The sequence below is a fragment of the Chryseobacterium antibioticum genome, from assembly GCF_012927325.1.
GTDB classification, from domain to species: domain Bacteria; phylum Bacteroidota; class Bacteroidia; order Flavobacteriales; family Weeksellaceae; genus Chryseobacterium; species Chryseobacterium antibioticum.
Genome location: NZ_JABBGI010000036.1, coordinates 1 through 41564, shown reverse-complemented (window position 1 = coordinate 41564; position 41564 = coordinate 1). Strand labels below are relative to the sequence as shown.

Genomic DNA, 41564 nt, shown 5'->3' with positions numbered 1-41564 from the left:
GAAGGCTCAGGAGGAAGTCTAAGCACACAGCATAACCTCCTGCCCTAAGCCCATCAATTGAAATATGAATGAAATTTGTGTCCCCGTGAAAGCTGTAAAGCCGCAATGGATTTTTCGCCCCATTGTAACAATATTCAATCAGAATTCATCAACTATAAATCAAACAGCTTTAGCCTTCTAATTGGGCAGACCGTTCACAATATGTTTTTGTACTAAATTCCCTTCGTACTGAAAAATAATTTGGAAAATTAAAAGAAAGCGAGTACTTTTAAGGTGTGAGTTTAAAACGTAGTCTGCCTTTCCTTTTACTATTAAAGGAATCTCGGAGTGTGACGGTTATTAGTGAGCTATACCCTGCCTTTTACTTTATTGCAGACAGTGTTGCTAAAAAGCTGTAAGTTTTTTTAATCTGTAATACTGCCGGACTACGCCGGAGGTAAATAAGTAGAATGTTTGAAAATGTCGTCCTCATAAATATAGTTTTATATATGGAACGATGCTTTTAAGATATGAGAAGAATTCCTGCAAAAAAGCAAGGAGCGGTCCCACACTTTAGAGTCAAGGGCGACCAAACCCACTACTAAACCGAAGTTTAAAGTTTCCATCTAAAGTATACGTGAGAACCGCTCTCATGCCGTATGCAAAAGTAAGAAACTTTTTGACATGGAGCGATTTCACGAGTTTCTCGATGGAAAATTGGTCGTTTTGACTCGAGAAGACATCGTTTTATTAAACCCTTATAGGTTAATAATCAATTCGCTAAAGCAAATATAAGAATAAAATTCAAATATCCAACAGGTTGGATAAAAAAATATACTTAATGGAGAAAATTTTTAATTTTGAAATCACACAATTTGACTTTGATCTTATTAATCACGTAAGAATTCTAAGAAAATCAGTAGGGTTGAATAAAGAAGAACTAAGCTTAAAGATGGGGTTGGCTAAATCATTTGTAGGTAATGTAGAGTCCTATACTCAAAGGCATAAATATTCTACTCGTCATATAACTTTACTTTGTAAAGCTTTTAGTTTTAAAAACATTTCTGATCTTATGAAATTCCCTACTCCCAAGAATGATAAAATTAGAGTTACTGTGAGGCAGACCATGAATGACGCATGTACAAAAGTGATGAGTAGTGAGGTTATAAAAATCGAAGCTATTTAATTACACTTAAAATCACAAACAAATTAACTTTCATATATTTTAATTTTTGATATCAAATACTGAACTACTTTTTACATACAAAGTATTTTTACAAATTTGAGAAAATAAAATAAGCTGACACTCTATTTGAAAGACTTTTTACGCTTTAAAACAGCGTTTTAAGCTATTTTTTCAAGCTCCCGTTTTTCAAACTAGATTTAGTGAGGAAATGTGAAAATATTTTTAATAAAAGAATAATATACTGTAAAATATCCCCAACATCTTTTGCTGCAAACCAATAGATAGTTCAAAGAGGCTATATTATTAAAAAAGACCCTCCCAATGAATGCAGGAGAGTCAATAAATATTAAAAGTATAAAAAATTAAGCTTGTTAAATATAAAATATTTTGATATAAAAACACTTATTTTAAAAATCTAAAGCTATTCTCCAATAATCCGGTCTGTTTTACAGCGTTATTCTCTCTTCTCGCAGATATCAGGGCCTTTTTCTCGATATCACCAAATTTTTTAAAGCTTAATTTTTCCAAATAAATCACTAAATCGGCTTTTGAAACTGTAGATTGCTACCAACACAGATCTCCAAAAATATAAATGGAGCAAAACTTAATTATTAGAAATTTGATTAAACTCCTTTAATTCAAAATAGCAGTTCTCACAAACTAATTTAATTTGTGCAAAGCTTTCTGATTCTTCATTCCACTCACCATGCTCAACTCTTACTTTTTCACACTCATCACACCACGCTTGGAAGTCGTCATCTTCTGCCAATTCCATTCCTTTGTAAGTATCAAAGGCTTCCTGAAAACCTCTTACAGTTTTACAGTCTAAATGCTGGCAGACAAATCCTGGTCGCGAATAGCCGTGCTGGTTGCAGTCGACCGTTTTTTGTCTAAATTGTTGAACATCTTTAGAATTTCTTTCTTCAACAGCAGTAAGAACCATGTAAAAATCCAAATGGTCAGAGTTGACTTTATAAGCTCCTATTCCGTTTAGAAAATCCAAGCACACTGATGTCAGTTCCCATCCATCGAATTCATCGCTTGGAAAAGTTCCTTCCTGCAATTTTTCGTACTGATTTTTTACTCCAAACTCTTTGACTATCAGAAATTTATATTTACTCTTCTCAATAGAACTGTCATTGAACCAACTCCACATCCACGTTTGCTTTTCTTGCGAATAAGTTCCTACCGGGACATTATCAACCATCATATGCACTACGTAGTTCAATCCTCTTTATTTCTTTGAAATTAGTTTTACTTTACCTTTTAGTGTTCCTTCATAAATTTTATATCCTTTATTTACTAAACTATCTGCATATTTTTTACAACCATAATAATATGGTGATTGTTTAGTATGTTCCGTTTCAAAATCAACCATATAATTAGCATCATCTGTGATTTTATACCATCCCCTCAAAATGGAAATGTGCAGTACTGCTCTAATACTTTTTCTTGCAGGAACTAATAAAATATTGTCTTTACAATCTTTTTCATCCCAATCTGCAGGTTTAGATATAGGGTAGAATAAATAAGGAAGTAATATTTCTCCATTTCTATAAACTATACCTGAGTTCTGAATAAATCCGCGTGTATTTATAATGTAATTTTTATTTGTATTATTCTTAATTATAAAAGAATTCGCATTATAATAATTAGGAGCATTATTTATCATATTTTCCTTATCCAAATAAATTTGAAAGCAGGAGTCATTATTTAACAATATTTGAGATGTTACTTTTATATTGAAAAGTAAAGTGATGATAAGCAAAGTTTTTAAAATTAAATTTTTCATCGTATAAAATTAAAAAGTGAAAGGTGCACTTGCATAGAACGAATAATATGATTTTGTCCTATACTATTAATATAGCCCCCTGTCCATTTAGCTTCTTCCATATAAGCTCTGGATTCTATATAGTCATGACCAAATTGGAAATTATTCATAAAACTCTGTAAGCCAGATACAAAATCAATAGAATGTACCATTTCATGAATAAAAGTGCTGGCGAGACTATAATTGTTCCTTCCTGTCGATAATAAAACTTTTCCATTAATGGGATTTGTTATACCATAATCTTTATTTCCACCAATCGTTTGAATCATTCCATTGTTTAAACTTAAATACCCTTTATATTCGTTACCTTCCCATTGTGCAATAGTTTTTGCATCTGCAAATTCTGCCCATTGGGCACTCTTATCCCAATATTCTTTAAATATTTCCTTATATTTTGTCAAAATTTGCTGTGTTGATAATCCTCTTGGATCAATGTTATTTTTTTCTAAAATTTGTTGTATTTTATCTTTTACTATTATGGCTTCTATAGCGGCAAACCCCATATGTACCACGTGATTCAATCCACTAGTTATCAACCCTTGCTTAAAGCCATCCCAGAAATTCCCTCCGGCAATAGTTGAACTGATACCACCACTTAATCCTCCGGTAGTTATCATAATAGCTTTCAATAAATCTGGATTTTTATTTCCAAAATTACCAATACCCCCTAATCCCTGCATTCCACTTGCAACAATAGAAGAAACTGCACCACTTAAAAATGCTGAACCTCCAAACTCACCACCCATTGCTGCCATATTTCCACTGCTCAGGGCATGTGCTCCAGCTTCAAAGAGAGCTTTACCAAAGCTTAGTCCCTGCCCAAACATGGAAGTAGCTGCCGTACCTATTCCAAAGCTGATAGCTCCGGAAACAGCTCCCATTACAGCAGATTTCCCCATTCCGTACCAAAACGGTATTCCGCTGATCATATTCATGATTGCTTTCGTCGTTATAGCCACAGCTACTCCAATAACCACTGCAACTCCCAAGGAAATAAATTCATTACCATCCTTGTCTACATACAACAAAGGATTATTGTATACATATCCAAAGCGATCATAATTTTGAGTGTTGAATGGATCTTGTACAAAATTATCCGGACTCAAGAATTTTCTGAGAATAGGATCATATAAACGTGCGTTCATATTGATAAGTCCAGTTCTCCAAAGATGTTCATGACCGGTATACCCCCTATCCAGGAACATGGTATAATTATTAATTGTCGAAGGGTCAGTAATCAGCTGTCCCGAAGCATTAATCAGTCCTTTCAAATTTCCCCAGGCATCAAAGAAGCGTTTTTCTACTACAGAACCATCTGTTTTAGAAATAGCAAGAATACTACCAATATTATCACGGTGCAGATAGTAATTGCCATTTTCTGTAAGAGTTCCGCCGTTCAGGATTTCCTTTTTAATATAATTTGCAGAATACGGATCTCCTGTAATATAAGTAACAAGCTGTGTTTTTCCATTACTTTCTTTGGTAATCTCAACAGCAAAATCTGAAGAATACCATTTATTCTGCCCGGTAACAGAAGACTTCATGGAATATCTTGTTTTGAGAATATTATATTCAAAACTCAAATCTTCTTTTCCTGCAAGGGTAATCTGAAGTGGACTTTTGAATGCATTGTAAGTAACTGAAGCAAAGCCTCTTTGTGCATTTACATTTTGCCCGTTAGTATTGAAATCTATACCCTTGAGTTTATAATCACTTTCATTGTAATTGTACTTTCCAAGTTCTGTGTTGGAAGTAATTCTTCCTCTCTTATCATAGGTATACTGATTAGTGATTACACCATTTACAGCTTCCGTAAGTAACCGATTCAATAAATCATAGGTAAAATCTTCTTTTTTTCCAAAAATATTATTTCTTCTGAAGTTCAGAATACCCTGTGTGGTATTATGATTATAATCCATATCCAACGCAACATTCCCATTATTGGTATTTTGATGCTTGATATTGAAAAGCGAATAATCCAGATCATAATATTGATTAACCAAAGTATATCCGTTACCATACTCCAGCTGCTTAGTCTGCCCTCTGGCACTTACATCAGAAAGATGCCACACCATGGTCCCGTTTTCATTATCATTTTGCTGCACCAGAATTCCATTAGCATCATATACGTTCTTAACCGAGGAATTAGAGGTGTAATTAGGGTTGGCAATAGTGGTGGACATACTTACTACATCTGCTCTTCCAAAAGAATCAAAGGTAGTAGATGATGTATAGGTGAAATCCGGGGTTTGTTCTTTTTTACCTTTTATACGGAAGTATTGATCGTAGTATGTAGTATAAGTAAATGTCTTTCCATTACTTACTCCTGTAATGGTTTCCGGAAGCTTGGTCTGTCCATTATAGGTATATGTTTTTTCAATATTGGTATTTTCAGCAGGGGTATTGCCATAAACTTTTTCTGTAAGAGGTCTTCCCAGATTATCATAAGTATACAATGTATAACCTTTAGGCGTGGTTTCCTTAGTTATCCTACCTAGATTATCATATTCATAAGTAAAGATTCCCGCAGAAGGGTCTGTGATCTTTGTTTTACTACCCCATCCATCAATTTCAAAGGTTGTTTTTATTCCTTCATAATTGGTTTCTTTTAATGCCCCGTTAGGATAATAGAAATAATTAATTACACCTCCATGGTCTTGAAATCTGATAGTATTCCCCATCGCATCCAAGGTTTTTGAGTTTTTTTTGCTTACAAGATCATCTACCGTTACTTTCAGTCCTTCATAGCATGTTATGATATAATGGCCATTAAAATCAGTATTTTTTATCGGACGATTCAACTCATCATATTCTATGGAGTTCCATCTTACGGGTTCACCCTCGTAAAAAGGTTCTGAAAATCTGATTTTTCTTCCTAAAATGTCATATTCAGTTTTTACTACAGTCCATTTCCCATTAATAGACTGGGTTCTAGACTGAACTTCCCGATCGAACTTGTCAAAAGTCACAATAGTTTCCGTTCCACCATCTCTCTTTTTATGAAGATTATATATACCTCCTGTAGAAGCATCGGCAACAGATTTTGAGATCGTTGTCTTTTTTCCTAGGAAATCAGTAATTTCCGTGATATTTCCCCAAGAATCATAGGTATAGGAAGTTGTAACTCCCAATGGAGAAACTTCTGAGTCGGTTCGTCCTAATGTACTAATAATAGCAGTAGAGAATAATCCATCCGCAGTGGTGGTTTTGTTTACATACCTATTGGTAACATCATAATCATATGTGGTCGTTTGTGGAGTAATTCCTGTAGCAGATAATGTTTCAGTCTTTAGGTTTCCAACATTATCATATGTATATGATGTTATTACAGGAGTAGCATTAGGTTGGTTTCCATATTTCCTTACTTCAGAAACATTTCCATTCGTAAAATATTCAGATTCATTCTTAGTGGTAAAAGATAATCCATCTTTATAAGTTATGCCTTCTACAGATGCAATTTTTCCATAGAAATTATGGTCCCCGTTAGAAAATGCCTGTTTATAAATATATTTGGATATTGATGATCCTACACCACTGAAATCAGTCTCTGCAGACTTGAGTTTTAAATCATCAGTTTCATCATAGATATATTTTTTACTGATTGTAATCTTTTTGAGATAATCTTTGGACACTTCGTCAGTAGCTAAGATAAGATATTGGTGATTTCCCTTATCAAACTTTTTGTTTGTCGTTATATTTTCTGTAAAGAATTTGTTGATTCCTCCATAAGTGGATTTTACCACTGCATTATCCATTTCGGGAGCTCTGGTATCTATCTTCCAAAATACTGCTTTTGCAGGATTTTTATTAATATATTTTCCTCCCTTTATTTCCGTTTCATATGCATCACTAGAATATGTTTTCTGGAAACCCAGAAATCCCTTCCCTTCTAAATGCTGTATTCCGTTTTCATAACGATACTCTTTTGTTAATATTTTGCTATCAAAACTAGTATGAATCTTATTGACCAGGTAAAGAGCAGCATTGGTTTTATGAACATAGTAAGGGTATTTAAGGTAATCCTGTGACTTATATAGATAAGTAAGCTCACCCTTATCTGTTGAAAAATTATCTTTCGGAACCATATTCCTGTAGTCAACTTTCTGTAAAACATCAGTCCCGTTATTTACCTCCTGTATCTGCTTTTCTAAAAAGTTGCTGTTATCTATCGTAATACTGGTAGATTGACCGACAAGAGGATCATAAATATATGCTCCGGATTTTGACATATTTAAATAGTCAAAATTGGTAGCAGAAACAATAAGTGATAATGGAGAGATCTTATTGCTTTCTATAGGAAACGATGATAGTTGTTGAAAAGTTCCCCCTTGTAAATTCTTATTTTCATAAAAATTTACCATATTAACTAGTGAAGAAATAAATTGTGTTGTGGTAAGTGGACCCGTTTTTCTAGATAGTATATTGGGTAAATTATCTATATTGACCATTGCTAAAGATCCATTAGCACTATATTTTGCTTTACCTATTTTATCCAGGGTAATAATATCTGATCGCCCGTCATTGTTAAAGTCGGTTACAATAATATTATGAGTGGAATATCTGGTATACTCATATTCATCCGGTTGTCCGTTCCAGAATTTTTGCCAAAAAGTAGATCTTTTTATGTAATTGCTTTGAGATGGCTTTAAATAAGCTATTTTTTGTTGAGTATAATCTTCCTGATTCTTTATAAAAGATACTCCATTCCCTGTATATTTCCACCAAAGCAGTGTTTCTGTCTGCATCCTATAATATGTATCACCAAGCTTCAGTCCGGAATTATCGTCCACAGGGATTTCATATACAGTTTGGGGTGTTAAGAAGTCCGTAAGGCCATCACCATTAAAATCTCCTAAAAAAAGAGGCGTTTTCGTCCCAAAATTTGAAAGGGATTGATCAGAAATAAGGGTGCCAATAGTATTATTCTCTAAATTGATTTTATAGACGGAGTACTTAGCACCATACTTATCTATAGCTAACAATTCAGGAAGTCCATCACCATCAAACTCAATGGGATAAATATCTCTACTTGAAATATTTAAAGCTTCACTTAAAATGACTGGGTTTAGCTGTACAGACGCTCCAGCATTTTGTTTTCCTATTTCTGCCCAATAGATTCTGTTGCCTCTCGTGAAATTTTGTGGCTCTATGATTAAGAAATCGATAAGGCCATCATTGTTAAAATCGCCTTGTACATATTCTCTTCTTGTCTCATCTCTTGTATAGGTAGTTTGATATATTCCGGAATTGTAATTGTCATAAGGGTCAGGTGAAACATAGTTTTGCACTTCAACCAACCCTCCTTTTACCGGAACTGTTACTTTTCTTTGATCTCCGGTAATAAGATTCTTAATTTCAAAAATAATCTCATCTTTCAATTGCTGATTGGAAGAATTATTTGGATTGTCAAGATCAGCAGTCCCTACTGATGTTTCGTTAACAATAATTAACTGATCTTTTTCAGTGATCCTATTATTCAGGTCCAATACTTTGCCTGAAAACAATAAGGTTCCTGAATTATTGGTAGTAATATTAGTTACATTGGTATAAGAATAAGGTGTACCAATTTTTAAGTTATACCCATTATTAAGTCTTTCCTGGAAAACAGGTTGTATTTTTTCAATATCATTCTGCAAAAAGTCCCCCATAGTCACACTTCCTAATCCTGTAGTAGAATAACTAAGCTTAGACTGTGTATTTCCGGTAACTTTAACGGTTCCTGCATTAGATGTATTATAATTAAAATTAAGAGGTTTTAAACTTTCCCCATTTTCATTATTGACAAGAATAGTTCTTAACCTTTCTACACTATTATCTTCAACAAAATCGTAAGATAGTGTATACTTTCTGTACAAAGGATTATAAGAAGATCCTGTATTGATTTCAGAAAGAACTTTTGATGTGATATAAGAAATCCCTTTTCTGAATATTTCTATGTTTTTTTGTCTGGCTTTATAAATAAAATTAACATAAAACTTATCATTGACAGGACTATTTCCACCATAAGAAACCTTGGTAACTAAAGGAACATTATTTTCTACCTGGTAAGAATAATGCACTTCATTATTAAAAGAATCAATTAATGAAGAGATGTAAAATTGCCCAGTTACCAACTCTTTATATTTGGCAATTTTGCCATCGGTATATTGAATGATAAACTGAAACTCTCCAGATGCAGGCTTGCTAATTTTAACCTTAGAAAACTTTTCTGTAGTAAATTCAGTAGCGTTTATCTTAATTAATCTTTGCCCATCCAGGTAATAAGGGTCTGTATCATTAAACTGGCTGCCAATTGTAATCCCGTCAATTTCTTTACTTTTTCCTCCACGTGTAATAGTGGAAAGCCCAACAATGTTCCATCCCCAACCTGATTGCCCATTACCATTTTGGCTATTGTATACTAACGCTACATTAGGTTGTAATCCATTTAACCCTTTTATTACTTCTATTGGAAGAGCATAGGTAAATGCCCCCGATTCACTCACACTCATTTCTGCATTAACTGAAGGTACCAATACAGAAGGGAATGTTTTTTGATTTGAAGTAGAATTCTCAGAATATCCGGAAGTACTGTATTGCAATGAAATTTCCTGAATCTGTTGGGATGGGAACAATGAAAACAGTATAAAAAATGTAAATAAAGAAAATATTTTTAGTCTCATTTGTGAAATTACCATTTTAGAATGTTTTTAGAAACTACCTGTCCGGTATTTAAGATAAAATTTGCTACGAATGATCCTGGAAGCTGATTTTGCAAACTGCAGGAAGTTGTATTGATTCCTGGAGTATAATTGTATACTAATAACCCTGTAGCATTAAAAACCTGTAAACTTTGAATTTTTCCCAAGGCCGGACCACTCCATGTGATCGTAACATTATATTGATCGGATGCCTTTGTAGGATTAGGATATATAGTAATATTGTTTTTAATCTCTTCTAATTCATCTGTAGTAAGCCCTGAGGATCCGACAGGAGGAGTACTGCTGCTTCCGCAATTTGAACCAGCAATCAGATTTCCTGCACTATCATACGAAAAGCAGGCTCCCCCATTTCCGGTAAACGAACCAGAAGGAGACTGTGAAATTTTTTCAATAGTAATAGGACAAAGTTTATTGACTAGAAAGTTAACATTATCACTCCAATCCAAAAAGGAATAATTCTGTTGAAAATCTTCCTTCACTATTTCATCGTAACTTTCCATATCAGGAATATATTCTGCTTCTAAAGGATTAGGGGTAGCTGTGTAATTATAAGTATCAATTGTTTGGGGAGCATTAGGATCCATCGTAGTTTGTGGATCAGGATGGTATTGTATTGATTTAATCGTATAAAAATCAGCAGGTGTTGACCATATGTTTTGAATGTAATTAGAGTTGGGTTCATTCCAAAACTCCCATACAAATTCACTTTTTTCAAGGAGTGTATATCCATTAAATGAATAACCTAATGATATCTTGTCTTTTTTGTTTCTGAGCAAGATTTTATCCTGGTAAATAATTTGACTTTGTTTACCTGCTGTAGTAGTAAATAGTTCTGTAAAAGGTGTAGTATTGTAAGGCAATACACTATATGCTATAACTAGGAACTTTCTACTCTTAATTGTTATTTCTGGAAACCAAAAAATGCCTTGCAAGTCTTTTAAATACCAGTTTTTAAGGTTAACTTCTTTATCACTGAAATTATATATTTCAATAAACTCCCCTCTATGATGTTTTTTCTTATCAATAATTTCCCCGGTAGGTACACCGTTGACTTTTCTATTATAACGGAGCATTTCATTGTCTGGAGTATTAGTGTACACCTCAGTAATCATAACTTGAGAGTATAGCCAATTTGTGGATATGAAAAGAAGTAAACAAATAATAAATTTCATTTTCATAACTTATGGATTAACTTTTGCAAATTTTCGATGTGGATATTTTTTGTAAAATTCCTATTCTGATTCATTAATGCCATAGCCTGTATAAGCATATCAGAATTGTCAATATAAGACTGAGGATTAACTGCTATGCTAAGTACTTTATTTTTCCCTTCATTATTTCCGCTTTTTACACAATAATCTGCAATCAAAATATTCATACGATCAATGGAGTGTGTATTTGATATTCCATACATGTCTTTACATTGATTTAATATCTTATCTTTGGCAGTGTTAAGCTGATTTGCCAATATATCAAGTTTTATTTTTCGTGTATTAAACTCGAATCTCATATTAGGAGCAGTTATTTCCGCTTCTAAAAATGATATTAATTGAGAAACATTGGAAGGGATAGAAGAATTTTGATGCTCAGCTTTTCTAATGTAGGCATCTATTAAAGCCAAAGCCGACCAGAAATTATTTTTTAAGGTATGATTCTGCGTTTCAATGGAAATTAAAATATCATGTTTTTTTTGGTATTTTGACAAATCCCGGATATATTTTAAAAATAAAGGATCATTTTTATCTATAGTATTATAATAAGTTAGCGCTTTATCAAGAGCTTGTGAATTCTCTTTATTTTTTCGAAGCTTTTTAAAAGAATGTTTATAGAGCTCCCGGATATGTTGCTTTCTATCTTTTGAATAAGGTTTTGCTAATAATTTGTTTAATTTTGCTTCGAGTTGTGTTGCTGTTAGTGAATCAAATCTATTTTTAAAGTTTTTATATTGCTGTTTTTTGTAGGTTCTGAGAGCTAAATTTTGATTAGGATTTTGAGTATCTGCATTCCATTCTAAAAGCTTATTAATCCTAATATATTGTTTTTGTAAATTTTTATTATTTGGTTGGGTTTGGACAAAGTTTTCATACTTCTGCTTTACTTCAGATAATAATCGTCCACCGAAATTAATAAGATTTTTGATCTTTTTATTTCCTAGGGCAGCACGGAGATATTCCTTATAAAGACGTTGTTTGAATTCAACATTATTTGGGTTTAAAAGTAATGCCGATTTAAACATCAGTATAACCTGCCATTCTTTGTTTTTTTGGGAAAGTAAAATTTTTCTCATCCCATCATATGCTCTAATATCATTGGGATATTGGACTATAATTTGCTGATAGATTTGATTTGCCTGATTATATTTTTTTTGCTTTCTAAGATTAGATGCTGATTTTAATAATGTATTTAAATCAGACAAAATATATTCAGATTTCCTTCTTGTAAATAAAAGGTTGGGAAATAGCAATGAGAAAATCCCTAAAGAACTTAAGGATAAGAACTTTTTTCTGGTTATCATTTTATTGTTTTTTTGAAAAAAAGGAGAAGAAAGGATTTCTAGCCTCTATAATGGTACCCCGAAGGTTATATATACATTGTTTAACTTCTCCTTATGATTACAAATATAAAATTATAATTCAAATAAAAAAGAATAATTTTATTATGTTAACTCCTTACACAAAGATATATAGGTCAACAGTATATTTCTTTGGGAGAAATTGTAAGAATATGACAGTACACTTTAGGAATCTTTACAGAAGAATTTGAATATGAAGAGACTAATGGCCTGATATGAAAAATATTTTTACAATTAAGAAAAAGATATAAGTGAACCGAATAGCAAATTAGTGTAAATTGCAGCAGACGATCACCGACAAAATTAAGGTTAATTCTACTTTCAATACAAAAATTAGTCGGTAATATAAGCAGAGAACAATATAATTGAATGTACCAACTCTAAAAAACGGAAATATTATTTGACTTACAATTCAATTTACCCTTTATAGTAAAGAAATTTGGCAGTCTACTAAAAAATAAAATTTGATACATTTAATTATATTAGAACCTAAATTTATCATCAAAAAAATAGATAGGAAACCTACCTCTGCGGCTCATAATATTTCAATTCTATCAATTAAAATTGCTCAATAACTAGTAAGTTTATATATTTACAGTATTCAATTTGAAAAAAATTGTCCAATTTCCAAAGGTGGAATATTAGGTTACCTAATAAAATTAATTTTCTTAAAACCTTTATTAAAAGGCGACAAGAAAGAAAACATATATTCCTGGAGAAACCACTGGAAATTAAACAATTTCTAACAAAACCCCTCAAATTGTACAATTTGAGGGGTTATTTTTTTGATCATATATCAAAATAAGACAAATTCTCTCAAAGTAATGGTGACCTTTTCGGTTACCTGGTAAACTTCCCTGTTTTTGAAGACTTTCCCTTTTTCAAACAGTTAATAAATATAAAATACACTCTAATACACTAAAACTTCTTTAGCATACAGCCAACAGGGAAGTTTACCACGAGACCTCACTTTTCTTTAAAATTATTGAATCTTTTATACTTTTAAAAACTATAATTATATCCTACCGTACAGGTCATTTCATTTAAATTGGGATTTTCAATGACCTGATCTGTATTTCTGAACATCTGAATAAAAGCAAGATCAAAGCTATGTTTTTTCCACGGCATATAATTAGCTCCCAGCCTGAAATTCATCACATTGATATTTGCCGTTGAACTTCCTGAATGGTTATAAGATGCTCCAAAACTCGTTTTCAATTTATCTTCTTTAAGAAAAGCCTTTGTAACTGTTAATGCCGGCCCCCAAATCGTTGATACTTGAGAAGCCGCATACATATGGGTAAAATTAACAGAGGCAGCAATATTCATTTTCTTTTCCGGAAAACCCAAACTATAATTAGCATTAGCATTATGAAATCTTGATATCCCTCCTCTTCTTACGATACCATTTTCTCTGTTAACCATCTCGTTTAAGGAATAGTTGATATTGATATTCTGTACTTTTTCCTTGCTGCTGGAAATGATATAATTAACATTAATATTGGTATTCTGTGAAATCTGCTTATAATCTATCGAATCTTTTGGCTGCTGAATAAGCAGGGGATTATTATTAATAGTATTAAATTGGTTAAGCTGCTTATTGGTAAACATGGTAAAGTTAGAATAACTCGCTGTAATCATCAATTTATCTGATGCTTTCAGGTTTGCATTAACAGCCCCAACCCAACGGCTGGTTTGCTTAATCTTCTGGTTATCCAGATTGTCTCTTTGCCTTCCTACATTAGCAGAAAGTGCTAGCCTATCTTTCAATAATGTGAAAGAAGAATTAAGGGTAATATTTTCAAGATCATTGTTAAAAAAATAGGCCCCCAATGTTTTATATCCCGGATCTATTCTTTCATATTTTACTCCCACCATTCCTTTTTTAAGCTTAAGGTTTACCCCTCCGTTATATGCTGAGTAGTTTTCCATAGATGAATTAGGGGAAAGAAACCCGGCTGCCAATCCCTTTTTTTCTGCACCATCAGCAGTTGCTCTCAGATCATTAACCAAAGCGGTATTGGCATATTCCCCGAATACTTCCAGGTTTTTATCAATCATAAAACTTCCTGTCATAGATAATACCAGATTCTCCTGCGGCAATACTCCTTTTGTATCCGGAGCTACTGACAAAGAATTTACATCGTCTTTTGCATAAAAGCCAATCAATCCTAATTTATATCTTTCTTTCTCCCATCTCAAATGCGTACCATATCCCATTCTTTTGTAAGCCGGAATCGTATTCGGATTTCCATCATCTTCAATAGCTTTATTAAGCCTTCCTGTCATCAAAGCTACTTTAAGAGGCATATTAGGGTTCAGCTCTAAACCGGCACCTGTAAATAACAATCCGTTAAATGTATAAGGGGAAAATGTCATATTAGCGTCCCCGATATATGCCTTTATCCATTTATATTTGGGTGCAATACTTATTCTGTTGAATTTAAACGGCACCTGATACCCTAATTGGCTCCCTTGATTAGTCAAACTATACGATATAGGCATTGACCACCGATACAAACCGAGATTAAGATTTCCATTTAGGAAATAAGTAAACGGAGCTCTTCCATTATACACATTGGAGCTGTAAAAAACAGAATTAGCAGAAACTCCACCGCTTATTTTAAAAGGGTTCTTTTTGAGCTCCTCCATTGTCCTTTTCCCCAAATTTTCCAAGTCTACCTCCTGTGCTTTATATATTGTGCCTGCAGAAATAAATAGAGATAGTGCAAAACTTCTTATATAGATCTTCTTCATAAATTAAGGCTGTTTTTGAACTTTAATATCTACCAGAATATAAGAGCTTAAACCGTTTTCAACAAAGCTTTTAACCTTAACAGCTCCTTTTCTGCCATCTGCTGTCTGGAACAGGATAATCCTAGGAACAACAGAATTATTGAAAGGTGATTTTCCGGCATTGGTTTCTGTTACGGTAATGGTATTAAAATCATTTCCTGAGTCTAAAGTATCAAAACCAGTTGGAGAAAGCTGTGTCCCAACCAGTTCCTGTGAATTGATAATTTTAGAGTGGGTGGCATTAGGAATAGCCATAAATCCTGTATTCTGAACTTCATCCGGCGATACAAACTGATTGTACATGAAGGAGGAATTCAATCCAAAAAAAGCAAAATCTATTTTGGAACCATTTCCTGCATTTACATCACTTTGCTTCAATACCGTTCCTAAATTAGATGAAAAGAAACATCCAACAGTAGAATGGGCTGTATTAATTCCTAATCTAATATCTGAAAATGACAGTAAATTACTATCCGGTAAAACGGTTACCTGTTTCTGTAATATCTTAGTTTCTTTATCATTCGTTGCTTTCAAAATAATGGTATACGTTCCCGCCGACGGCAGGTTGATATCAGGACTTGCCGATGTGGAAGCTGAAGGATTTGCACCAGCAATGATCCATTCATATGTAAAGGCATTAGTCGACATATTATTCAAGTGTAATAATACCGGAGCTTGATAATCATTATCAATAGGATCGACAGTCCAGTTAAAATCTACTGTCATTGCAGGCTTTACCGTTACTGTTTTCTGGGTTGAATAGGTTTCCAGTCCATTGGAAATGGTCAGTTTAATCACATGATCTCCCGGAGTTGTAAATACTACATTTGGATTTTGTGCATTTGATGTTGCAGGATTACCGCCTTCAAATTCCCACAGATATTGCGTAGCTCCCAATGACTTATCTATCATCTGTAAGGTTACCGGAGAAATATCGCTTCCCTGCATCTGCCATTCGAAATCTACATTCATGGAAGCATCGGCTTTTACTTCTATTTCCTTTTCATCAACATTTCCATCTTTATTGGAGGCTTTTAATTTTATTTTGTACGCTCCAGGACTGGCATATGTAATAGGCTGCGGACTTTTCTCGGTCGAACTTGTAACGGTAGCTCCTTCAAATGACCACTGGTACGTCTCCGCTCCTGTTGATTTATTGGTAATTTCCACTTTTACAGGCACAGAATAGTCATTATTGACAACTTTTATGCTAAAATCAGCCTCTACCGGAATACTTTCTTCCACTGCACACGCATTGAGTACAAATGCGAGTACAGCAAAAAGAAGGAAGTATATTGTTTTTAGATTCTTATAAAATTTCATCTGTTGTTTTTTAGTTTGTCATGGTTATTATTGTACAAGCATTTTCTTTACCAATGCCTCATTACCTGTTTCGAGTATGATCAGGTAAGATCCGCCCGGAAGCGATGTATTGAATGGTACGGTAAAATAGGTTGACGGAGTCAATTTTGTAGCAGGATATACTTCATGTGATATCATATCAATAATTCTAATATTAATAATGGCTGCTTTTTCCAGACCTACCAATACTTTAAACACTCCGTTATTTGGATTGGGAAGAATGGTAAATTCCCTTACATTAGATGCTTTTTCAGGATTCAGGTTTACTCCTGAAGTATTTTCTTCCACTAACACTTTTTTATAGAAGGTTTTCTCACACGCTCCCTGAGTTCCTTTCAGACCCATTTCATAAGAACCAATTTTTGCGAATTTTAATTCCAGGAAATCCTTTGTCTTATTAATAACCTGGATATCCGGTGAATCAGGAATTACCCATTCTACAGTCTGAGGCTGAGTTGGAGATGTATTGACCAATACTACTGTTGCTTCTCTGTAAGCATGAGTGGTCAGCATAAATTGCGGATTCAAAACTTCTGAAGAGTTTTTAATTATTACGCTGTCAGTAGCTGTACACCCTTTAGAGTCTGTAATGAGTACAGTATAAGTTCCCGCATTAGATAAAGTAATTGACGGATTTGTAGAAATTATATTTCCATTTTGATCTTTCCATTGATAGGTTGCTGCCAGATCACTGATCGCCACATTATAAATCTGGGTGTCTCCTAAGCATAATGTAATATCCTTTCCTAAATCTACAATAAGCTGCGCTGGATCTGTTAGCGTGTAATTTCTGAAAATACTGCATCCATTGGCATCTGTGACTGTAACAGTATAAACTCCTGAAGGAATTGATGTATTATTCAGTCCTGTTACTCCATTTGACCAAACGATATTGTATGGAGCTTTTCCTCCTGAAACCTCTATTTTAATTTCACCGTTATTGGCACCAAAACATATCGGGTTCTGCACGGATAAATCATTAATTAATAACTGATCTGGCCCCTGAATTTGGACGCTTCCGCTTACTTTACAGTTTTTAGCATCGTTAACTAACACAAAATAATTACCTGCCGACAATCCTGTAACAGTAGGTGTAGTATCATTGGTGTTCCACTGGTAATTATAAGCTCCCGTACCTCCTGTTGCCGTAACGGAAACCTGGCCGCTGCTTTGATTGTAACATGCTATGGTATTGGCAGAAAGGGTTATCGCAAGTTCTGCAGGAAATACGAACGTATATTCTGTATCAGCCGTATTGTTATTGGTATCTTTTACAAGTACTTTATAGGTTCCTGTTGTAAGATTTCCCAGCGTAGACTGTGTGGCTCCGGCAATATCCTGGAAAAGTCCGCCATTTGATTTTTGCCACTGATAAGAATAGGTTCCGACCCCTCCCGTAACAATCGCTTTAAGGATTCCGTCTTCCGCTTCATCCGGAACACCATTATTATCTAAATCCGGTTTAAACTGATAATTGTTTGTAATATTACAGGATATCTGTTGGTCAACCTGAATAGCAACGACAAGAGGCTGCGGTTGGGGCATGATAAATTCCTGAGAGATAATTCCACAGTTTCCTAACTGGCTTGTGGCATTAGCATAGTTTTTATCTTTTACGGTCAGATAATAGTTTCCGGCCGGAAGCCCATCTACCTTAATGGTATAAGGGTTATTCACCAAATCAGTCGTAATTCCGGTACTTATTACGGTACCTGTAGGACTGTCTTTTCTCCATTCGAAATTGTAAGATCCGTCGGTATTAGGTGTTCCTCCTATAACTCTCACAGAAATATAGCCGTTACTTAGACCATATCCTGTAGGCTGTGAAATCTCAATCTCAGCAGTAGGAATGGCAATAGCCTGAGAAGGCTGTGTAATGGTCACTGTAATTTCTTTTTCATTTCCATTTTCCTTAGCTACACAAAGATTGGAATCTCTTACTTTTATTTTGTAAACGCCGGCTGCAAGATTTTGTATAGAAGTATTATTTCCATTACTGAAATTAGTCCAGTCTAAAAATAACTGTCCATCTTTCAAAACATGATACTGGAACTGATTCTGCCCTCCTCCGGCTGTTAAGGCAATAATCCCGTCACTCCCTTCAAAGCAATACACATTGGTTTGTGAAGTCATGGAAAAAGTAACCGGAGTGGGTTTTGTTATCTCAAAATTAATTGTGTGGCTTGGGCTGTCGGTATAGGTTGCATTGGTTCCATAAGTCCCTAACATATCCAACTTATAAGTCCCCGGAGGAAGATCTTGTAAGATGTATGATGTAGCCGTTTGTAAATCAGCGGTAATATTTCCGTTATTAGGCAATTGAATTGCACCACCAGTCACTGTATTAACCAATGATATTTTTAAAGTTTCCCCTGATAAAAGTGTACGGTCAAAATTTAAAGTAACACTTCCGTCTGAAGTGTCAGAGCATCGCGTTGGTGTAACCGTACTTGAAAGTATATGAGGAGCAGATTTATAATAGGTAAATGCAATTACATTTGAAGTAGTAGGAACACTTGTACAATTACTCATGTTCATACGGACGTATATTATTTTTCCAAAATCATTATCTGTAAGAAAATCTTTCCCTCTCAAATTAAGAACAGCAACCTGATTATATGGCGCAGGAAAAGGCACAAAGTTATTAACATCACCTACAGAATATTCCCAGTTATAGTATTGATTATCAATATTATCCGGTAAAGTAATTGTTAAAAATTCATCACTTGATATATTTACATTGTTTCCTGCAGGAGTATTCAGTGTAACATAGGGTACAGATTTTATGGTAACATTCCCGGGTATCTGTCTATCTGGTCGCTCAATATCATCAAACTCTGTAAAATCATAATACCTGTTCATACAAACTGAAATATTTGGGCGTCCCTCATTTTCAAAAGATGGGCACTGGGCTGATGCCCTTCTATTGGTTGTATGAATGTTTAAACTTGTTATTCGATTCTGCTTGGTGTAGAAAATATTATCATACTGTATATTTGCGTTATAAAATTCTTCCCCTCTAACGTTGTAGGTCCCAAAAATATCCTGTCTGTTGCCATTTTGATGGAATACAGAAATCCACTGCAGCCCTCTGAATGTTCCACAACTTTGGGAACCGGAAAGTCCCACATATCCATTCAGGGAAAGCTTATACTGAGCATTCCCGGTCACATTTGCCTGTCCCCAAAGAAAAGTACTGGCTGTGACCAATAGTAAAAATAAAAATTTCTTCATCTTGTGTGTTTTTAATATTCAACTGTGATTTTTTCAGTCTTGGCAACCTGATTGTTTTTTAACATTGGTTTTAATAAATAGGTATATGAATTTCCTACCTGAATCGATTGATCTTCCAGGAAGTTTTGAGCCCCTGTTAATGTTCCCCATAGCGAAGGCTTCTCTGATCCTCTCTGCCGGTATACTAAAATCTCTCCGGTATCTTTCCCATTGATCTTCCAATTAAGCTCAATTTGTTTTTTACTCCTGTTCGCTGAACCTGAAAGATTGGTCAATATTGATAAAGCTTCAATTTTATTACTTCTGAGTGTCATTTCCTGAGATTTATCCGACATTAGCTTACTTTTATCAATGGCCAACAAATAATACGTGTAGCTTTTATCTGCTTCTACCTCTTTATCGGTGTACGTATAGTCCGGCTTTATATCTTTAGTCTCATAAATCATTTTCCAGCTTTTGTCAGCATCATCTTTCGCCTTACGGAATAATTGGTGAACTTCAACATCATCACTATGGCTTCTCATCCAGTTAATGGTAATTTTCCCATCATCTTCCAGCTTATATTCTGTAAAGACCGGAGTTTGAGGTTTCACTTTATCAGGCTTTTCCAATTCAAGAATGACTGATGGTGTGGACTGATTTTTTCTTCTGTCTGTTGCTGTTACATAATAATATACCTTCGAGTTAAGGTTTTCTAAAACGATCTTATCTTCAAAATGATTTTTGGTAATGGCCTGAGGAGTAAGACGGACTAATTCATCCCCTTTTTGTATTCCTCTGAAAATATGGTAGCCTTCCAGATCTTTTTCAGTATTGGCTTTCCATTTCAGATGGGCTACTCCCAGTGAATCTATTTTCCCTTCAAACTGTAGTGGCGTTTCCGGCGGTGTTGTATCATTAGGCTGGGCAAGAACAGAGAACGATTCTCTTTTATCACCAGCCTTACCAATGGCCTGTACCTTATAGTAATTGGATGGCGCTAAACTTTTTGTAATTATGCTTCTGCTGCTCACCGGGATCTTGTTTTTAATAACTTTATAGGTGTTCTGCAGATCTGTTTCGGAATGTAATAATTCAAACGAAGCAATATTTTTTTCATCTTCCTGAGGAAATTCCCATTCCAGTTTAATCTCTTCATTTTCATCGATAATAAAATCTGAGATTCTTGGTGTTGCCTCAAGGTTTTTCTTTCCTGCTCCTGAAACAACATCGGAATAAGGACCATAGTCTCCAAAGATTGTCTTTCCGCGAATACGGTAGCTGAATGTGGACGTATTTTGAGCCAGAGAATCCACGAAGGTCATTCCTTGTACCTGTCTTCCATCGTTGTCATTCATGTTCATCACAGGAAGATCCCCTAAGGATTTGAAGCTGGCTCCATCCTGAGATTTCTCAACATAATAGGCTGTATATGTATCTCTCAATTGTAAATATTCCCATGAAAGGGTAACTGTTTTATCTTTAAATATTCCGATAAAATCAAGGGGTTTAGGAAGCTCATTATTTGATGAAACGGCCGCTAAGGCATCTCCTTTTTGTACTAACAAGGTTCCTTCGGAAGTATTGATACTTACGGTATAAAGATATCTTTCATTAGATTTCACATTGGTGTCTGTGTAAGCCCAACCCGCCAGTTTTGCCACTTCAAAATCCAGATCGGCAGCCATTAATGCATAAGCAAACCGCTGCTCAACTTCCTGAGATTTATTAACGACACCTTCAAGCTTACCCTGCTTCTCTCCCATTTCTACCTCGAAACTATCGCCGAAAAGTGATTGTGCAACAATGGCTGCATTATCATTTTTTTCGACAATCTTCTTCCATTCATTTTCGGAAGCAGGTTTAAAAATTCCCAAGTCTTTTTCTTCTGCTTTCGGAAGAACTTTTCCGTCACGGGAAAGGGTGAATCTTTTTAATGAAAATCCAATTTTATTGGCTTTTTGCCAAGATATAGGTTCGTCTACTGCCCATCGTAAAGAAATACGGTCTTTCTTAGCATCCGCTTTCAGACGTATATGAGGGATGATGGTTTTGTCTTTTTCATTTTGCTGTCCCCATAGTAAGCTACAGGAAAACAGGATGACGAATAATAAATATTTTTTCAAAATATATTGTGTTTTAATTTCCTATGTGTTTTGTTTTGGTTATTCAGTTTTTATCATTAAATATTACTAAAAACATTTAAGTCAGATGTCGTTTTGCTTCAATATGATTTTTGTTTAAAATCTTCCTGCTTTATTGAAAAGCAGGAAGACTTGTTAATAATTATTTTTTACAACTGCTTTGGTAATCATTCAAAACGTTGATAAGTCCTTCTTTTGTTTTGGTATCATACTTTGAAAAATCTAAAGCCGGACAGCTAACGTATTCATCAAATACCTTCTTAATTTTTTCCGGTTTTCTTTTTCCAAAACCTCCTTTTTCCCCTAAGTAAACTGCTTTTGGTTGATTCGCTAATTTTAAATAATAATCTTCCGGAGTTTTAACATCCAAAAGAACATAGCTTCCATTGTTTTCTGAAAGGATTTCTGAAAATACACTTCCTCCAAACATATTCGTACCAGCTACACCAATAAAACATTTTTCGCCTGCACAGAATTTAATGCCGTCTTTGGCTTTGAAAAATTCATCTTTACCATTAACATTTAATGTAACAGTACCTCCGTAATTGGTAATATCTGCAACTCCTTTTTCTTTCCCTAATTTAGCCCCGATAGATTCAAACTCTATAGTAATGCTGCCTTCTTTTTTAGTTCCATCTTTATCAATAACATATCCCGGAGTGTTGTAAATGTTTTTGGAGTTGGCTTTGGCATTGTTTTCTGCAGTTTGGTTTTTATTATTGACATGATCTACAACAGTATCTTTCATATCTCCTAGAGTATATCCGTTTGCAAATAGTTTCCTCACCATTCTGTCAGCCATTTTATCCTGAGATAATGCCCCACTGTAATCATTTCTTGTAACAAAAATTTCAGCTTCCTTATTATCATAGGTGGTTATTTTCAGACCATTTTTACTATTATAAGTATCACTGTTGGTACACTGAAGCTTGGCAATCTGAATTTTATTGATGTCATATACACGATATTCATAGTTTAATACTATGGTTTGATTTCCTGTATTAACTCTTTGGATGTGCCCTTGCAATTCTTTATTTTTATTCCAAATTTTTCCAGAATTATCTATTGTTATACCCATCTCGTTGGCTAAAATATCTTCTTTATCATTTACTTCTTGCTGCATTTTTTTAGTCTTTTCTCTGTTTTCTGTCAGAGAGCGGTCGGTTGTTTGGAAAAATTCTTTCACCTTTTCTTCATTAATGCCATCTTTTGTAAGAAGCCCTTGCGCCAAAGCGTTTTTAACGATAAGTTTTCCTTCACTTAAAGTAAAGCCTGTATCTGCAAAATCGACTTCTTTTACATTCCCGTTTTGTCCTGTAAATTCAACCCATCCTTTTTCAGTATTTATTGTCGGAAATACTTTAATACTGAATTTTGGCTGACCATTCAAATCACTAAAACTGTAAACATTTTTTTTATCATCTACTTTAGCAACTACTTTATCATCTAAAAGTAATTCTCCTTTTTTAATTTTTATTTCCTGAGAGAATGCGGAAATACTTGCGAACATAGCCGTAGCTATTAATAATTTTATTTTCATCATTTGAATTGTTTTATTTATTACTTAAGTTATTTGTAAATCAATATTTTTATCATGTTTTATTTTTTTACTATAAATTTATTTCCATCAATATTCTGAATATAAGAATATTTAAAGGGTACAACTATTTTTCCATCAATGTTAACGACACCATATTTACCATCTTTTGTACAGATTATCGTACTCTTAAATTTAACATTATCATCAAAATAATTCCTGCTGACATCAATATCTTTAAGAAGAATTCCTTTTGAAGAATAAATTTTCCCTGATTCATCAAAATACTTATTATTATAGTACCTTTCCTTTTCTTCATTTACTGGAGGAATTATTATATTTAATTTTTTATCTATTATTCCATACAAATTATTGTATTCTAATGAAAAAAAGTCATTCCCTGTCACATTATCTGGCTGCTTCTCAATATAATCCAATTTAAAATTCGGATTTAATTTTATTTTTTGAATCCTACTGTTAGAAAAATCATTGGTATATGAAACTTTGTACCAAACATTATTTTCTATATATAAAATTTCGTTTGCTGATATTGGAAAAACTTTAGAAAATTTTACTTCTAGTAATTTCTTATTATCTTTAGCAAATACACCCAATCTATCATTACTTTTTAATAAGTAAAATTTATCAAATAAAACTGTAATATCATCATATTTAAAATCTTGCAGAATTTTTCCATCTTCATAGAGAATCCCAAATTTTCCATTTTTGATTGCTATTATTTCAGAATCTACACCTCTTTGTAATAAACTATATTCAAACGGTATCTTAAGTTCTCCTTTATTATTGAACGCACCAAATAAACCTACTTGGGAAATATTACGATCATTTATAGAATAAAATTTAGAAATAACTTTTGATTTTTTTTGAATTGAGACAATATAATCAGTCAACTTTTGTTTAACTATATCACTTATTTCCAGTTTATTACCTGTATTAAATGTCTGAGCAAGAATAAGATTTTTACTGACATCAATTCTCCTAAAAACAGGAGCAATTACTATATTACCTTTAGTATCTATCACTCCTATTGAGTCCTTTTTTTCAATTTCAACTAAGGAATCAGAGAGTTTTTTTATTTTATCAAATTGATTCTTTATCAATATTTCCCCATTATTATCAAGAATTCCCCATTTATAGTTCATATCTTTTGTAGCTATTAGATTATTAACTAAGGGTCAACTTCAACAAATTGGGTTTTTATTAGATCTCCATTCTCTAAATTAATAATTTGGCAATATCCATTATAGGCTGATAAATATTTACCATCAAATAAAAATGGGCGAAATTTTAAATATTCAAATTCTGTAATTTTTTTGAGTATCCTATTTCCAAGGGTAAATAGCGCCATTCCTTTTCCATTCGAAATATTAATCAATGGTATATTTTTATTATATAAACTGTAATCATCTCTAATTTTACTTATATTTCTATACTGAAAAGGAGTTATTATGTTCTCATGTAAATCAATAATTCCCGTTAGATTTTCATAACTATAATCGGTTATTTCATTATTTAAAGGAACGGCAACTAAAAGATTATCAAATAAATATTCGAGATATTGATAATCTTTTTTTAACATCTCTCCTTTATTAACTTCAAAAACATTATAGCCAACTGGTTGAGCATTTAATTTGAGTAAAATAAATAAAAATGTAAATAGGTAAAGTAGTTGTATTTTTATTTTCATTTTTTGAATTATAATTTATTTATTAGCATTATTCCCCTCGTTGGGGTGAGCATCTTACTCGTCCGAATAAAGGTAGCAACCCCAGTATTTCGTTGTTGAGAATCCTCGCTGCGCAAAGTCTCCCGACTTTGAGCAAATTATTCATTCATCATAATTATTATATTTCCCAAATTCATTCTTTTTTGTTACATCGATTATCGGGTTTTCAGCTAATTCAACTCCTAATAATCCTTTGCCTGTAACATAATTGCTCGCCGAAGAGTATATATAATGTTGTGCTTTTTCTACAATACCTGCTCTTATTGGGTTTAGGTGGATGTAGTTTAGCTTATCCCACATAAAATGTAAGGTGTATATTTCTTCTGTATGATTTCCGTATTGCCAAAACTGATAATTCTTATTTCTGCTATGGCTTTCTATGGCCTTTTTAAATAAATCCAGCATCCATTCTCTTCTGCTTTCGGGTTCTGTTTTTATGGCTTCTAAAATATTTTTGCTTGTAAATTTTTTCAAATCTCTTATCAAATCTGATAGCTTACCTTCTTTGGACTGCACTATTAAATGAATATGGTTGCTCATTATTACGTAGCCGTACAAAATCATTCCTTTCTCTTTTATGCAATAATCTAATGACGAAATCACAATATCCTGATAAACCTTTCTTGTGAAAATATCTACCCAATCTACTACTGTGCAAGTAATAAAGTGTGGTTTTTCTTGGTCTTTTATAGTATAGCCTTCTTTCATTTATTATTTTTTCATTGTTGCTCAAAGTCAGGAGACTTTGCGCAGCGGGATGTTTTTAATGTGAGAATTTTATTCTCTATTTTTTATTTGTCATAAATTATTTATTTATTCTTATATTTTAAATAATAATCCAGAGGTATTTATATTACTCCAATAACTATTTTCAACAAGTTTATTACTTGGGAAAAGTTTCAAAATATCTTCTTTCATGTCTACTCCTACAATTAAGCCCAATTTATTTTCAAATGCAGTATCGATAAAGCTTAAAAATGTATTTAAGAACTCTTCATACTCAGATTTTAAATTTTCTTTATCATAATATAGCAACTCAACATCTTCTTTTGTTACCCAATTCATAATCCCCATCATATCTGAACAAAAAAAATCATTATAATTATCAAACTCACACATAAATGAGTGTGAAAGTGTCTTAGGTTTTAATTCTAACTTACTAAATATTCCTCGTTTACCAAGAGGAATATGAGGAAAAAAGTCCGCACAGGTTTTAAAAATATAATATTCAAAAAAACGTTTATATTCATCGTAACCATCATATTTACTTAGAAACAAATTCTTCTCATCATAATTTTCAATTTTATGAAATTCATTGTGCCTTTTAAAACTTCCATCAAATTCATTTGAGATTTCAATTACCCTTTCTATTGACTGTTCCAACAATTTACTAACTTGTTCATTAGAAAAACGCTGGATCCCACCGATTAAATATGATTTCAAAAAATCTAAATAATCTGATTCTAAGTCTCCTAAGTGACCGCATAATGTAGGAACAACTCTTTTGTAAAAAGCTTCGTCATTAAATAAATGTAATGTTATCCAATATCCCATATAATTGTATAATAAACTATCTAACTCAAATTATACTTGTTCCATTTTTACATAATATAAAGTTTCTCCCAATTTTTCTTCAATATATTTCATATAATCATTCTCTATTAATCCTATATCATATTTTTCCCAAGGAGCAATTATATTCTCATTTTCTTTCATATAAGAGTTAATTAATTCTAAAATTATTTTTCTGTTAAATTCTTCGCCTCCATAATTTACAAGCTTTTCAAATTCTTCATAATTATTAATTACATTATACATCAATAATAGTTGTTGTTTAAAATTATTTTCTCCAAATAATTTTATTGAGTTTTCCAATTTAGAACTGGATAAATCTATAAAATAAAAAATTGGAGTATAAATTTTATAAGGTTCTCCCCATTCAAACTCTTTGTCTTCAATTTTACATCTAGGTATCGTTTCTTTATCTATATAATTCAAATCTTATTTTTTTGCATTTATGACTGGGAAATCTCTTTTTATTGAAATTATTTTTCTTTAGTAACTAACCACTTTTTATAATTTGTATCATCTAATTCTATCTGTATTTCTTCAAAAGGTTTATATTTATGTTCTTCTTGTAATAAATCATAAATATCTTCATAATAAACTATCTCATTTCCAAATAATATACCTTTTTCAGAAATATTTTCGTCACCTAACCATTCGAAATTAAAATCTGTAGCACCATATTCAAAACATAAAATGATAAAATCTCGTAAAAAGCTATTAAATCTTGGTGTGTTTAAATAGGCTGTTTCTGAATTATCAATTATTCCAGTAGTTTTTTTGTTATTAAGTTTTTCGAAAAAAGCATCATTCCCAAATGTTATAGTGAAGTAATTCCGAAAGAATAAGATTTTAATAGGTTCCCCATAAACATTAATATTACTATCATTTAAAAAATCCTCATAAGTCATTAATAAATCAGCATTTACAATTTTCTCAGGTTTTAATTCGTTATTCTCATTTACAAATAGTATTGATTGATATAATAAACCGTTTGTATATGAATACAATTTGTTGAAACTAAAATTTATCCAATTATCAGAAAAAATTGTTTTTTCATTTTCAAGTAAGTCAGAAATATCTTCTGTTAAATTATCATTTAATTGTATATTATTAGGTAACAAAATCCCATATTTGTATGATAAAAGTATGTAAGAAAATATAAACTCTTTAGTATTATTTTCTAAAAAAAAACGTGATTCCTTATTATTCCAAACTATAATATATGAAGAAACATCATAATCTATTTCTTTCCAATATTTACTTACATTATTTATTTGACTACCATTCATTTTTATTAATTTTAAAATTTCCTTGAGCATTAATTACTTCTAATTCTTCTATTGCTTCTTTCAACTTTAATTTATCTACGCCTGCTTTTTCAATATTGGGAAATAAATCTTGTCTAACTTTATTAATAAATTGTTGTTTACTTAAATTAGAATATGGATTACTAGGATTATCAATTCTTAATTGTCCTGTATGGATCCTGATTCAACCTTAATGATTTTAATAATCATAGTTAAGCGATTGATTTACCAATCTATTTTTCCGTCTTCTCTAAGTTTTTGAATTTTTATTCCAAATTGATAACCAATATTAAATATATCAGTTAAAGTAAATTACATTTACTATTTTAAAATCAGTATTATACATTTCATTGTACCAATTTAATGTTTGTTCCAAGTATTCTTCACTATCACACATTATTCTAAAAATAGTCTTTTTATAACTTTCCATATCTTAATTTTATTTAGTTCCATCTATTAATATAAGTTTTATGTCAGGAAACATTTCATTAAATTGTTGTATAATTCCTGTACAAGAAGCACAATAAGGATTTTCACCAATCTATTTCACCGTTTTCTCGTAGCTTTTGTTCCAATCTAGCCAAAGAGAAACCTAATCCAAAAATATTTTCCATTTTCCATTTTGTAACTTTAATATCACAAAAAGGAACTTCATCATCAATTACTTTAATAATTTCAAAATCTGTCTTAAAAAAATTGTTATAACTTACAATCTCTCTCTAGTACATCCGTTGATGTGACCATTATCCTAAAAATCAATTCTGTATTTTCTTCCATAATTATTTTATTTTGCACCATCTACTAATATAAGTTTTATATCTATTGATTTTCAATTGTTTATACTAAAACCAACAAGTCTGATACATGACCTCATTTAAGTATATGTATTATTAATAAAAAAGTAGTACGAATCATCTAAAATTGCAATGAAGACTGGTTTGGAATGATTATCAAAAAATGTAAATGATTCAATATATTTTGAATAATTAAGTTCAATTTTTTCTGTTATCTCATAATTAAAAATATCTAAAAATCCCCAATTTAATAAATCCAAAAACTCCTCTTCATAAATTTCTTTCTTTAAGCTTACATATGAAGAAACTAAAATATCTAATTTTTCTTTATTAGTATATCCTATTTTTATTAGTGAGTAATAGATAAACTCATCAATGTTTTGAAAATTTTTTGTATCTGAAACAATTATCATAAGTTCATCATATACACTACTATTCTCAATGAATTTTATATCATCAAGATTTTCAATATTTTTTAACTCTTTATTATATTTTATGACTCCATCTTTTTCCTTATAAATTAAAAAATCCTTTTCATAAATATTTTTTATTATTATATTTAAATTAATCAAGTTTAATTTAAATATATCAGTGCTTTTTTTATAATCCATTTAATAAATATTTAATACGGAAATGCGGTGTCAAAATTTAAATTTCCACTAGGTCCAGTGAGCCTAACTTCTATTTTTGTAATACCATCCGTTGCGATTGATTGATATTTTCTTATATTTCCACTAACCTGATTACTTGGTTTTGTCATAATTAAGGCTACTTCCTCCAATACTCTTTCCACGTCCCAAGATTTAGGAAAAAAAGTTGATAAAGCATTTTTTGTCACCCCGCTTATTTCGATCTTAGCTCTTACTAATTCTTGTCCGGCGTAAATTGGCGGAGGATTTGGCAATATTTTAACGCGATTTCCGTCAACTGCCGATTGTAAATGACAACCAACAGCATTAAGCTGGCTATTAACTTCGCCCTGTAAATGTATTCCTAAATGTGATTCTTTACCTTGTTTTAACCATTGTAAAAAATTGATATTTTTAGCATCATTTTTTAAATACTTTACATTTCTCCATACATCTATTAAATCATCTTCTGTATTTAATAGTTTCAAAGAACTTTCCGTAGGGAAGTCTTCCATAAAACGTTTTACTTCATCCTCAGGCCAGTTTTTGACTTTATTAAATACTTTAGCATAATTAGATTGTAAAGAAATTAAGTAATCGGATACATTTGCCCATTGCCACCCATTGTCAACATCATCTAAATTCTTCCACCATCCTTTTCCTTCTTTAGCTTCCGTGTAAGCTTTCAATTCCGCTTCTACATCAAGAATCTTTTTAGCATCATCACTGCCATTTTTAGCTTGGTTTAACAAGATTTGTTTTGCCGCTGGATTGTCAACCTCATTAAAGAATTTAGCAATCTTACCTTTTCCAATTGCACCTGCTAGCGAGGTAACATTCATCACAGCGGTAACAGCATTGTACGCATCTAATGCAGCTTTTATTTCCGGTATTTGGTTTAGCGGAGTATTATTAACCGCCAAATTAACTCCAGCATTTACTTTGCTCCATTTATCAACAAAAGTAAATGTCTTAGCAAGCCATTTTGGTCCTGTAGCTATTTTGGTTACAGGTACTAATAGGGTTACTACATCTAGAGTGTTCTGTACATAGATTTTAATATTCTCAACTTGCCCTTTTTCATGTGCATAAAATAATAATATAGCCGGAATGACAGTCACCTTTTTATTATCATCAGTAATACCATTGATAAGATTGTAATCTGAATCAGAAGCCAATACTACCATATCAAATGGATTTACATACATAGGGTCTTGATATTTTACACTCTGAGATGTCGTACATTCTTCATGTCCATCTCCTCCAGATTCTGCAACCCAATTACAGTTTTGGGTTACTTCCCATACTCCTTGTGAAATCTGTAATTCAGGCTTATCATACTGGAAGTACATATGAAATATAGGCTCATTATTGGATGGTGTGAAATAACTGTTTTGAACAACAGTATAAGTTTTCAATTCATCTGCATTTATGCCTTTCAAGATGTCTTTATTTACATCATTGAACATCTGCAAAAATAATTTAACCAAATTGGTGTAATTATTTGCCCCATAAAAGAATGTCTTATCATCTATTTTAAACATAAGATTCTTTAAAATCTTATTGTTGTCTGCCTGTACAAGGGTAAAGAAATCATTGAATTTTTCAGATTTTATTGAAGCAACAAGCTTTACTATTGCTTTTTCCTTCCCATCCGCAATATTACTATCACTAGCTATTTTTTTGAATAGTTTAATAATTTGGTCATAAGACAGTAATCTTATTGAGCATATATCTGCATCATTAATATTTTGTATAATGATGGCTTTATCTTCAGAGTTTATTATACTAATAATTTGAGTGTACCCTTGATTAATCTGTGCTACATCCTTACCAACACAAGTATCATCTGAAGTCGCTGTACTTCCAGAACCATCTACACAAGGTATAGTTTCTTTATACTTTATTGAATTTTCATCAGTAACCTGTGTTAAATCAAAACCTTTTTTATCTTTTATGTAATTCCAGGATGTTGTATAGGTCTTATTATAGCCACAGCTTCCGTAGTTCCAGAACAAGGTAGTGGCAGGGTTTTTATCTTTCTCCTGCTGGGTAAGGTACGTAATAGTTAATGGTGTAGATTTACCCTCGGCATAATATCCTTTTTTAGCGGCATCATTAATCCAGAAATAATTTTCTGTTTCAGAACAGCTATCATTCTTGCACATGGCAATACCATGCACGGCTCCGTTGGGTGATTTTATATTTCCTGAAATATAAATATTTGAACCCGTAAATTTAAAAGGCTCCCATTCTGGGGTTAGCTGAATATCTGTAAACTCCCCACTACTTTGCCCTTGGAACGCATACAGCTTAAACGCAGGATCATTTACCTGCTTCCAATCGAGATGAGAAAGTTCTTCACCTGTACTGTAATCCGTTAACAGATCTGTAGCTCCTTTTGTTGTCTGGTAAGCTTTCCAAGGATGTTCCAGTTTAAATACGCCATGACCTAACTCATGAGCACCAGTTTTCTGTGGAGCATTGTTGTACACATATCCAAACTGACCGTTCAGACGCATATACCCGTTCTGACCCGTAGAAGAAGTCTTGTTGGTAACGAATAATACATACCTGTCATAAGTAGTTTTAAACAATGCATTGATCTGCTGCTGCTGAGGGCTGTATGTACTCATCAGGTCAGAATCTTCACTCCCTATCGTATTACCGCTTACAATGCTGCTGATATCTAAAACAGGTTCTTCTTTTACGGTAAAGTTGACTCCGATCTTATTATAGATCTGATTGATCTTATTGCCCTGTGCCTGTAGTTTAGATTGAGAATTGGCATCTAATGGCACCAGGCTTACATTGACCGTTTTAGGACTTAAATGTACTAATCGGAAATTGCTGATGATCTGTTGTTTTCCGGTACTTTCTTTCGGCATCAGTACAGCAATCACTTCTTCCTCTGCATAATCAAATGTTCCCGGAAGTTTTAGCTGGTAATTTCTTTCTGTATCTGTTTTGTTAAGTTCTATAGCTTCAATGGCCTTCCCTAAGCTCAACGTTTTAAAGATAATTTTGGCATCTTTAAGCGTTGGATCAGTAATGGTTACTTTAGCATCAAACAGTTCAGTTTGTTTGTTTACCGTAGCTTTATAAGGTACATATACGGTATTGTTTTCTGTATCTTTTACTGAAGGGTATTTAGATTTTGGAAGTTTTGTTTTATCTGCGGTATCATACGCGAATTTTCCATTGGCATCTTCTTTCCATTCGATTTTAACACCTTTTGCAGTATATTGGTTTACAGCCGCTGTATTTCCACTTCCGGTAACGCCTTCTGTATTTGATGAAGTCGACGCACCACCTTCTGCCTCTTTACCTACTTTGGTTACGTTACCATTTTCATCAACGGTCCAGATATTACCCTCTTTGTCTTTGATCTGATAATCTTTTCCTCCGGGGAAATCCTGTTGGCTTGGGGTTCCGCCTGTTCCGAAATCTCCATAAACAGTAATTTTCCCCGGTGGCGGTGTTGCCGTATACTTTATATCAGTTACCACATAATTTACAGTAACGTCTTTTACTCCTGCATCACCGAACGTTTCTCCTAAACCTCCCGAAGCATAATGCACAGCAGATTCGTTAGGATCGTAAGTGGTTTCAATAACTCCTTCGATAAGCTTTTTATCTGTATTGAGCTTAATGTTGTTAAAACTTACCTTAATTTTTGTATCCGCCAAATACGGAACTTCAATATATCCTGTTCCCGTATACACTCCGCTTCCCTGTGCTGATAATACAGTAACAGGGAAATCTCCCGCCATAAAGACTTCATTATTTCCTAATTGAGTATTTAATGGAGTTTTATTGGCGATATCAATGGCAGGCATAATCCCGCACTGGTAATTATTATCTACATCATTGGCATCTGTTGTGAAATATTGTATTCCGCTATATGAATAGGCGTTTCCTCCGGAATTGCTGTTTTCAAATGGATTGGTGTTATTAAAAGTCTGTGTATTTCCACACACAGAACCGATACGGTATTCGTACTCGGTTTGGTCTTCCAGTCCGGTAAGAATGGCAGAAGCCTGATAACTCTGCTGGCTTACCCATTCTGCCGTGCTTCCTTTTTTACGGTACTGCACATTATACAAACCAGCCGGCTGACCTGCAATGCTCCATTGAAGTTCTACCCTTCCCCTGCCTACATTTTTAGCCATTAAAAGTGTCGGAACGGCACAGTTTTCTACATAATCAAAGTAAAAAATTTCGGACAAACCATTGTTTTTGTACACTCCGTTATCATCGGTAGGATTCGCTCCCAAAACAGGATTTCCTGATTTAGACTGTACCTGCCAGGCATATCTCTTGCCCGGTATCAGCTGAGTCTTATCAATGCCATAATATAAGGTAGGAGCATAAGTTTCTTCGGTCCAGAGTGGAGGTGCAGAAAGAAATCCTGAAATAGGGCTTTGCCCCTGATCCCAAAGCTCTTTTAAGGTAAAAATATATTTCGTGTTGGGAGCAATCTGTCTGGGCATCCATTGGAACACAATACCAGCTCCTCCGCTGTAAGGTGAAAGCGCCTGAACTTTTTCGGCATTTTGTGGCAGCGTAAGCATGGGCGGATCATACTGAACCATGAACACTGTAGCACACGTTTTAGCTGAAAGATTGTTTTTAGTAAAATAATCATAAGCCTGAAAGCAGAACTGGTAAACGCCATCCGACAACGGTTTGGAATACTGAACGGCATTGATCCCCGATAGATTCTGTAGTTCAAATAAGGATCTGAGGTCTACATTGGTCAATGTAACATTGTTACCCGGATAGAGCATAAAAGGATTCATGCCCACAATAAAATCATTGGATCTAGCCAGTGGAACAGCATTTAAACCTGCCTCCAGGGAAAATTTAATTCCCGTCTGATGCTGAGGTTCTAATAAATCGGTCATTAGGACCTGCAGCTGAAGCTTGTTATCAGTACTTGTTGAATAATCCCCTATTTTTAAACTATATGGTGGTATTACGACAGGAACTAACTTAACGGGATACTGCTGGGATTTTACAGGAGTAGATATTAAGCCTAAAACTGTAATCAAAAATACTGTGACAAACCTTAAATAATAGTTCGTCAGTATTTCTTTATATGATTTAAAATAACTTTTAGTCATCTTTCTGTGTTCTTACTTGTTGTTGTTTTGAGTATTAAATAAAGAGTCAGCTCTTTATTTAAATTCATAGTTTATTTGTTTTTCTGTTCCCTGTTTATTCCCCGGCAACGTATATTTAGCTTTCACATTGTATCTGGTTTCAGGGATAATACCATAAGTTGATTCCAGCAAAGTATTAATTATCTGTGGTCTTGTATTAGCCGGAGAGCCTACATATTTAGACGCAGCTTTCGAAATCAGCTCATACCAGTCGGATTTATAATAGCTGAACAAATCATATTTGAACGGGAACGTTTGTTTTAAGAACCCGTTTCCTTTATCGCTTCCTAAATACTGCATATATGAAGTAAAGACAGGGAATGCTTTTGTTGGTGGAATTCCTGCAAAATCATCTTCACTTTCAGCTCTGTTTAATGTAAGCTCATCAATCGGATAATTGTTGTAAATCAATCCTTTAAATTTATTGGCAAAAGAATCATCCATTAATGCCGTGAGATCAATAAGAGGCATATTGTCTGTATATTTTGAGCCTGAAATTTCAGTGGCATCAAAATATTCATCAGCATTCATATTATTCTGAAGGGTAACCACATCGGAGCTTAATTTGATCCACAATGGATTAAAGTTCAATGAAGACAGCTTGTTTTCGAAAGTAGTATACTTACTGGTTCTGAAAGTATAGGCCAGCCTTTCGATCTCTCCATCTTTGGAAAGACTTTGAGCTTTTTTCACTTCCGTCGTTATGGATACAGCAGAGTCGTCTGTATTTTCTTCTGTTTTTACCGTCTCTTCAACCGTATCATTTCCTGTGGAAACGTTATTTCCATTTTTATTTTTGGCAATTAACGCAAATGTGTAGTCTTTCTGTTTACCAAGATTAGGGGTATTGAAGTTGACCGTATTATCATTGGCATTATAAGAGAAGTTGCTTTCAGTTGGTGATTCAGCTGCAAAAGCGGTTACGGTGTTCCAGTTTGGATCATCAAATAAATAATCCTGTCCACGCTTCAATTTTATATAACCGGTATTGGCTTCTCCTGTGTAATAGTTCTCCTGTTCAGGAACCGGATAGGCATATTTAATATTACTCAAAGGAATAACATTTGGTGCTGATCCTGTTGTAAAGGTTCTTTCTTCGATCTCAATGGCTTTTTGCCCATCAACCATTACCACTTCGTACATTCCGTTCTTTTTCTCCATAAAGCTTACCTGAGCAATTGCTTTCAGAGTTTTATTTGGAGGAAGAATATCTTCAGAGACAAAGTTGGCAATATCTTTAGAATTAGCATATTCTACAATACCCTTAATTTCTTTGCCCTGATCATCGATGATGGTCATTTTTTCAACCACCACTTTGTAAGTATGATCGCCATCATCCTCAGGAATGACAATAGGTTCATTCACCCGCACAGCAAAAGTTGCCTGCGGAATAACAAATACGTCTACATCTGTTTCATCTTTCTTAGGAGTAAGGTCGGAAATGATCTTCATACCTCCAAGGACAGAAGAATTTTCCAGTACACATTCTTCTCCAAATTCCATTTTGAATCTGAATCTACCTTTAATCATACCTCCGAGCAGGTTGTAATACCCTCCAAGGTATCCTCTAATCCAGTAAGGGTTAGGTCCTTTTGCCTGTAATAAAGAAGCAACTCCGGCTTTGATAATCGGAATTTTTTTCTTGATAAACCAAAGTTTTATTTTAATTCCAAGCTCACCCTGTAAATACACATAAGCCTGTCCGTTGGCATACCATCCATTGATACCGATCTGCTCTCCTCCACGGTTTGAACATTTGGCTTCACCATAGTTTTTCAGCATAATATCTGTTCCTAAACCTGCCTGAAAACGGGCGTAAAGGAATAAAGCGGTCATATCTCCGGTATCAAATTTCAGGTGGGTTCCGAATGCAAATCCTTTTCCATCCCCTAAAGCGTTAAGGCTGCTCATATAATCAAGGTCATTCAGCTGAAGCCCTAAAATCTCAGCAACTTCCGGAGGTGGCGGCGGACTTCCCGGAATACGGTTTCCTACCATAAAATAACTGCCGGATTGGAGATAAAAACTTCCCAGACCAACTTTCAATCCAATCATATCAGTTGGCGTACCGATATGCATATACCATTCATCGGGAGCAACGTGAACTACTGCCCAACCGGCTCTGCCATTTGGACCGATACCTTTGATAATTCCGTTAGCTACATTTACAAAAACATCCAGACTTGCATGAAAAACGCTATTGTTGAAATCGTAATTCATAGCAAGCTTTGCATAAATTGCTCCCTCTACTTTTTCTGTTACCGGATATTGCTCGTCAACAGCCTTGGTATCCAGAAAAGAATTTACAGTCTTATTATCTTTTAACTTGTTCAAAAATTCTGACTTTCCTGTCATTTCTTTAAACTTGTCTTTAACACCTGCCAAAGGATCTCCCGGCACCAGTTTGGACAAATCTGCCATAACAACAGCTTCTCCAATGAATCCTATATTAGCTAAACCTCCATTGGGATTGGTGGAAATATTAAATCCAGCCATTATACTGACTGCTTTTTCGTCGGCGATCGAACCGTAAATTCCGGCTCTTAGTGCCAAGCCTACTGTATTATCTGGTTTTAAGACCAATGCTTTATTAGCATAAGCGGGATTCAAACTCATATCCCTATCCGGAATCATGTGATAGAATGCTCCACCTGTAAATCCTGTAATCGTTAAAGCGGTTGCCTGGATCTTAAGGCCCTTCACTGAACCTTCGAATCCCCAATATCTGAAAGTACTAAATCCATAAGCAGCATTAACATCTACTTCAATTCCTTTAATTCCTTTAATCTTTGCATTCAGGTGCGCCGTAAATCCATCTCCGTATAATGGATCTTTCCGCATAATCTGAAATTCACCAGAAACGATTGCCACACCGATATCAACATTCCGAAGTCCCAATTTGGTTAAATTAAAACCATCATATTTCCATCTTTGCTTATTATTTTCGTTAGTAATAAGACCTCTTATCATCATTCCCCCGGTAGCTGAGAAACGCTCTTCCTGCAGACCTACCGTAACATCAAATCCCAAACTAACCTGTGAGCCATCTGCAATAATGACTATATCTTTGATACTTGCCGGAAAATTGGCTAATTTTTGTTCACCTTTAACCCCAAAATACTGTGCTGTTATGTAGGGTGCTTTTGTTTGTAACGTTAAGCCTTGAAACTTTACCCCTTTAAAATCAGCATCTTTCTTTTCATTAGGGTCACTGCTTTCTGCATATTTTGCATTGGCTCCAATATCCAGACTGCCGTTAAGAATAGCTTTGGGTAAAAATTCGCGGTTTTTTACCCGCATCTCAATCGTTGATCCTGTATCGATCAATGCCTTGGCACTCCAAATATCAAATTTAATTTTATCAAAAGTAGTAACAGAAATTAAATACTCCTCTTCGGTTATCATTCCACGATATCCTAAATATTTTGGAATATCAGTATTTTGATTGTCATCATTTTTTTGAATAGGTAATTGAATGGTCCCTTCTAAGTTAGCGCCTACAATTTTAGAAGCTGCTAAATCCACCCCGATCTTATCCAGAGAATATCTCCATGCATTTTCTTTATTGGTTATCCCTCTGTCAATCGGAAATACATTATTGGCCGCAAAATTTCCTGATACACCATATGAATCGATCAGAAGATTATTTGCTTCAAAAGAAACTCTGCTGTCAATGTGGTCTTCCGTTTTAAATTCCTGAGGTAATCCGATGTTTAGAGTTTGAACATATAATCCCCGCCAAGATTCTGTTCCACCAATTAGATATCCGTGGGTATTATAATATTGAGGGAACATCACACTTGGATCAGTCCGCAAGTCACTCAAATCTAAAACGGCATTATTTACAAAAAATGAAAAGTATCCTTTATCCTGATTTTTGATTTGAGAGGTAATGGCAAATGGTGTAATACTTACTTTTACCAAAATATCATTCCAATCTGTGGCTTTAAAAGCAAAATCTCCACGAACTCTGTTGGTTTGTCCATTAGTTCCAAGCTCAGGTAAAACACTGCCGTTATTATCTAAAGGAACCAAAACATTTCTGGATATCTGTACATTGCCTTTTAAGGCTAACTCTTTTATACCGTCGCAATCAATGATTACGTAAGTATTGTCATTGACACTTCCTCCGTTCAGCTTATTAATTCTCCCTCCTTCAAGGGTAAGCATCCACTGGTTCTGATTAAAGGGCATATTGATATCGCCAAGCAGCGACAATTTGGCGTCTCCGATAATCTTTCCGTTATAAGAAAGCTTAACATCTTCGGCTCCGAAATATAAAGTTTTTTTGCCTCCTTCAATTCCTTGCTGAGGTGTTACAACACGGGCATATACATTAATTAAGGCATATCCAGGGGTGAATTTGGCTTTGGTAATAACAATACCATATTCTACATTGGATATATTTTCTCTCAACCCTATCGGAAGCTCGGTAAGCTCGTTGGGGTTGATAAGATTGGTGAAGTTTCCGCTGCTTTCAATTTCGTTAAATGCACCCATAGCCTTCCCTATTTCAGCATCAGTTTCAGGATCGTTATCAATGAGTGATAAAAATTGATCTGAACGTTCTTTTGAAAATGTTTTTTTTTCTAATTTCTTAAAATTTACCGTTTGGGAGAATTTGGTAGAATCTATGTGTATTGTAGTTTTAGCTACAATTTTGCCTGAAAATAACAATAAGATAGCTAAAAAAATAGTAAATATTTTTTTCATTCTGTGTTTTTGTTGTGTTTTTGCAAAAATATATCTTTAATTCTAAAAGTAAAGATTAAAAACTTGAAATTTTCATTATAGTCTAATAAAAAAACTATGCTAAAAATAGCATAGTTAATAAATTCCGTAAGACTTTGATCAAAAAAACTAGGAATACTTACTATACACAACATAAAACGGCTTCCTAAGCAATAATTTCTTCTTTATCTGAAACTATTATAAGTGATCTCCTTCAACTGAGTACTCAAAATTATTTACTGTTGTTATTGAATTGATTTCATCAAGCATACTTTGAATTTCTTTGGATGTCCAAGCCAAAATTCAATTTATTTCAAAGCAGAAATTGTTTCATCCGATACTTTTACTCAATATTGCCAAAGAGATTCTATACTATGAGTAATATAGTTTGCTGTTCTAAAATTTATAATTCATTTTTATACTTATTTTGCTAATTTACAATTGGACATATTCTTCTAAGACCGTTATTATATATCTGTTCTTGAAGGACATTTTACTATTTCCAATAAAGAAAGAGTAAAATGATTAAATAGCCGGACTCAAAACAAAACTTTTTGGAGAGAAAGTATCTTATCTCTCACTCTGCCAAGACCAAATAATAAAACTAACTCTATCTATATTCAATTAAGTCATAATGGAGAAAGATCTTGTAATAATGATTACCCGATTACTTTATTATTGTTTTGTTGAAGAATTTGACCTAAATGATATTAGTGTGTAGAAACTTGCTCATAAATCAAAAAGTTATTACATTTGTTATACAATTTGAGAATATTTGTTAAAATTTTCTAGATGGAATATTAGGTTACCTAATAAAATCAATTTTCTTAAAACATTTATTAAAAGGCTATAAGAAAGAAAACATATATTCCTGGAGAAACCACTTTAAAACCTCTAATTCATTTTAGAGGTTTTTTTGTGCTTATGAAACCCGGAATTTTCTTTAACAATAAGATTTTTTTCTAAACGACAAAAGATGAAAGTACTTTTTGGGCAATTAAATTTATTAAATTTAAAATTCACGCCTTATAAAGTGAAATAGCGAAGGATCATTTTAATTTCTGTATTATCTCCCAGTACAGCTTAGATATCTTTCTTTAGGAAAAGCTCTGAAGAAGCCCTAAAAATATACCAATTATAGCAAAACGTTTTAATAAACCGAAAAAGATGGAAGTTTTAGAAAATTACTTGACCGGAATGGGGAAAAATGAAAATACTAGTAAAATTTTATTTAAATTCAAATAACTGACTCCCAAACTATTGAAGGATAAAAAAGCCTACACCAAAGCTCTTTTTCAAAATAAATCGAAGAAAAACTTGCGCGATATAAGAAAATATTATACTTTTGCACCCACGTTAAACAACGAAACAATTGGTTTCTTAGCTCAGTTGGTAGAGCAATGGATTGAAAATCCATGTGTCCCTGGTTCGATTCCTGGAGAAACCACTGGAAATTAAACAATTTCTAACAAAACCCCTCAAATTGTACAATTTGAGGGGTTATTTTTTTTGAATATATATATCAAAATAAAACAAATTCTCTCAAAGTAAAGGTGCCCTTTTCAGTTACCTGAGCTTATTAATTTTTTAGGTAACCGAATTTCTCCGAAAGTCCCGCTATCAAAGCAAGCCTGTTCAAAATTTGAACATCTTGACTAGCGGGTCATCAAAAAGTAATTTAACCTTTAAAATCAATAATCATGAACACCAAAATTTCAGTATTATTATATGCTAAAAAATCTAAAGCAAAAAGCAATTTGTGTGGCCCAGTTTATTTAAGAATTACAGTTAATAGAAAACAAGCTGAATTCTCAACAGGCAAAACTGTGGATGCATCTAAATGGAGTTTGGAAATAAACCGTTTAAAAGGCTATTCCGAAGAGGCACGCACAATAAACAAGTATTTCGACATTTTACTGTCAAAGATCCTTGAAATCGAAAGAAACATGGTTTTATCAGGTGAATCCTTTGACGCAGGTGATGTTAAAAATCTTTTGACAGGAAAACAAGAGGCTGAACGCTATTTACTCCCAATTTTCCAAGAGCATAATAACAGAATGGAAAAGCTCATTGGAAAAGAATATGCACTAGCTACTCTCAAAAATTATAAAACCTGTTTATCCCATTTAAAAAAATTTCTATGGAACTTTTATAAAAAATCAGATATTAATATCGAGGTCATTTAAACTTTTTTAGATTTATAAAATTTGTTCAGAGCTATAACCATAAAAGCGATATAATTAAAAGACTTCCAACTCGATACTGTTGTGTCAAAACGATTAAGCAATGATCGAAAACTAT

At 33.4% G+C, this 41564-nt stretch carries 21 protein-coding genes, 1 tRNA gene and 1 pseudogene; 3 read left to right on the top strand and 20 right to left on the bottom strand.

Annotation, left to right across the window (positions count from 1 at the left end; all coding sequences use genetic code 11):
- Nucleotides 1-820: 820 nt before the first annotated feature.
- A complete protein-coding gene (locus HHL23_RS20230; RefSeq protein WP_169236554.1) occupies nucleotides 821-1165 on the top strand; it encodes a hypothetical protein in 345 nt (114 codons plus the stop codon).
- Between the two features lie 604 nt (nucleotides 1166-1769).
- Here the strand turns inward: HHL23_RS20230 and HHL23_RS20225 are convergent.
- The 19 genes from HHL23_RS20225 to HHL23_RS20135 form a co-directional block, all read right to left on the bottom strand.
- Nucleotides 1770-2393: a DUF6882 domain-containing protein gene (locus HHL23_RS20225; protein ID WP_169236553.1), complete on the bottom strand. Its 624-nt coding sequence runs from the start codon at nucleotides 2391-2393 to the stop codon at nucleotides 1770-1772.
- A 6-nt stretch (nucleotides 2394-2399) separates the two neighbouring features.
- Nucleotides 2400-2957: a hypothetical protein gene (locus HHL23_RS20220; protein WP_169236552.1), complete on the bottom strand. Its 558-nt coding sequence runs from the start codon at nucleotides 2955-2957 to the stop codon at nucleotides 2400-2402.
- The gene (locus HHL23_RS20215; RefSeq protein ID WP_169236551.1) at nucleotides 2954-9658 is read right to left on the bottom strand and encodes an RHS repeat-associated core domain-containing protein; all 6705 of its coding nucleotides are present in this window, start codon (nucleotides 9656-9658) and stop codon (nucleotides 2954-2956) included. Before HHL23_RS20215 ends, HHL23_RS20220 begins: the two co-directional genes overlap by 4 nt.
- Nucleotides 9659-9666: 8 nt before the next feature.
- Complete coding sequence (locus HHL23_RS20210) at nucleotides 9667-10875, bottom strand: lamin tail domain-containing protein (RefSeq protein ID WP_169236550.1); 1209 nt, start codon at nucleotides 10873-10875, stop codon at nucleotides 9667-9669.
- Nucleotides 10872-12212: a tetratricopeptide repeat protein gene (locus HHL23_RS20205; protein WP_169236549.1), complete on the bottom strand. Its 1341-nt coding sequence runs from the start codon at nucleotides 12210-12212 to the stop codon at nucleotides 10872-10874. Before HHL23_RS20205 ends, HHL23_RS20210 begins: the two co-directional genes overlap by 4 nt.
- Nucleotides 12213-13271: 1059 nt before the next feature.
- Nucleotides 13272-15026, bottom strand: a complete 1755-nt coding sequence (locus HHL23_RS20200; RefSeq protein ID WP_228464891.1) for a TonB-dependent receptor — start codon at nucleotides 15024-15026, stop codon at nucleotides 13272-13274.
- A 3-nt stretch (nucleotides 15027-15029) separates the two neighbouring features.
- The gene (locus tag HHL23_RS20195) at nucleotides 15030-16388 is read right to left on the bottom strand and encodes a PKD domain-containing protein (protein WP_169236548.1); all 1359 of its coding nucleotides are present in this window, start codon (nucleotides 16386-16388) and stop codon (nucleotides 15030-15032) included.
- Nucleotides 16389-16415: 27 nt separating this feature from the next.
- A complete protein-coding gene (locus HHL23_RS20190; protein WP_169236547.1) occupies nucleotides 16416-19661 on the bottom strand; it encodes a SprB repeat-containing protein in 3246 nt (1081 codons plus the stop codon).
- Between the two features lie 11 nt (nucleotides 19662-19672).
- Nucleotides 19673-21766, bottom strand: coding sequence for a fibronectin type III domain-containing protein (locus HHL23_RS20185; RefSeq protein WP_169236546.1), 2094 nt, complete (start codon nucleotides 21764-21766; stop codon nucleotides 19673-19675).
- A 160-nt stretch (nucleotides 21767-21926) separates the two neighbouring features.
- Entirely contained in the window at nucleotides 21927-23327 is a 1401-nt protein-coding gene (locus HHL23_RS20180) for a hypothetical protein (RefSeq protein ID WP_169236545.1), read from the bottom strand.
- 56 nt (nucleotides 23328-23383) lie between these two features.
- Entirely contained in the window at nucleotides 23384-24484 is a 1101-nt protein-coding gene (locus HHL23_RS20175) for a WG repeat-containing protein (RefSeq protein ID WP_169236544.1), read from the bottom strand.
- A 26-nt stretch (nucleotides 24485-24510) separates the two neighbouring features.
- Nucleotides 24511-25029, bottom strand: coding sequence for a hypothetical protein (locus tag HHL23_RS20170; protein WP_169236543.1), 519 nt, complete (start codon nucleotides 25027-25029; stop codon nucleotides 24511-24513).
- 141 nt (nucleotides 25030-25170) lie between these two features.
- A complete protein-coding gene (locus HHL23_RS20165) occupies nucleotides 25171-25776 on the bottom strand; it encodes an REP-associated tyrosine transposase (protein ID WP_169236542.1) in 606 nt (201 codons plus the stop codon).
- 111 nt (nucleotides 25777-25887) lie between these two features.
- Nucleotides 25888-26622 (bottom strand): hypothetical protein, encoded by a 735-nt coding sequence (locus HHL23_RS20160; protein ID WP_169236541.1) that lies wholly within the window; start codon nucleotides 26620-26622, stop codon nucleotides 25888-25890.
- Between the two features lie 30 nt (nucleotides 26623-26652).
- The gene (locus tag HHL23_RS20155; protein ID WP_169236540.1) at nucleotides 26653-27066 is read right to left on the bottom strand and encodes a hypothetical protein; all 414 of its coding nucleotides are present in this window, start codon (nucleotides 27064-27066) and stop codon (nucleotides 26653-26655) included.
- 47 nt (nucleotides 27067-27113) lie between these two features.
- Nucleotides 27114-27926 (bottom strand): hypothetical protein, encoded by an 813-nt coding sequence (locus tag HHL23_RS20150; RefSeq protein WP_169236539.1) that lies wholly within the window; start codon nucleotides 27924-27926, stop codon nucleotides 27114-27116.
- Nucleotides 27927-28818: 892 nt separating this feature from the next.
- Entirely contained in the window at nucleotides 28819-29349 is a 531-nt protein-coding gene (locus tag HHL23_RS20145) for a hypothetical protein (RefSeq protein ID WP_169236538.1), read from the bottom strand.
- A gap of 11 nt (nucleotides 29350-29360) precedes the next feature.
- Complete coding sequence (locus tag HHL23_RS20140) at nucleotides 29361-34493, bottom strand: fibronectin type III domain-containing protein (protein WP_169236537.1); 5133 nt, start codon at nucleotides 34491-34493, stop codon at nucleotides 29361-29363.
- Between the two features lie 54 nt (nucleotides 34494-34547).
- Nucleotides 34548-39245, bottom strand: a complete 4698-nt coding sequence (locus tag HHL23_RS20135) for a hypothetical protein (RefSeq protein WP_185194899.1) — start codon at nucleotides 39243-39245, stop codon at nucleotides 34548-34550.
- Between the two features lie 1392 nt (nucleotides 39246-40637).
- Between HHL23_RS20135 and HHL23_RS20130 the strand changes: the two genes are divergently transcribed.
- Nucleotides 40638-40710, top strand: a tRNA-Phe gene (locus HHL23_RS20130).
- A gap of 253 nt (nucleotides 40711-40963) precedes the next feature.
- Entirely contained in the window at nucleotides 40964-41449 is a 486-nt protein-coding gene (locus HHL23_RS20125; RefSeq protein ID WP_228464889.1) for an Arm DNA-binding domain-containing protein, read from the top strand.
- On the opposite strand, the pseudogene HHL23_RS22640 reads toward HHL23_RS20125, so the two are convergent.
- A pseudogene (locus HHL23_RS22640) lies at nucleotides 41446-41564 on the bottom strand (IS5/IS1182 family transposase); the annotation flags it as partial. The gene HHL23_RS20125 and the pseudogene HHL23_RS22640 overlap by 4 nt on opposite strands.

What these genes read in the sequence shown, in the direction of transcription:
- HHL23_RS20215 (WP_169236551.1), bottom strand. Translation starts at nt 9,658, where the DNA reads ATGAGACTAAAAATATTTTCTTTATTTACATTTTTTATACTGTTTTCA.
- HHL23_RS20220 (WP_169236552.1), bottom strand. Translation starts at nt 2,957, where the DNA reads ATGAAAAATTTAATTTTAAAAACTTTGCTTATCATCACTTTACTTTTC.
- HHL23_RS20135 (WP_185194899.1), bottom strand. Translation starts at nt 39,245, where the DNA reads ATGAAAAAAATATTTACTATTTTTTTAGCTATCTTATTGTTATTTTCA.
- HHL23_RS20205 (WP_169236549.1), bottom strand. Translation starts at nt 12,212, where the DNA reads ATGATAACCAGAAAAAAGTTCTTATCCTTAAGTTCTTTAGGGATTTTC.
- HHL23_RS20160 (WP_169236541.1), bottom strand. Translation starts at nt 26,622, where the DNA reads ATGGGATATTGGATAACATTACATTTATTTAATGACGAAGCTTTTTAC.
- HHL23_RS20180 (WP_169236545.1), bottom strand. Translation starts at nt 23,327, where the DNA reads ATGATGAAAATAAAATTATTAATAGCTACGGCTATGTTCGCAAGTATT.
- HHL23_RS20140 (WP_169236537.1), bottom strand. Translation starts at nt 34,493, where the DNA reads ATGACTAAAAGTTATTTTAAATCATATAAAGAAATACTGACGAACTAT.
- HHL23_RS20165 (WP_169236542.1), bottom strand. Translation starts at nt 25,776, where the DNA reads ATGAAAGAAGGCTATACTATAAAAGACCAAGAAAAACCACACTTTATT.
- HHL23_RS20230 (WP_169236554.1), top strand. Translation starts at nt 821, where the DNA reads ATGGAGAAAATTTTTAATTTTGAAATCACACAATTTGACTTTGATCTT.
- HHL23_RS20150 (WP_169236539.1), bottom strand. Translation starts at nt 27,926, where the DNA reads ATGAATGGTAGTCAAATAAATAATGTAAGTAAATATTGGAAAGAAATA.
- HHL23_RS20145 (WP_169236538.1), bottom strand. Translation starts at nt 29,349, where the DNA reads ATGGATTATAAAAAAAGCACTGATATATTTAAATTAAACTTGATTAAT.
- HHL23_RS20175 (WP_169236544.1), bottom strand. Translation starts at nt 24,484, where the DNA reads ATGAACTATAAATGGGGAATTCTTGATAATAATGGGGAAATATTGATA.
- HHL23_RS20125 (WP_228464889.1), top strand. Translation starts at nt 40,964, where the DNA reads ATGAACACCAAAATTTCAGTATTATTATATGCTAAAAAATCTAAAGCA.
- HHL23_RS20195 (WP_169236548.1), bottom strand. Translation starts at nt 16,388, where the DNA reads ATGAAATTTTATAAGAATCTAAAAACAATATACTTCCTTCTTTTTGCT.
- HHL23_RS20190 (WP_169236547.1), bottom strand. Translation starts at nt 19,661, where the DNA reads ATGAAGAAATTTTTATTTTTACTATTGGTCACAGCCAGTACTTTTCTT.
- HHL23_RS20170 (WP_169236543.1), bottom strand. Translation starts at nt 25,029, where the DNA reads ATGAAAATAAAAATACAACTACTTTACCTATTTACATTTTTATTTATT.
- HHL23_RS20200 (WP_228464891.1), bottom strand. Translation starts at nt 15,026, where the DNA reads ATGAAGAAGATCTATATAAGAAGTTTTGCACTATCTCTATTTATTTCT.
- HHL23_RS20210 (WP_169236550.1), bottom strand. Translation starts at nt 10,875, where the DNA reads ATGAAAATGAAATTTATTATTTGTTTACTTCTTTTCATATCCACAAAT.